This is a genomic window from Kitasatospora sp. NPDC041917 (assembly GCF_055589745.1).
Genome location: NZ_JBVJBI010000033.1, coordinates 1 through 57671 on the forward strand (window position 1 = coordinate 1; position 57671 = coordinate 57671).

Below are 57671 nucleotides of genomic sequence, written 5' to 3' on the forward strand. Positions count from 1 at the left end.
CGACGGGGTGTTCGGTGCGTTGACGCCGGAGCGTCTGGCGTCGGTGCTGCGTCCGAAGGTGGATGCGGCGCTGAATCTGGACGAGTTGACGGCGGATCTGGAGCTGCCGTTGTTCGTGCTGTACTCGTCGGTGGCGGCGACGTTCGGTTCGGGTGGGCAGGCCAACTATGCGGCCGCGAACGCCTTCCTGGACGCGCTGGCGGCCCGTCGCAGGGCTTCCGGCCGGGCGGGTCAGTCGCTGGCGTGGGGCCTGTGGGAGCAGGCCAGTGAGCTGACCGGTCATCTCTCCTCGGCACGCAGCGGTTCGGGCATGCCCACCGCGCAGGCCCTGGCCCTGTTCGACCGGGCGATCACCCTGCCCGTACCGCACCTCCTGCCGGTGACCCTCGACCTCCGGGCGCCCCGGACGGGCGGGATCCCCCCGCTGTTCCGCGCCCTGGTGCGGGCCCCGAGGAGCCGCGCCGCCGAGCGCGGTGCCGGCGGCCGGGCCGCGGTGCTGGAGCAGCTGCGCGGCCTGGACGCCGAGCAGCGCCGTGCGCGCCTGCTGGACCTGGTGCGGGCCCACGTGGCGACCGTGCTCGGCCACGCCGGGGTGGACGCGGTCGGTGCGAAGCAGGCCTTCAAGGACCTCGGGCTGGACTCGCTGACCGCCGTGGAACTGCGCAACGGGCTGAACGCCGTCACCGGGCTGCGGCTGCCCGCGACCCTGGTCTTCGACTACCCGACCCCGGACGCCCTGGCCGACCACCTCGACGAGGCGCTGTCCGAGCGGGTGGCGCAGGCCCCCGCCCCGACCGCGCCCGTCCTCGCCGCGAACGCCGACGAGCCGATCGCGATCGTCGGCATGAGCTGCCGCTACCCCGGGGGCGCCAACGACCCCGAGCAGCTGTGGCGGCTGCTGGCCGAGGGCTTCGACGGGGTGACCCCGTTCCCGGCGGACCGCGGCTGGCGGGTCGGGGACGCGTCCTACGCCCCGCGCGGCGGCTTCCTGGACGACGTCGCGGGCTTCGACGCCGAGCTGTTCGGGATCTCGCCGCGCGAGGCCCTGGTGATGGACCCGCAGCAGCGCATCCTGCTGGAGGCCTCCTGGGAGGCCTTCGAGGCGGCCGGACTGGTCGCCCCGGAGCTGCGCGGCTCCCCGACCGGCGTGTTCGTCGGGGCGTACGCCTCGACCTACGGTGTGGGCGCCCAGCTCCCGCCCGGCGCGGAGGGCTACCTGCTGACCGGGACCTCGATGAGCGTGGTCTCCGGCCGGGTGGCGTACACCTTCGGCCTGGAGGGCCCGGCCGTCACGGTGGACACCGCGTGCTCCTCCTCCCTGGTGGCGATGCACCTGGCGGCGCAGGCGCTGCGGCGGGGCGAGTGCGAGCTGGCGCTGGCCGGCGGCGTGGCCGTCCTGGCCGGTCCGAGCATCTTCGCCGAGTTCGACCGGCAGGGCGGACTGGCCTCCGACGGCCGGTGCAAGCCCTTCGCCTCGGCGGCGGACGGCACCACGTGGTCCGAGGGCGTCGGGGTGCTGGTGCTGGAGCGGCTCTCCGACGCGCTGCGCAACGGCCGTGAGATCCACGCGGTGATCCGCGGCAGCGCGGTCAACCAGGACGGCGCCTCCAACGGGCTCACCGCCCCCAACGGGCCGTCCCAGCAGCGGGTGATCCGGCAGGCGCTGGCCGACTCCCGGCTGCTCGCCGCCGAGGTGGACGCGGTCGAGGCGCACGGCACCGGCACCAGCCTGGGCGACCCGATCGAGGCCCAGGCGCTGCTGGCGACCTACGGCCAGGACCGACCGGCCGACCGGCCGCTGTGGCTGGGCTCGATCAAGTCCAACATCGGCCACACCCAGGCCGCGGCCGGCGTGGCGGGCGTCATCAAGATGGTGCAGGCGATGCGCCGCGGTGTCCTGCCCGCCACCCTGCACGTGGACGAGCCGACCCACCACGTGGACTGGTCGGCCGGGGCGGTCGAGCTGCTGACCGAGCCGCGCCCCTGGCCCGAGGCCGACCGGCCGCGCCGGGCGGGCGTGTCCTCCTTCGGCATCAGCGGCACCAACGCGCACATCATCCTGGAATCCGCCCCGAGCCCGGCCGGGCCGACCACCACGGGCCACGGCCCGATGGAGCCGATCGGCGCGGGCCGCGGACCGGCGGGGCCGACGACCATGGGCGAGGGCCCGGTGGTGTGGCCGCTCTCCGGTGGGACCCAGGCCGCCCTGCGTGAGCAGGCGCGCTCCCTGCGCGCCCACCTCGCGGCGGCGCCCGCACCCGAACCGGCCGACGTGGCATGGTCGTTGGCCACCACCCGGGCCGAACTGGAGCACCGGGCCGTCGCCGTCGGACGGGACGGCGCGGACCTGCTGCGCCAGCTCGACCGGCTCGCGGCCGAGGAGGCGGCACCGGCGGCCCCGGGCGGCCCCGGGCGACTCGCCTTCCTCTTCACCGGGCAGGGCGCGCAGCGGGCCGGGATGGGCCGGGGGCTGTACGAGGCCTCCCCGGCGTTCGCGGCGGCGTTCGACGAGGTCTGCGCGGAGCTGGACCGGTGGCTCGACCGGCCGGTCAAGGACGTGGTCTTCGAGGGCGTCGACCTGGACCGGACGATGTGGGCGCAGGCCGGCCTGTTCGCCGTCGAGGTCGCCCTGTACCGCTGGGCGGAGTCCTGCGGCCTGGTCCCGGACTTCCTGCTGGGCCACTCGATCGGCGAGGTGGCCGCCGCCCATGCGGCGGGCGTGTTCTCCCTCGCCGACGCCTGCGCCCTGGTGGCCGCGCGCGGCCGGCTGATGCAGGCGCTGCCCGAGGGCGGCGCGATGCTCGCCGTGCAGGCCACCGAGGCCGAGGTGCGTTCGGAGATCGGTGACCGGCTGGACGTCGCCGCCGTCAACGGCCCGACCTCGGTGGTGGTTTCGGGTCCGACGGAGGTGGTCGAGGAGTTCGCCGGGCGCTGGGCGGCCGAGGGCCGCCGGACGAGCCGGCTGACCGTCTCGCACGCCTTCCACTCGGCCCTGATGGAGCCGATGCTGGCCGAATTCACCGAGGTGCTGGCCGGGTTGACCTTCGCCGAGCCGCGGATCCCGATCGTCTCCAACCTGACCGGCGCGGTGGTCGACCCCGGGGAGATCCGGACGTCCGGGTACTGGGCCCGCCATGTGCGCGGCACCGTCCGGTTCGCCGACGGCATCGCGCACCTGGCCGGCCGGGGCGTCACCCGCCACCTGGAGCTCGGCCCGGACGGCGTGCTGTGCGGCATGGCCCAGCAGTCCGTCACCGAGGGCGTGTTCGTCCCGGCGCTGCGCCGCGGCGAACCCGAGGAGGCCGGGACGGCGCTGCGCGCGCTCGGCCGGCTCTGGGCGGCCGGCGTCGAGGTCGACTGGCCGGCCGTGCTGCCGGCCGGACGCCGGGTGCCGCTGCCGACCTACGCCTTCCAGCGGACCAGGTTCTGGCTGGAGCCCGCCACCGGCGTGGGCGACGTGGGCGGCGTCGGCCAGAGCGCGGCGGACCACCCGCTGCTCGGCGCGACGGTCGCGCTGGCCGGCGGGGACGAGGTGCTGCTGACCGGAAGGCTGTCGCTCGCCACCCAGCCCTGGCTGGCGGACCACGCCGTCCTCGGCCGGGTGCTGGTGCCCGGGACGGCGTTCGTGGAGATGGCGCTGCGGGCCGGGGAGCAGGTCGGCTCGACGATCCTGCGCGAGCTGCTGGTGCAGTCCGCGCTGCCCCTGCCGGCCACCGGCGGGGTGCAGGTCCAGGTGCGGGTGGCCGCCCCGGAGGAGAACGGCGACCGCCGGGTGGAGATCCACGCCCGGCCGGACGAGGGCGAGGCGCCGTGGGTGCGTCACGCGACCGGCGTCCTGGGCGCCGAGGGCGCGGCGCGGGAACACGACCTCGCGGCGCAGGAGTACGACCTCGCGGCCTGGCCGCCGCCGGGCGCCGAACCACTGGCGCTGGACGGCTTCTACCCGGCCCTCGCCGAGGGCGGGTACGGCTACGGGCCGGCCTTCCAGGGGGTCCGGGCGGCCTGGCGCGAGGGCGCGACGGTCTACGCCGAGGTGGCGCTGCCCGAGGAGGCGGCCGCGGCCGCGCCCGGGTTCGGGCTGCACCCGGCGCTGCTGGACGCGGCGCTGCACGTGATCGGCTTCGTCGAGGCCGGCGGCCCGGTGCCCCGTGTGCCGTTCGCCTGGACCGGCGTCCGGCTGCACGCCACCGGCGCCACGGTGCTGCGCGTCGCGGTCACCCCGACCGAGGACGGCGTGCTGATCCGGACCGCCGACGGGATCGGCGCGCCGGTGGCCTCCGTCGACTCGCTGGTGCTCCGCGAGACCGCCGTCGAACAGCTGCCGGAGACCGGTCGACAGCCCGGTCGGGACTGGCTGTTCGCGGTCGACTGGACGCCCGTGCCGGCCCTGCCGCCGGTGGACGCCTCCGCGTGGTGGGTGCTCGCCGGGGACGAGACGCCGGCCGTGGCCGGGGTGCCGGGCGAGCGGATCGACTCGCTGGCGGGACTGCCCGCCGGGGCGCAGGCACCCCCGGTGGTGGTGCTGCCCCTCGTGGCCCGTCCCGCCGCCGACGCCACCGCCGACGCCACCGCCGCCGACACCGACACCGATGCCGCCGCCGACACCGTCGGCGACGCGGGTGCCGCGCTCCGGGCGGCCTCCGAGACGCTGGCGACCGTCCAGCAGTGGCTCGCCGACGAGCGGTTCGATTCCTCCCGGCTGGTGGTGCTGACCTCCGGCGCCGTCGACCCGGCCGGCCGGGTGCGCGACCTGCCCGGCGCGGCGGTCTGGGGCCTGCTGCGCTCGGCCCAGTCCGAGCACCCGGACCGGTTCGTCCTGGTCGACGCGGACCCCGCGGACGACGCCTGGCACCCGTACGCGACCGGTGCCGAACCGCAGCTGGCGGTCCGGGACGGGCGGGTGCTGGTGCCCCGTCTGGCCCGGGCGCGGGCCGGCGCCGCAGCGCCGGCCGACACCGCGGCGCGCCCCGGCACGGGAGCGCCGGCCGACCCGGGTGGCACCGTCCTGGTCACCGGCGGCACCGGCGTGCTCGGCGGACTGGTGGCCCGCCACCTGGCCGCGGCGTACGGCGTGCGGCACCTGCTGCTGCTCAGCCGGCGCGGTGCGGACAGCCCCGGAGCCGCCGAACTGACGGCGGAACTGGCCGCACTCGGCGCTCGCGCCGAGGTGGTGGCCTGCGACGCCGCCGACCGCGACGCGCTGGCCCGGGTGCTCGCCGCGATCCCGGCGGAGCGCCCGCTGCGCGGGGTGGTGCACACCGCCGGCGTGCTGGACGACGGCGTGGTCGAGTCGCTGACGCCCGACCGGGTCGCCACCGTGTTCCGTCCCAAGGCCGACGCGGCCGTCCACCTGCACGAGCTGACCGCGGGGACGGACCTGGACCTGTTCGTGCTGTTCTCCTCGGCGGCCGGCACCTTCGGCTCGCCCGGCCAGGCGAACTACGCGGCGGCCAACTCCTTCCTGGACGCCCTCGCGGCGCGGCGCCGGGCGCTCGGGCTGCCGGGCCTCTCGCTCGCCTGGGGCGTCTGGGCGGAGGCCAGCGCGATGACCGGGCACCTCGGCGACCGGGCCGCCCGGCTCGGCGACGGGCTGACCGCGGAACAGGGCCTCGCGCTCCTGGACGCGGCGCTGGCCACCGACCGCGCCCACCTGGTACCGGTCCGGCTCGACCTGCCGGCCCGGCCGGGCACCGCCGACAGCGCCGTCCCGGCCCTGCTGCGCGGACTGCTGCCCGGCGGCCCGCGCCGGGCGAGCGCGGCCGCCGACGGCCCCTCGCTGCCGCGGCAGCTGGCCGGCCGCACCCCCGCGGAGCAGGCCCGGATCGTCCTGGACGCCGTCCGGGCGGACGTCGCGCAGGTCCTCGGGCACGCCACGGCGGAGGCCGTCGCGCCCGACCGGGGCTTCGTCGACCTCGGCTTCGACTCGCTCACCGCGGTCGAACTGCGCAACCGGCTGTCCGCCCGAACCGGGCTGCGGCTGCCCGCGACGCTGGTGTTCGACCAGCCGTCGGCCGCCCGGGTCGCCGAGTACCTGACCGGGCGGATCGCCCCGCCGCGCACCTCGGCCGCCTCGCTCACCGACCGGGTGGAGCGGATCGAGGCCGAGCTGGCGGAGGCGGCCGAGGCGGAGCGGATCACGGTGGTCCGGCGCCTCCAGGCGCTGCTGGCCCGCTTCGAGGACGGCGCTCCCGCGGCCGGGTCGCCGGACGTGGTGGCCGGTCTGGACACCGCCACCGACGACGACCTCTTCGACTTCATCGACAAGGAACTGGGCGCCTCGTGACCCTGCTGCCGAACCCCTACCCGACACCCTGTGAGGCCTGACATGGCGGACGAGCAGAAACTGCGCGACTACCTCAAGCGCGTCACGGCCGAACTGCACCAGACCCGGCAACGGCTGCAGTCCGCCGAGTCGGCCGACCGCCAGCCGATCGCGATCGTCGGCATGGCCTGTCGGCTGCCCGGCGGCGTGGACGGCCCGGACGCGCTCTGGCGGCTGGTGTCCGAGGGCGTGGACGCCGTCTCCGCCTTCCCCGAGGACCGCGGCTGGGACGTCGGCGAGGACGCCGGATTCGCCCGCAGCGGCGGCTTCCTGCACGACGCGGACGGCTTCGACCCGACGCTGTTCGGCATCTCGCCGCGCGAGGCGACCGCCATGGACCCGCAGCACCGGCTGCTGCTGGAGGCCTGCTGGGAGGCGTGCGAGCGCGGCGGCGTCGACCCGTACGCGCTGCGCGGCAGCCGCACCGGGGTGTTCGCCGGGCTGATGTACCGGGACTACGCGGCCCGCATGATCGACGTGCCCGAGGGGGTGGACGCCTACCTCGGCATCGGCAACATGAGCAGCGTCGCCACCGGCCGGATCTCCTACACCCTCGGCCTGGAGGGCCCGGCGGTCACCATCGACACCGCCTGCTCCTCCTCGCTGGTGGCCCTGCACCTGGCCTGCCAGTCGCTGCGCTCCGGCGAGACCACGATGGCCTTCGCGGGCGGCGCCACCGTGATGGCCTCCCCGGACACCTTCACCGGTTTCGCCCGGCAGGGCGGGCTCTCCTCGGACGGCCGCTGCAAGTCCTACGGCGCCGACGCGGACGGCACCGGCTGGGCCGAGGGCGTCGGGATGCTCCTGCTGGAGCGGCTCTCGGACGCCCGGCGGCTCGGCCACCAGGTGCTCGCGGTGGTCCGCGGCAGCGCGGTCAACCAGGACGGCGCCTCCAGCGGCCTGACCGCGCCCAACGGCCCCGCCCAGCAGCGGGTCATCGAGGACGCGCTGGCCAGTGCGCGGCTCACCACGCTGGACGTGGACGTCGTCGAGGGCCACGGCACCGGCACCCGGCTGGGCGACCCGATCGAGATCCAGGCCCTGCTGGCGACCTACGGTCAGGACCGGCCCGAGGACCGGCCGCTGCGGCTGGGCTCGGTGAAGTCCAACCTCGGGCACACCCAGGCCGCCGCCGGCGTGGCGGGCGTGATCAAGATGGTGCAGGCGATGCGCCACGGCACCATGCCGCGCAGCCTGCACGCCGAACAGCCGACCCCGCAGGTCGACTGGTCGGCCGGCGCGGTGCGGCTGCTGACCGAGGCCGAGCCCTGGCCCGAGCTGGACCGGCCGCGCCGCGCCGGCGTCTCCTCCTTCGGCATCAGCGGCACCAACGCCCACGTCGTCCTGGAGCAGGCCCCGGAGGCCGAGGCCCCGGCCGATCCCGGGCAGTCGGCCCCCGGCGTGGTGCCCTGGCTGCTGGCGGCCCGCACCACCGAGGCGCTGCGCGCCCAGGCCGGTCGGCTGCACGCCTTCGTCGCCGACACCGAGCCCGACCCGGTCGACGTCGGCCGCTCGCTGCTCTCCCGGGCGCCGCTGGAGCGGCGCGCCGTCGTGCTCGGCGCCGACCGGGACCGTCTGGCCGACGCGCTCGCCGCGCTGGCCGGGGACCTGCCCGACAAGGCCGTGGTCACCGGGGTGGCGGGGGAGGGCCGCAGCGCCTTCCTGTTCACCGGCCAGGGCGCCCAGCGGACCGGGATGGGCCGCGAGCTGTACGAGGCCTTCCCGGTGTTCCAACGGGCCTTCGACGCGGTCTGCGCCGAGCTGGACCCGCGCCTGGAACACTCCGTCAAGGACGTGGTGTTCGGCGGGAGCCGGGACCTCCACCAGACGGTGTGGGCCCAGGCCGGGCTGTTCGCGCTGGAGGTGGCCCTCTTCCGGCTGTTCGAGTCCTTCGGCGTGCTGCCGGACTTCCTGCTCGGCCACTCGATCGGCGAGGCGGCGGCGGCGCACTGCGCCGGGGTGCTGACCCTGGCGGACGCCTGCGCGCTGGTCGCCGCGCGCGGCCGGCTGATGCAGGCGCTCCCGGCCGGCGGGGCGATGCTCGCCGTGCAGGCCACCGAGCCCGAGGTGGCGGCGGCACTCGCGGCCGTCACCGGCACCGCGGACGTGGCCGCGCTCAACAGCCTCGGCTCGGCGGTGGTCTCGGGCACGGCGGACACCATCGACGAACTCGCCGCCCACTGGACGGCCGAGGGCCGCAAGACCAGTCGGCTGACGGTCTCGCACGCCTTCCACTCGGCCCTGATGGAGCCGATGCTGGACGAGTTCCGGGCCGTCCTCGCGACGCTCTCCTTCGCCGAGCCCCGCATCCCGATCGTCTCCACCCTCACCGGCGCGGTGGAGGACGAGCTGCTGCGCACCCCCGACTACTGGGCGCGGCAGGTCCGCGAGACCGTCCGCTTCGCCGACGGCGTCGAATGCCTCAAGGCCCAGGGGGTCGGCCGGTTCGTGGAACTCGGCCCCGACGGCGTGCTCACGGCGATGGCCCGCGAGAGCCTGCCCGAGTCGGCGCTCACCGCGACGGCGCTGCGCAGCAGCTGGCACGACACCGGGGTGTTCGTCACCGCGCTGGCCGACCTGTGGACCCGCGGCACCGCGGTCGACTGGCAGGTGCTCTTCGACGGCCACGGCCGCCGGGTCGAGCTGCCGGTCTACCCCTTCCAGCACGAGAAGTACTGGCTCCACCCGGTGGCCGCGCCGGCCGGCGGGCCCGTCGACCCGGGCCTCTGGGCGGCGCTGGCCGGCGAGGACGCCGACGCGATCGCCGACCGGCTCGACGTGACCGACCCCGGGGTCCGGGCCTCGCTGCGCACCGCGCTGCCGCTGCTGTCCGACTGGCACCGGCGCGATCGTGAGGAGGCCGAGGTCGCGGGCTGGCGCTACCACGTCGGCTGGGAGCCCGTCCCGGACGCCCCGGCCCCCGCCCTCACCGGCGACTGGCTGCTGGTCGTGCCCGCCGCGACGGCCGACGACGAGCGGGTGCGCGCCCACCGGGACGGCCTGACCCGGCACGGCGCCACGGTGGTGACGGTGCCGGTCGCGGCGGACGCCGCCGACCGGACCGACCTGGCCGTCCGGCTGCGGCAGGCCGTCGGCGACGGGCGGCGGCCCGCCGGAGTGCTCTCCCTGCTGGCGCTGGAGACCGGGCCGCACCCCGAGGTGCCGGCGCTCCCCGGGGGCACGGCCACCACGCTGCTGCTCGTCCAGGCCCTGCTGGACGCCGGGATCGACGGCCCGCTGTGGTGCGTGACCGAGGGCGCGGTGTCCACCGGCGACCACGAGCCGCCCGCCGAGCCGGGCCAGGCGCCGGTCTGGGGCCTGGGCCGGGTCGCCGCCCTGGAGCACCCGCAGCTGTGGGGCGGTCTGATCGACCTCCCCGCCGGGGCCGAGGAGGAGGACTTCGACGCGCTGGCCGGCCTGCTGACCGCCGCCGACGGCGAGGACCAGCTGGCGGTCCGCCCGGAGGGCGTCTTCGCCCGCCGGCTGCTGCCCGCCCCGACGGCCGACCCGGAGGCGCCCGCGTGGCAGCCGCGCGGCACCGTCCTGGTGACCGGCGGCACCGGCGCGCTCGGCGGGCAGGTGGCCCGGTGGCTGGCCGCCGGCGGCGCCGAGCACCTGGTGCTGGTCAGCCGGGGCGGCCGCGGCGCCCCCGGGCTGGCCGGGCTGGAGGCCGAGCTGACGGAGCTCGGCGCCCGGGTCACGGTGGTCGCCTGCGACCTGTCGGACCGCGCGGACGCCGCCCGGCTGGTCGCCGAACTCGACGCGATGGAGCCGAAGTTGAGGGCCGTCGTGCACGCCTCGGGGGTCAGCGCCTCGGCGCCGCTCGCCGACACCACCTTCGCGGAACTCGACCGGACCGCGGCCGGCAAGGTCGCGGGCGCCCGGCACCTGGACGACCTGCTCGACCAGCGCCGGCTGGACGCGGTCGTGCACTTCTCCTCCATCGCGGGCGTCTGGGGCGTCGGCGAACAGGCCTGCTACGCGGCCGCCAACGCCTACCTCGACGCCCTGGCGCAGCGGCGCGACGCCGAGGGCGTGCGCGCGCTGGCCGTCGCCTGGGGGCCGTGGGACGGCGGCGGCATGGTCGACCAGGCGATCAAGGAGCCGATGCGCCGGCGCGGCATCTCGCTGCTGGCGCCGGACCGGGCGATGCACGCCCTGCAGCGGGCGCTGGACCTGGACACCGGAGCGGTCACCGTCGCCGACATCGCCTGGGAGCAGTTCGTCCCCGCGTTCACCGCGCTGCGGCCCAACCGGTTCTTCGCCGAACTGCCCGAGGTCCGGGCGCTCGCCGCGGTCACCGTCACCGAGGGCGAGGACCGGAACCGGCTCGGCGCCCTGCGCGAGCGGCTGGCCGCCCTGCCGGCCGCCGACCGCGAGCCCGTCCTGCTGGACCTGGTCCGCACCCACGCGGCCGTGGTGCTCGGGCACGACGGCCCGGCCGCGATCGACGTCGACCGGCCGTTCCGGGACTTCGGCTTCGACTCGCTGGCCGCCGTCGAACTGCGCAACCGGCTCGGCGAGGCCACCGGCCTGCCGCTGCCCGCCACCGTGGTGTTCGACCACCCGACGCCCGCGGTGCTGGCCGCCCACCTGCTGGGCGAGGCGCTGCCCGACGACGCGGCGGCGGCCCTGCCCTCCACGGCGGAGCTGGACCTGCTCGAAGAGGCGCTGCTGGCCCGGGCGGAGGACGACGTGGACCGGGTCCGGGTGGTCCTGCGGCTGGAGGCGCTGCTCACCCGCCACCGGGGCGCGGGCGGCGACGACCCGGTCGCCTTCGACGACCTGCGGGACCAGCTCAGCAGGGCCAGCAACGAAGAGCTCTTCGACGTGATCGACCGGGATCTCGGCCTCTCGTGAGCAGGGGTGCGTGGTGGCCGGGGACAATCTTGGAAGGCGGCAGTTTCGATGGCAGATGATGCGCGGCCGATGGCGGACGACGCCCAGCGGCTCCGCGACTACCTCACCCGGGTGGTCGCCGAGCTGCAACACACCCGCCGGCGGGTCCGGGACCTGGAGTCCGCGGCGGGCGAGCCGATCGCCATCGTCGGGATGAGTTGCCGCTACCCGGGCGACGTGCGCTCCCCGGACGACCTGTGGCGGCTGGTCAGCACCGGCCAGGACCCGATCGGTCCGCTGCCCGCGAACCGCGGCTGGGACCTCTCGCTGGCCGACGAGCCGTCCTGGGCGGGCGGATTCGTCGAGGACGCCGGGGAGTTCGACGCGGACCTGTTCGGGATCTCGCCGCGCGAGGCGCTGGCGATGGACCCGCAGCAGCGGCTGCTGCTGGAGACCTCCTGGAAGGCCTTCGAGGACGCCGGGCTCGACCCGCTGTCGCTGCGGGGGTCCAGCACCGGGGTCTTCGTCGGCGTCACCTCGGTCAGCTACGGCCCCGGGATGGACCTGCCGGAGGACGTGGCCGGCCACCTGATGACCGGCACCGCCTCCAGCATCGCCTCCGGCCGGGTGTCGTACACCTTCGGCCTGGAGGGCCCGGCGGTCACCGTGGACACCGCCTGCTCCTCCTCCCTGGTCGCGCTGCACCTGGCCGTCCAGTCGCTGCGCGAGGGCGGTTGCGACCTGGCGCTGGTCGGCGGCGTCACGGTGATGACCACCCCGATGCAGATCGTCGAGTTCGGCCGCCAGGGCGGTCTGGCCTCGGACGGCCGCTGCAAGGCGTTCTCCGACGAGGCCGACGGCGCGGGCTGGTCCGAGGGCATCGGCCTGCTGCTGGTCGAACGGCTCAGCGACGCTCGGCGCCGCGGCCACCAGGTGCTCGCGGTGGTCCGCGGCAGCGCGATCAACCAGGACGGCGCCTCCAACGGTCTCACCGCCCCGAACGGCCCGGCGCAGGAACGGGTGATCCGACGGGCGCTGGCCAACGCCCGGCTGAGCGTCGAGGACGTGGACGCCGTGGAGGGCCACGGCACCGGCACCCGGCTCGGCGACCCGATCGAGGCCCGGGCGCTGCTGGCCACCTACGGGCGCGGCCGCTCCGCCGAACGCCCGCTCTGGCTCGGCTCGATCAAGTCCAACATCGGCCACACCCAGTCCGCCGCCGGGGTGGCCGGCGTCATCAAGATGGTCATGGCGATGCGCGACGGCACCCTGCCGCCCACGCTGCACGCGCGACGGCCCTCCGCCCAGGTCGACTGGTCGCCCGGCACGGTCCGGCTGCTGACCGAGCCGCGGCCGTGGCCGGCCGCCGACCGGCCCCGCCGCTCGGCGGTCTCCTCGTTCGGGATGAGCGGCACCAACGCCCACGTCATCCTGGAGCAGGCCCCGGAGCCCGAGCCCGTCGAGGCCGCCGCCGCCCCCGAGGGCACCGCACCCGCCGAGGGCACCGGGCCCGCGCTCACCACCGGCCCGCTGCCGTGGCCGCTGGCCGCGAAGACGGCGGACGGGCTGCGCGGCCAGGCCGTCCGGCTGCGCGACGCCATGACCGCGGACGACGCCCCGCTTCCGGTGGACGTCGCCCGCTCCCTGCTGACCCGGGCCGCGCTGCCCAGCCGCGCCGTGGTGCTCGGCGCCGAGCGCGCGGAACTGCTGGCCGGCCTGCAGGCGCTGGCCGACGGGGAGTCGGCGGCCAACCTGGTGCGCGGCGAGGCCGCCGGCGGCACCGGGGTGGTCTTCGTCTTCCCCGGCCAGGGCAGCCAGTGGGCCGCGATGGCCCGTGAACTCCGGGACGCCTCACCGGCGTTCCGGCAGCGGCTGGAGCAGTGCGAGGCGGCGCTCGCGCCGTACGTCCCCTGGTCGCTGTCCGAGGTGCTGGGCGGCGCGCCGGACGCCCCCGACCTGAGCCGGGTGGACGTCGTCCAGCCGGTGCTCTGGGCGGTCATGGTGTCGCTGGCCGAGGCCTGGCGCTCGGTCGGCGTCCGCCCGGCCGCGGTCGTCGGCCACTCCCAGGGCGAGATCGCCGCGGCCTGCGTCGCCGGCGGCCTGACGCTGGAGGACGGTGCCCGGGTCGTGGCGCTGCGCAGTCGGGCGCTCGCCGCCCTCGCGGGCCGCGGCGGCATGGTCTCGCTGCCCGTCGGCCGGGAGCGGGCCACCGAGCTGATCGCCCCCTGGGGCGAGGGCCTCTGCGTCGCGGCGGAGAACGGCCCCGCCTCCACCGTGGTCTCCGGCGAGGCCGGCCCCGTCGAGGAGCTGCTGGCGCTCTGCGAGGCCCGGGAGGTGCGCGCCCGTCGCATCCCGGTGGACTACGCCTCGCACTCCCCGCAGGTCGAGGAGCTGCGCGAGCGCATCCTCGCCGACCTCGCGCCGATCACCCCCGGCTCCAGCGGCATCGCCTTCTACTCGACCGTCACCGGCGCGCCGATCGACACCGCGCGGATGGACGCCGGCTACTGGTACGACAACCTGCGCTCCACCGTCCGCTTCGAGCAGGCCACCCGCGCCCTGCTGGCCGACGGCCGCTCGGTGTTCGTGGAGAGCAGCCCGCACCCGGTGCTCACCATCGGCATCCAGGACACCGCGGACCAGGCAGGCACCCCGGTGACGGTCACCGGCACGCTGCGCCGCGAGGACGGCGGCCCGGACCGCCTCCTGGCGGGCGCCGCCGAGCTGTGGACCGCCGGGGTCGCCGTCGACTGGTCGGCGGCCTTCGCCGGCGGCACGCGCACCGCGCTGCCCACGTACGCCTTCCAGCGCCGCCGCTACTGGCCCGACCCGCTGCCCGCCCGGGCGCGGGCGGCCGGGGGCGGCGACCCCGCCGAGAGCGGGTTCTGGGACGCCGTCGAGCGCGGCGACGCCGAGGAACTGGCCGCCACCCTGCGGCTGGACGAGGCGCCCGGGGTCCTGGACGCGGTGCTGCCCGCGCTGGCCGGCTGGCACCGCGGCCGCCGCCGGGGGGCGACCGTCGACTCCTGGCGCTACCGGGTCACCTGGACCCCTGTCCCCGACCTGCCCGCGCACCCCCGGCTGGGCGGCCGCTGGCTGCTCGCCCTCCCGGAGGGCGGGAACGGCGGGGAGGTCGCCGACCTGCTGCGCTCGGCCGGGGCCGAGGTGGTCGAGCTGACCGTCGCCGCCGACGCCGACCGTACGGAGCTCGCCGAACGGCTGAGCGCCGTCGGCTCCGCCACGGGTGCGGTCTCGCTGCTGGCGAGCGCCGAGGACGCACCGCAGGCCCCGGCCGGGCCGGCCGCGACCGTCACCCTGCTCCAGGCCCTCGGCGACGCCGACCTCGACGCGCCGCTCTGGTCGCTCACCGGCGGCGCGGTGTCGATCGGCCGCGCGGACCCGTTGCGCAGCCCCGTCCAGGCGCTGGCCTGGGGCCTCGGCCGGGTCGCCGCGCTGGAGTACCCGCGCCGCTGGGGCGGGCTGATCGACCTTCCGGCCGTCCTGGACGCCCGGGCCGGAGCCCGGCTGGTGGCGCTGCTCGGCGGCGCCGCCGGGGACGAGGACCAACTCGCCGTGCGCGGCTCCGGGGTGTTCGCCCGCCGCCTGGCCCGCGCCCCGCGCGCGGCCGGGACGACGCTCGAACTGCCCGGCTCGGTGCTGGTCACCGGCGGTACCGGCGCGCTCGGCGCGGTCGTCGCCCGCTGGCTGGCCGGCCGCGGCGTCCCGCACCTGACCCTGCTCGGCCGGCGCGGCACGGCGGCGCCGGGCGTGGCGGACCTGGTCGCGGAGCTGACCGCGCTGGGCACCCGGGTGACCGTGGCCGCCTGCGACCTGACCGACCGGGAGTCGCTGGCCGGCGTGCTGGCGCGGATCCCGGCGGAGTTCCCGCTGGTCGGCGTGGTGCACGCGGCCGGCGTCGGCCAGGCCATGATGCTGGACCGCACCGGCCCGGCGGAGCTGGCCGAGGTGCTCGGCGGCAAGGTCGCCGGCGCGCTGCACCTGGACGAGCTGACCCGGGGCCTGGACCTGCGGATGTTCGTCACCTTCGGTTCGGGCGCCGGGATCTGGGGCAGCGGCGGCCAGGCGGCCTACGCGGCCGCGAACGCCTACCTGGACGCGCTGGTCCTCCGGCGCCGGGCCGAGGGCCTGCCCGGCACCTCGGTCTCCTGGGGCGCCTGGGGCGAGGTGGGCATGGTGTCGACCGACGCCGTCCGTGACCACCTGCGCGAGCGCGGCATGGTGCCGATGGACCCGGACCTGGCGATCGAGGCGCTGGCCGGGGCCGTCGACGCGGGCGAGGACTGCCTGACCGTCGCCGACATCGACTGGCCCCGCTTCGTCGACACCTTCACCGCCACCCGGGTCAGCCCGCTGCTGGCCGACCTCCCCGAGGCGCGGACGGCGGACGAGGAGCCGGCCGGCGAGGACCGGCGCCCGGACCTCGGCCGCCGGCTCGCCCCGCTGCCCGAGGCGCAGCGACGACAGATCCTGCTGGACCTGGTCCGCACCGAGGTCGCCGCCGTGCTCAAGCACCCGGACGTCCGGGCCGTCGAGGCCGCGCGGACCTTCAAGGACCTGGGCTTCGAGTCGCTCACGGCGGTCGAGCTGCGCAACCGGCTGAACCGGGAGACCGGCCTGCGGCTGCCCGCGACCATGGTGTTCGACCACCCGACGCCGACCGCCCTGGTGGCCTACCTGGAACGGGAGTTGGACCTCGGAGCCGAGGCGGGCCCGGCCGGCGCCGGCGCCGGCTCGGCGCCGGCCCCGGCCGGCCTGGACGAGCCGATCGCGATCGTCGGCATCGGCTGCCGTTTCCCCGGCGGCGTCCGCTCGCCCGGGGACCTGTGGACCTTGGTGGCCGACGGCGCCGACGCGCTCTCCTCCTTCCCCGTCGACCGCGGCTGGCCGGACCGGGTGCCGGGCGTGGACAACGCCGTCGGCGGCTTCGTGGACGACGCCACCGAGTTCGACGCCGGGCTGTTCGGGATCTCGCCGCGCGAGGCGCTGGCGATGGACCCGCAGCAGCGGCTGCTGCTGGAGGCGTCCTGGGAGGCCTTCGAGGACGCCGGCATCGATCCGCACGAGGTGCGCGGCAGCCGGACGGGCGTCTTCGCGGGCGCCTCGTCCTCGGGCTACGGCCACGGCCAGCTGCTCGACGGGGTCGAGGGGCATGTGCTGTCCGGCACCGCCAACAGCGTGATCTCGGGCCGCGTCTCGTACGTGTTCGGCCTGGAGGGTCCGGCGGTCACGGTGGACACGGCCTGCTCGTCCTCGCTGGTGGCGCTGCACCTCGCGGTGCAGGCGCTGCGGGTGGGCGAGTGCGGCATGGCGCTGGCCGGCGGCGTCGCCGTGATGGTGAACGCCGGCGCGTTCGGCGAGTTCAACCGGCAGGGCGGCCTGGCCTCGGACGGCCGCTGCAAGGCCTTCGCGGCCGCGGCGGACGGTACGGGCTGGGGCGAGGGCGTCGGCGTGCTGGTGCTGGAGCGGCTGTCGGACGCCCGGCGCAACGGGCACCAGGTGCTCGCGGTGGTCCGGGGGAGCGCCGTCAACCAGGACGGTGCGTCCAACGGCCTCACCGCGCCGAACGGGCCCTCGCAGGAGCGGGTGATCCGGCAGGCGCTGGCCAACGCGGGGCTGTCGGTCTCGGACGTGGACGCGGTGGAGGCGCACGGGACGGGGACCCGGCTCGGGGACCCGATCGAGGCGCAGGCGCTGCTGTCCACCTACGGCCGGGGCCGCGACGGCGAGCCGCTCTGGCTGGGATCGGTGAAGTCCAACCTGGGCCACACCCAGGCCGCCGCCGGTGTGGCGGGCGTGATCAAGGCCGTGCAGGCGATGCGCAACGGTGTGCTGCCGGCCACCCTGCACGTGGACGAGCCGACGCCGCAGGTGGACTGGTCGGCGGGCGCGGTGGAGCTGCTGACCGAGGCCCGGCCGTGGCCGGAGGCCGGTCGCCCGCGCCGGGCGGGCGTCTCCGCCTTCGGGATCAGCGGGACCAACGCCCACGTCCTGCTGGAGCAGGCGCCGCCGGTCGAGGAGACGGCGCCGGCCGAGGAGGCCGCCGGGCCGACGCCGTGGGTGGTGTCGGCGCAGAGCGCCGGGGCGTTGAAGGCCCAGGCGGCGCGGCTGGCCGGGGCGTTGGACACCGACGCCCGTCCGCAGGACGTGGCGTGGTCGCTGGCGACCGGGCGGGCCGGGCTGGCCCACCGCGCGGTGGTGCTCGGCGACGGCCGGGCGGCGCTGCTGGAGGGTCTGGCGGCGCTGGCGGCGGGCGAGCCGTCGGCGCGGGTGGTCTCGGGCGTCACGGCCGAGGGCCGGACGGCGTTCCTGTTCACCGGTCAGGGTGCGCAGCGGGTCGGCATGGGTGCCGGGTTGTACGAGGTGTTCCCGGTGTTCGCCGAGGCCTTCGACGCGGTCTGTGCGGAGTTCGACCTGCTGCTGGACCGTCCGGTGAAGGACGTCGTCTTCGCGGGTGCGGAGGATCTGGACCGTACGGTGTGGGCGCAGGCCGGGCTGTTCGCGGTCGAGGTGGCGTCGTTCCGGCTGCTGGAGTCCTGGGGTGTGGTTCCGGACGTGCTGCTCGGGCACTCGATCGGTGAGGTGGCGGCGGCGCACTGCGCCGGGGTGTTCTCGCTGGCGGACGCGTGCGCCCTGGTGGCGGCGCGGGGCCGTTTGATGGACGCGCTGCCGAGCGGCGGGGTGATGCTGGCGGTGCAGGCCGGCGAGGCCGAGGTGCGTTCGGAGATCGGCGGCCGCCTGGACGTCGCCGCCGTCAACGGGCCTGCCTCGGTGGTGGTTTCGGGGCCGGCGGAGGTTGTCGAGGAGTTCGCGGCGCGCTGGTCGGCCGAGGGCCGCAAGACCCGTCGCTTGGCCGTCTCGCACGCCTTCCACTCGGCCCTGATGGAGCCGATGCTCGCCGAATTCGCCTCCGACCTGGCCGACTTGACCTTCGCCGAGCCGAAGGTCCCGATCGTGTCGACGCTGACCGGCTCGCCCGCCGAGCCGGGTCTGCTGACCACGCCGGAGTACTGGGTGCGCCAGGTCCGCGAGGCCGTCCGCTTCGCCGACGGCGTCGAGGCCCTGCACGGCCAGGGCGTGACCCGCTTCCTGGAGGTCGGCCCGGACGGCGTACTGACCGCTCTCGCCGCCCCGTTGGTGCCCGACGCCGTGGGCGCGCCGCTGCTGCGCAAGGACCGGGAGGAGCACGAGAGCGCTCTGGCCGCCCTGGCCGCGCTCTGGACGGCGGGCGCCGCGATCGACTGGTCCGAGGTGCTGCCCGCCGGCCGGCGCGTCGCCCTGCCGACGTACGCCTTCCAGCGCGAGCGCTACTGGCCCCGGTCCATCGACCTGGGGAGCCTCGTGGCCGACCCGGCCGAGGCCCGGTTCTGGCGGGCGGTCGAGAACCAGGACCTGGCCGGGCTGGCCGAGGCGCTGGAGATCGGCCGGGCACCCGAGGAGCTGGAGTCCGTCCTGCCGGTGCTGTCCTCGTGGCGGCAGCGCCGCCAGGTCGACTCGGTGGTGGACTCCTGGCGCTACGAGGTGGTCTGGAAGCCGCTGACCGGCCTCACGGAGACCCCCCTGTCGGGGCGCTGGCTGCTGGTGACGGCCGAGGGGGCACCCGTGGAGGCCGTCGAAGCGGCACTGCGGGCCGCCGGCGCGGACGTTCTGCCGGTGGCCGGCGAGGGCCTCGGCCGGAAGGAGCTGGCCGACCGTGTCCGCGAGTCGGCCGCCGAGGGCGAGCCGGTGAACGTGCTCTCCCTGCTCGCCGTGGCCGAGCAGCCGCAGGGCCCGGGCTCGTGGGTGTCCTCCGGCGTGGCCGGGACGCTGACGCTGGTCCAGGCACTGGGCGACGCGGGCGTCAGGGCGAAGCTGTGGTCGGCGACCGTCGGTGCGGTGTCGGTGGGCCGGGCGGACCGGTCCGTGAGCCCGGCGCAGGCGCAGATCTGGGGTCTGGGCCGGGTGGCCGCACTGGAACTGCCGGACCTATGGGGCGGGTTGGTCGACCTTCCGCCGGTGCTGGACGAGCGGGCCGGCCGCCGGCTGGTGGCGGTGCTCGGCGGTGCCGAGGACCAGGTGGCCGTGCGCTCCTCGGGCGTCTACGGGCGCCGGGTGGTGCGGGCCGCGCAGCGGAGCGGCCGCGGCGGCGTTTGGACCCCGTCCGGGACGGTGCTGGTGACCGGTGGTCTGGGTGCGCTGGGCGCGGAGGTGGCGCGTTGGCTGGCCGGGCGCGGGGTGCCGCACCTGGTGCTGACCGGCCGTCGTGGCGATCGGACGCCGGGCGTCGCCGAGCTGGTGGCCGAACTGACCGGTCTGGGTGCCCGGGTGACGGTCGCCGCCTGTGACGTGGCGGACCGCGACGCGGTCGCCGCCGTCCTGGCCGCGGTGCCCGCCGAGCTGCCGCTCACGGGCGTGGTGCACACCGCGGGCGTGGTGGACGACGGCGTGCTGGACGGCGAGACGGTCGAGCGGTTCGAGCCGGTCTTCGCCGGAAAGGTCGGCGGCGCCGATCTGCTGGACGAGCTGACGGCCGGTCCGGAGCTCGATCTGTTCGTGGTCTTCTCCTCGGTCGCGGCGACCTGGGGCAGTGGTGGTCAGGGCGCCTACGCGGCGGCCAACGCCCACCTGGACGCGCTGGTGCAGCGGCGCCGGGCGCGGGGTCTGCGGGGCACGTCGGTGGCCTGGGGCCCGTGGGCCGGTGAGGGCATGGCCGCCCAGGGCGATGCCGCCGAGCAGCTGCGCCGCCGTGGCCTGGCCGTGATGGACCCGGAGTTGGCGGTGTCGGCCCTGGCGCGGGCGGTGGACGCGGACGAGGTCTGTGTGACCGTCGCGGACGTGGACTGGCAGCTGTTCGCGCCGGCCTTCACGGCCGTGCGCACCAGCCGGCTGCTGGCGGAGCTGCCGGAGGCCGTCGGCGCGCAGGCGCCGGTGGTCGAGAGCGTGGAGCGGTCCTCGGGGTTCCGGGAGCGGCTGGCGGAGACCGCGGCCGGGCGCCGGGAGCGGATGCTGGTGGACCTGGTCCGGACCGGTGCGGCCGCCGTCCTCGGGCACGTTTCGATGGAGGCCGTGGACGCCGGTCAGGCGTTCCGCGACCTCGGCTTCGACTCGCTGACGGCGGTGGCGCTGCGGAACCTGCTGGTGAAGGAGACCGGGCTCTCGCTGTCGGCCACGCTGGTGTTCGACTATCCGACGCCGGTGGTGCTGGCGCGGCATCTGGCCGGGGAACTGCTGGAGTCGGTGCCCGAGGCGGCGGTGGCCGCGGAGGTGCCGCGCGCGGTGCTGTCCGCCGCTGAGGACCCGGTCGTGATCGTGGGCATGAGCGCCCGCTATCCGGGCGGGGTGCGTTCGGCGGCCGGGCTGTGGGACCTGGTGGCCGCCGGGGCGGACGGGGTCACCGGCTTCCCGACGGACCGGGGTTGGCCGCTCGACGCGGTCGGCGCCGCGGCGGCGCGCGGCGGCTTCGTGGAGAGCGTGACGGAGTTCGACGCCGGGCTGTTCGCGATCTCGCCGCGCGAGGCGCTGGCGATGGACCCGCAGCAGCGGATCCTGCTGGAGGCCTCCTGGGAGGCCTTCGAGGACGCCGGGATCGACCCGCGCTCGGTGCGCGGCGAGCAGATCGGCGTCTTCGTCGGAGCCTCCAACTCCGGCTACGGTGCCGCCGGCGGCCTGGAAGAGGTCCAGGGCCATGTGCTGGCCGGGACGGCGAACAGCGTGATCTCCGGCCGGGTGGCGTACGCCTTCGGTCTGGAGGGTCCGGCCGTCACCGTCGACACGGCCTGCTCCTCCTCGCTGGTGGCCCTGCACTGGGCGGCGCAGGCGCTGCGCGAGGGCGACTGCGGGCTCGCGCTGGCCGGCGGTGTCACCGTGCTGGCCACCCCCGGGGTGTTCGGCGAGTTCGACCGCCAGGGCGGCCTGGCCGCCGACGGCCGCTGCAAGGCCTTCGCGGCCGGCGCGGACGGCACGGGCTGGGGCGAGGGCGTCGGTCTTCTGGTGCTGGAGCGGCTCTCGGACGCGCGCCGCAACGGGCACGAGGTGCTCGCGGTGGTCCGGGGCAGCGCGGTCAACCAGGACGGCGCCTCCAACGGCCTCACCGCGCCGAACGGGCCCGCCCAGCAGCGGGTGATCCGGCAGGCGCTGGCGAGTGCCGGGCTGTCGGCCGCCGAGGTGGACGCGGTGGAGGCGCACGGCACGGGCACGGTGCTGGGCGACCCGATCGAGGCCCAGGCGCTGCTGGCCACCTACGGCCGGGACCGCGACGGCGAGCCGCTCTGGCTCGGCTCGGTGAAGTCCAACATCGGCCACACCCAGGCCGCGGCGGGCGTCGCGGGCGTGATCAAGATGGTGCAGGCGATGCGCCACGGGGTGCTCCCGGCGACCCTGCACGTGGACGAGCCCACCGCCGAGGTGGACTGGTCGGCGGGTGCGGTGGAACTGCTCACCGAGGCGCGCTCCTGGCCCGAGCTGGACCGGCCGCGCCGCGCCGGGGTGTCCTCCTTCGGCATCAGCGGCACCAACGCCCATGTGATCATCGAACGCCCCGAGCCCGAGCCGGTGCCCGAGCCGGTGCCCGCGCCGGGGGCGGGGGCCGGCCTCGGCCCCGTCCCGTGGGCGCTGTCCGCCCGCACCGCCGAGGGGCTGCGCGGTCAGGCCGAACGGCTGCGCGAGCACGTGCGGGAGCACGGGACGGCGGACCTCCGGGACGTCGGCCGCGCCCTGGCCACCACCCGCGCCGCGCTGGAGCACCGGGTGGTCGTCGTCGGCTCCGACCGCGAGGAACTGCTGCGCGGGCTGGCCGCCGTCGTCGACGGCGCGCCGAGCGCGGCCGTGGTCTCCGAGCGCGCGGGCGACGGCCGGGTGGCGTTCCTGTTCACCGGCCAGGGTGCGCAGCGCGCCGGGATGGGACGTGACCTCCACGCCCGCCACCCGGTGTTCGCGGAGGCCTTCGACGCGGTCTGCGCGGAGTTCGACCTGCTGCTGGACCGCTCGGTCAAGGACGTGGTGTTCGAGGGCACCGAGGACCTGGACCGTACGGTGTGGGCGCAGGCCGGGCTGTTCGCGGTCGAGGTGGCGCTGTTCCGGTTGCTCGAATCCTGGGGCGTGGTCCCGGAGTTGATGCTCGGGCATTCGATCGGCGAGATCGCCGCGGCGCACTGCGCCGGGGTGTTCCCGCTGGCGGACGCGTGTGCCCTGGTGGCCGCGCGCGGCCGGCTGATGGAGGCACTGCCCGAGGGCGGGGCGATGCTGGCGGTCCAGGCCACCGAGGCCGAGGTCCGCGAGGCGATCGGCGGCCGCCTGGACGTCGCGGCCGTCAACGGCCCGGCCGCCGTGGTGCTCTCCGGCCCCGTCGAGGTGGTCGAGGAGTTCGCCGCGCGCTGGTCGGCGGCCGGGGTGAGGACGCGCCGGCTGGCCGTCTCGCACGCCTTCCACTCGGCCCTGATGGAGCCGATGCTGGACGACTTCGCGGCCGTCCTGAAGGGCCTGGCCTTCAGCGAGCCGGGCATCCCGGTGGTCTCCGCCCTGACCGGCGGGATCGCCGGGCCCGGCCTGCTCACCACCCCCGACTACTGGGTGCGCCAGGTCCGCGAGGCCGTCCGCTTCGCCGACGGCGTCGAGACCCTGCACCGCCAGGGCCTGACCCGGTTCGTCGAACTGGGCCCCGACGGCGTGCTGTCCGCGCTGGTGGCCCGGATCGTCCCGGACGCCGTCGGCGTGCCCCTGCTGCGCGAGGGACGGGACCACGTGCCGTCCGCCGTCGGGCGGCTCTGGGCGGCCGGCGTGCCGGTGGACTGGGCGGCCGTGCTGCCCGGTGGCCGGCGGGTGGACCTGCCGACCTACGCCTTCCAGCGGGACCGCTACTGGCCGGAGCCGGCGGCGGCGGCGCAGCCCGTCGACCCGGCGGAGGAACGGTTCTGGGAGGCGGTCGAGCGCGAGGACCTCGGCGAGCTGGCCGAGACCCTGGACGCCCGACCGGAGGCCGTCGGGACGGCGCTGACCGCGCTGTCCTCCTGGCGTCGCCGCCGTCGCCAGGACGCCCGCACCGACGCCTGGCGCCACCGGGTGCTGTGGCAGCCGGCCGCCGCGCCGTCCGGCCGGGCCGTACTGGACGGGACCTGGCTGGTCGTCGCCCCGGAGGGCGAGGAGCTGGCGGCCGAGGCGCAGAGCAGCCTGGTCGCCGCCGGGGCCCGGACGCTGCGGCTGGCCGTCGACGGCGACGCGGGCGATGCGGGTGACGGAACCCACGGAACCCACGGAACCCACGGGACGGACCGCGCGGCGCTGGCCGCGCGGCTGCGGACCGTGCTCGACGGGGCCGGTGCGCTCGCCGGCGTGCTCGCGGTGCCCGGTGACCGGGTCGCCGAGCTGGCGACGCTCGCCCAGGCCCTGGACGACACCGGTCTGACGGCCCCGCTGTGGGCGGTCACCGCCGGTGCGGTGTCGACCGGCCCGGCGGACCCGCCGGCCGACCCGGGCCAGGCCACCGTCTGGGGCCTCAGCCGCGGCCTCGACCTGGCCGGTCCGGACTGCTGGGGCGGAATCGTCGACCTCCCGGTGCGCCGGGACGCCGCCGCCTGGGACCGCCTCGCGCAGGCGCTCACCGGACCGGAGCAGGAGGCCGCGATCCGTGACGGGCGGGTCTTCGTCCGCCGGCTGGTCCCGGCCCCGGCCGGGGCGGCGGCCGGGCAGGTGCGGTGGCCGGACACCGGCACCGTCCTGGTCACCGGCGGCACCGGGGCGCTCGGCCGGCGGGTCGCCCGCCGGCTGGCCGACCTGGGCGTGCCGCGCCTGCTGCTGGTCGGCCGGCGCGGTGAGCGGGCGCCCGGCGTCGCCGACCTGCTCGCCGAGCTGCGGGCGGCCGGAACCGAGGCGACGGTGGCGGCCTGCGACGTCGCCGACCGGGCGGCGCTCGCCGGGCTGCTCGCCGCGGTCCCCGCCGAGCACCCGCTCACCGCGGTGGTGCACGCGGCCGGGGTCGGCGACGACACCACGGCCGACGCGCTCACCCCGGAGCGGATCGCCGAGGTGCTGCGGCCCACCGTGGACGGCGCCCGCCACCTGCACGAGCTGACCTCGGGTCTGGATCTGAGCGCCTTCGTGCTGTTCTCCTCGGTGGCCGGGGTCTGGGGTGCCGCCCAGCCCGCCCGGGCGGCGGCCAACGCCTACCTGGACGCGCTGGCCGAGGCCCGCCGGGCCGCCGGCCTGGCGGCCACCTCGATCGCCTGGGGGCCGTGGGCCGCCGCCGACGGGCTGACCGCCGACGCCGCCGGCCTGCTGGCCCGCACCGGGCTGCGGGCGCTGGACCCGGACGCGGCGCTCGACCTGCTCGCCCGTCTGCCCAGGGAGGCCTGCCTCACCGTCGCGGACGTCGACTGGGAGCGCTTCGCCGCCTCGTACACGCTCAGCCGGCCGCGCCGGCTGCTGGACGGGGTCCCGGCCGCACGGCGCACCGCCGGCGCGGCCGACGAGCCGGTGCCGGCGGACGCGGCGGCGCTGCGCGAGCGGCTCGCCGGGCTGCCGGACGAGGAGCGGCACCGGGCCGTGCTCGACCTGGTCCGCGCCCACGCCGCCGGCGTGCTCGGGCACGACGGCGCCGAGGCGGTCGCACCGGAGCGGCCGTTCCTGGAACTGGGCGTCAACTCGCTCAGCGCGATCGAGCTGCGCGACCGGCTCCGGACGGCCGTCGGGGTGCCGCTGGAGAGCACCGTGGTGTTCGACAGCGGGACCGCGGCCGAGCTGGCCCGGCGGGTCCTGGCGGCCCTCGGCGGGTCCGCCGCCGCCGAGCCACGCGAGCAGACCGGGATCCTGCGCACCCTGTACGCCGAGTCGATGCGGCAGAACAAGCTCCACAAGTACATGGAGTTCCTGTCCGACGCGGCCTCCTACCGGCCGATGTTCGACTCGCCCGAGGAGGTCACCGAGCCGCCCGCGCCGGTCTTCCTGGCGCGCGGGCCGAAGCGGCCGCGGGTGGTCTGCCACACCGGCATGTCGGCGCTCGGCGGCGTGCACGAGTTCGCCCGCTTCGCCGCCTCCTTCAACGGCAGCCACGACGTGATCGCGCTGCCGCTGCCCGGCTACCGGGACGGGGAGCAGCTGCCGGCCGGCCTGGAGGCCTCGCTGGACTGGCAGGCCAGGACACTGGTCGAGGTCGCCGGGGACGCTCCGTTCGTGCTCCTCGGACACTCCGGCGGCGGGCTGCTCGCCCACGCGCTGACCCGCCGGCTGGAGGCGATGGGCGTGCCGGTGGCCGGCGTGGTCCTGGTGGACACCTATCCGATGGACCGTCCGATGCACCAGGAGTGGCTGTCGGAGCTGACCGAGGGCACCTTCGGGCGTGAGGAGCTGGCCGTGCCGATGACCGACACCCGGCTCACCGCCCAGGCCTGGTACGGCCGGATGTACCTCGGCTTCCGGGCCGAGGAGGTCGCCGCCGCCACCCTGGTGGTCCGGGCCTCCGACCCGATCGGCGAGTGGACCCGGGAGGACGACTGGCGCGCCACCTGGGACCGGCCGCACCGTACGGTGGACGTCCCCGGCAACCACTTCACGGTGATGATGGAACACGGCGCCACGACCGCCGCGGCCGTCCGGGAGTGGCTGGACACCCTGGTCGAGCCCGGTGCGCAGGCCGCCGAAGGGTGACCGGACGCGGAACCGCCCGGGAGCGTCTCGTACGCTCCCGGGCGGTTCCGTCCGCGGGCCGCCGGCTCAGGCGCGGTACGCGACCCGCAGCGGCAGGCGCTTGAGGCCCAGCACGAAGTTGAACCGGGTGTGCCACTCCAGCTCCGTGGAGGCCAGCTCGATCCTCCCGTAGCGCCGCAGCAGCTCGGTGATGGTCAGGCAGACCTCGGTCCGGCCGAGCATCGCGGCGATGCAGTAGTGCGGCCCGGAGCCGAAGGCGAGCGACTTCACGCCCTCGCGGCGCAGGTCCAGGCGGTCCGGGTCGGGGAACCTCGCCGGGTCGCGGTGGGCGGCGCCGAGGATCGCCAGGACGACGTCGCCGGCCGGGATGCGCTGCCCGGAGAGGACGAGGTCGTCGGTCAGGTGCCGCAGGATGACCTGCACCGTGGAGTTGTAGCGGGCCAGCTCCTCGAAGCAGTCGCCCATCATCCCCGGGTTCGCCCGCAGCAGCTCCAGCTGGTCGGGGTTGGTCAGCAGGGCGTGCAGGCTGTTGCCGATGACGTTGATCGTGGTCTCGTGCCCGGCGTTGAACAGCAGCAGCACCTGGGCGATCACGTCCTCGTCGCTGAGCCCCTCGCCGTCCTCGTCCTTCGCCATCAGCATGGTCAGGACGTCGTCCCGGGGCTCGGCCCGGCGCAGCTCCATCTGGTGCCGGATGTAGGCGCTGAACTCCGGCTCGGCCTGGTTCATCGCGTCCCGCATCCGCGGGGTGATCAGCGGGTCGATGATGTTGGCGATCGCGTTCGTCCACTTGAGGCACTTGTCCGCGTCCTCGATCGGAATGCCCAGCAGACCGCAGATCACCGCGACCGGGACGGGGGCGGCGAGCTGCTCGATCAGGTCGACCTCGCCCTCGCCCATGTCGTCGATCAGCCGGTTGACGATGCGCAGGATCTCCGGCTCCAGGCGCTGCACGGCGCGCGGCGTCACCGCCCGGGCGATGATGCGGCGCAGCTTGCGGTGCTCCTCGCCGTGCTTCACCAGCATCCAGCGGCTCAGGCTGCGCATCGCCGGGCTGTCGGGACCGCCGCGCTGCTCCGCGAACGCCGGATCCGTGGTGACGCTGGAGGACGCCTGCGGGGAGCGCAGGAACGCGTCCACGTCGTCGTACCGGCTGAGTGTCCAGAATCCGTACGGCGAATGGTGAATGGGTTCCGTCTCGCGCAGCCGCCGATAGTAGGCGTATCTGTTCCTATGGAGCTGCGGATCGTTGAGGTCGAAGAGAACCCTGGTCCTTTGCCGCTCCACCATGACCCGGCCAATCATCGCGAGGAAATTTTTCCCCCAGGCTCCGGCGGACGGTGATGAGGGGTCAACCCCTATCCTTCCCGACGGCGTGCTGGTTAAGGGGGAATCCTTGAGGCTAGGGGTGGTTGACGGCGCCGGGCCACGATTAGCCTGCGTCGGGCGGGACCGGTGAATTGGGCGGCTGGTGCACGCGGCGGCGGCGAAAGTCCAGGAATTCCCTTAACGGGCCGGCCGGTCGTCTCCGTCTATTCGTCGCGCCATCCGTGGAAGAGGGTTTCACCAGATGGTTGATAAGGATACGCTTCGCGATTATCTGAAGCGGGTCACCGCCGATCTCCACCGGACCAGGCAACGCCTGGCCGATTTCGAGGCGGCGGACGCCGAACCGCTGGCGATCATCGGGATGAGTTGCCGGTTCCCCGGCGGCGTCCGTTCACCGGAGGACCTCTGGCGGCTGGTGGCCGACGGCGCCGACGCCATCGGCCCCTTCCCGGAGGACCGCGGCTGGGCCCTCGACCACCTCTTCGACGACGACCCGGACCGGGCCGCGACCAGCTACGTGCGCGAGGGCGGCTTCGTCACCGGGGCCACCGAGTTCGACCCCGGGTTCTTCGACATCTCGCCGCGCGAGGCGCTGGCGATGGACCCGCAGCAGCGGCTGCTGCTCCAGGCGTGCTGGGAGGCCGTCGAGCGCGCCCGCCTCGACCCCACCTCGCTGCGCGGCAGCGACACCGGCGTCTTCATCGGCGCCGGCGACCAGAAGTACACCGCGCTGGTCGCCGGGGCGCCGCACGAGGGCGGCGAGGGCTACCTGCTCACCGGCGGCGCCAGCGCCGTCATCTCGGGCCGGGTCTCCTACGCGATGGGCCTGGAGGGCCCCGCGATCACCGTGGACACCGCCTGCTCCTCCTCGCTGGTCGCGCTCCACCTGGCCGCCCGTTCGGTGCGCCAGGGCGAGTGCTCGCTGGCACTGGTCGGCGGCGTCACCGTCATGGCCACCCCGGGCGTGTTCACCGAGTTCAGCAAGCAGCGCGGGCTGGCCGGGGACGGCCGGTGCAAGTCCTTCGCCGCCGCGGCCGACGGCACCGGCTGGTCCGAGGGCGTCGGCGTGCTCCTGGTGGAGCGGCTCTCCGACGCGCGCCGGCTCGGGCACCCGGTGCTCGCCGTGGTGCGCGGCTCGGCGGCCAACCAGGACGGCGCCTCCAACGGGCTCACCGCCCCCAACGGGCCGTCCCAGCAGCGGGTCATCATGCAGGCCCTGGCCAGTGCCAAGCTGTCCACCGGGGACGTCGACCTGGTCGAGGCGCACGGCACCGGCACCGAGCTGGGCGACCCGATCGAGGCCCAGGCCCTGCTGGCCACCTACGGCCAGGGCCGGGCGCAGGACCGTCCGCTGTGGCTCGGCTCGGTCAAGTCCAACATCGGGCATGCCCAGGCCGCGGCCGGCGTGGCCAGCGTGATCAAGGCCGTGATGGCGCTGCGGCACGGCGTGCTGCCGGCCACCCTGCACGTGGACGGACCGACCCCGCACGTGGACTGGTCGGCCGGCGCGGTGGAACTGCTCACCGAGTCCCGGCCCTGGCCGCGCGGCGCCGAGCCGCGCCGCGCCGGCGTGTCCTCGTTCGGCATCAGCGGCACCAACGCCCACATCATCCTGGAGGAGGCCGACGAGCCCGCGGCCGACGAGCCGGCGGCCGACGAGCCGGCGGCCGCGGAGCCCGGGGCGGCGGAGGCCATGGCAGGCCCGGCCGGCGCGGAACTCCCCTTCGTCCTCGGTGCCAAGAGCGAGGCCGCGCTGCGCGGCCAGGCCGCGCGGCTGCGCGCCCTGCTGACGGCCGACCCGGCGGTGCACCCGGCGGACCTCGGCCGCTCGCTGGCCGTCACCCGCGCCGCGCTGAGCCACCGCGCGGTGGTCGTCGCGGCCGACCGCGCCGGCCTGCTGGCCGGCCTGGCCGCCCTGGAGGACGGCACCGAGAGCGGCCGGGTGGTGCGCGGCGCCGCCGCCCGCAGGAGCGGCAAGCTGGCCTTCCTGTTCACCGGCCAGGGCGCCCAGCGCGCCCGGATGGGCGCCGAACTGGCCGCCGCCCAGCCCGTGTTCGCCGAGGCCCTGGCCGAGGTGTGCGAACGGCTGGACCCGCACTTCGACCCGCCGCTGCGCGCCGTGCTCGACGCCGAGCCCGGCAGCGACACCGCCGCGCTGCTCGACCGGACCGCCTACACCCAGGCCGCGCTGTTCGCGGTCGAGGTGGCGCTGTACCGCCTGGCGACCGCCTTCGGCCCGGCCCCCGACTTCCTGCTCGGCCACTCGGTCGGCGAGGTCGCCGCCGCCCACGTCGCGGGCGCGCTCCCGCTGGACGACGCCTGCACCCTGGTCGCCGCGCGCGGCCGGCTGATGCAGGCGATGCCCGAGGGCGGCGCGATGCTCGCCGTCGGCGCGGACGAGGCGCGGGTCCGCGAGGACCTGGCCGCGGTGGCCGACCGGGTCGCCGTCGCCGCCGTCAACGGGCCGGCCTCGACGGTCGTCTCCGGCGACCGCGAAGCGGTCCTGGCGCTCGCCGCCACCTGGCGCGAACGCGGCCTGCGCACCCGCGAGCTGCGGGTCTCGCACGCCTTCCACTCGCCGCACATGGACGGCATGCTGGCGGAGTTCCGCGAGGTCGTCGCGGGGCTCGCGTTCCGGCCGCCGGTGATCCCGGTGGTCTCCAACCTCACCGGCGCCCCCGTCGGCGCCGAGCAGCTGGCCGACCCGGACCACTGGGCCCGGCAGGTCCGCGAGACCGTCCGGTTCGCCGACGGGGTCCGGCACCTCGACGGGCAGGGCGTCACCCGCTACCTCGAACTCGGGCCCGACGGCGTGCTCACCGCCATGGCCCGGGAGAGCCTCGCCCACCGCGAGGACACCGTCTTCCTGGCCCCGCTGCTGCGCCGCGACCGGCCCGAGCCGCTGAGCGTCGCCACCGCGCTGGCCGGCCTGCACGTGCACGGCGGCGCCGTCGACTGGGCCGCCGTCTTCGGTGACGGACGCCTGCTGGACCTGCCGACCTACGCCTTCGAGACCGCGCCGTACTGGCCCAACACCGCCTCCTGGCGCGGCGACGTCACCGCGGCGGGCCTGAGTGCCATCGGCCACCCGATGATCGGCGCCGGGATCTCGCTCGCCGGCGGGGACGAACTGCTGTTCACCGCACGGCTGTCCGCCGACGCCCACCCGTGGCTGGCCGACCACCGGGTGCACGGCCGGGTCGTCGTTCCCGGCACCGCCTTCGTCGAACTCGCCGTCCACGCGGGCGACCAGGTCGGCTGCGGCGACCTCGACGAACTGGTCCTGGAGGCCCCGCTGGCGCTGCCCGACCGCGGCGCGGTCCAGGTCCAGGTGGCGGTCGGCGCCGCCGGCCCGGACGGCCGCCGCACCGTCACGGTGCACGCCCGGCCCGAGGAGCGGGCCGACGACAACTGGCCGGAGCGGCCCTGGACCCGGCACGCGACCGGCGTGCTGGCCCCCACCGCCGACGGCGCGGCGGCCGAGCCGGCCCCGCAGCAGTGGCCCCCCGCCGACGCCGCCCCGGCCGACGTGGACGCCGTGTACGAGCTGCTGGAGACGGCCGGACTGGCCTACGGCCCGGCCTTCCGCGGCCTGGCCGCCGCCTGGCGCCACGGTGACGCGATCCTGCTGGAGGCCCGGGCCGGAGACCCCGAGGAGGCCCGCCGCTACGGCCTGCACCCGGCGCTGCTGGACGCCGTCCTGCACGCGCTCGCGGTCCGTTCGACGGCCGACGGGGGAGCCGGCCCCGCCGCGCTCACCGCCGGACTGCCGTTCTCCTGGACCGGGGTCGCCCTGCGCGCCTCGGGCGCCCCCGGCGTCCGGGCCCGGATCACCCCGCTGGGTGAGGACGCGCTCTCCCTGGTGGCCTGGGACGGCGACGGCCGGCCGGTCGTCACCGTCGAGCGCCTCGTGCTGCGCGCGGCCGCCCCCGCCGGTCCGTCCGCCGACCCGGCCGGGCTGTACCGGGTGGACTGGCGGCGCCCGGCCGACGGCGGCACCGAGGTCGCCGTGCCCGCGGACCTCGCGCTGCTGGACGCCGAGGACGCCCTGGCCGCGGCCGTCGACGAGGACGGCCACGTGCCCGGAATCGTGGTGCTGCCCTGCCCGGCCGGCTCGGCGCGGGAGGCCGTCGCCCGGGTGCTGACGGTGCTCCAGGACTGGCTGGCCGACGACCGCTTCACGCCCGCCCGCCTGGTGGTGCTCACCCGCGACGCGGTCGCCGCCGCCCCCGGCGACCCGGTCGCCGACCCGGCCGGCGCCGCCGCCTGGGGCCTGGTGCGCACCGCGCAGACCGAGCACCCCGACCGCTTCGTCCTGCTGGACGCCCCCGCCGGGGTGCCGGTGCCGACCGAGGTGCTGACCGCCGCCGTCGCCTGCGGCGAACCCCAACTGGCGCTGCGCGACGGCGAACTCGCCGCCGCCCGACTGGTCCGCGCGGCCGTGCCCGCCGGCCTGCCGGCCCCGGCCGGAGCCGGGGCCTGGCGGCTGGACACCCGCAACCCGGGCACCCTGGAGGCCCTCGAACTGCTGCCGGTCGACCCGGCCGCCCCGCTGGCCCCCGGCGCGGTGCGGCTCGGCGTGCGCGCGGCGGGCCTGAACTTCCGCGACGTGCTGGGCGCGCTCGGCATGTACCCGGGCGAGGTCGTGCTCGGCGGCGAGGCCGCCGGCGTGGTGCTGGAGGTCGGACCGGACGTCGAGGGCCTGAGCCCGGGCGACCGGGTGTTCGGCCTCTGCCCGGCCGCGTTCGGCCCCGTCGCCGTCACCGACCACCGGCTGCTGGCGCCGATGCCCGCGCACTGGTCCTTCGCCGAGGCCGCGGCCGTCCCGATCGCCTACGCCACCGCCTACTACGGCCTGGTGGACCTGGCCGGCCTGCGGGCCGGCGAGTCGGTGCTGATCCACGCCGCCGCGGGTGGCGTCGGCACCGCCGCCGTCCAGGTCGCCCGGCACCTGGGCGCCGAGGTCTACGGCACCGCCAGCCCGGCCAAGTGGGAGGCGGTGCGCGCCCTCGGCGTCGCCGCCGACCGGATCGCCTCCTCCCGGGACACCGGCTTCGCCCGGCGCTTCGCCGAAGCCACCGGCGGCCGCGGCATGGACGTGGTGCTGGACGCCCTGGCCGGCGAGTTCGTCGACGCCTCGCTCGACCTGCTGCCGCGCGGCGGCCGCTTCATCGAGATGGGCAAGACCGACGTCCGCGACCCCGGCGAGGTCGCCGCCCGCCACCCCGGCGTGCGCTACCAGGCCTTCGACCTGATCGAGGCCGGCCCCGAGCGGATCGGCGAGATCCTCGCCACCCTGCTGGAGCTGTTCCGCGCCGGCGAGCTGCGGCTGCCGCCGCTGCGCGCCTGGGACGTGCGCACCGCCCCCGAGGCGTTCCGCCACATCGGCCAGGCCCGCCAGATCGGCAAGGTCGTCCTCACCCTGCCGCGCGCCTTCGACCCGGACGGCACCGTCCTGGTCACCGGCGGCACCGGCGGCCTCGGCCGGGTCCTCGCCGAGCACCTGGCGACCGCCCACGGTGTCCGCCACCTCACCCTGCTCAGCCGTACCGGGCCCGCCGCCGAGGGCGCCACCGCGCTCACCGAGGCGCTGGCCGAACGGGGCGCGCAGGTCGAGCTGATCGCCTGCGACGCCGCCGACCGGGACGCGCTCGCCGCGGTGCTGGCCGGGCTCACCCGCCCGCTGACCGGGGTGTTCCACCTGGCCGGCGTGGTGGACGACGCCGTGGTCACCGGGCTGACCCCGCAGCGCGCCGCCGCCGTCCTGCGCGCCAAGGCGGACGCCGCCGCGCACCTGGACGAGCTGACCCGGCACGCCGACCTGGCGGCCTTCGTGCTCTACTCCTCCGCCGCCGGCACCCTGGGCAGCGCCGGGCAGGCCGGCTACGCCGCTGCCAACGCCTACCTCGACGCCCTCGCCCACCGCCGCCGCGCCGCCGGGCTGCCCGCGCTGTCGCTGGCCTGGGGCGCGTGGCAGGACACCGCCGGTATGACCAGCCGGCTGACCGGGGCCGAGCGCGAGCGCATCGCCCGCTCCGCCTTCCCGCCGCTCTCCGTCGAGCGCGGCCTCGCGGCCCTGGACGCGGCGCTCGCCCTGCCCCACCCGGCGCTGGTCGCCACCGGGCTGGACCAGGCGGCCCTGGCCGCCGGCGCGGGGTCGCTGCCGCCGCTGCTGCGCGAACTCGTCCGCGGCGGCACCCGGCGCGTCTCCGGCGCCGACCCGGCCGCCGCCGGTTCGGCCCTCGGCCGCCGGCTGGCCGGACTCGGCGCGGAGGACCGGCTCCGGCTGCTGCTGGAGCAGGTGCGCGGCCAGGCCGCCGCCGTGCTCGGTTTCGCCGGTCCCGAACCGGTCGACCCGAACCGGGCGTTCAAGGAGCTCGGGGTCGACTCGCTGACCGCGGTCGAGCTGCGCAACCGGCTCTCCGCCGTCACCGGCCTGCGGCTGCCGGCCACCCTGGTCTTCGACCACCCGACCCCGGCGCTGCTCGCCGAGGAGCTCGGTCGCGAACTGCTCGGCGCGTCCGAGTCCGAGCCCGCGTCCGGGACCGCCGGCCCGGCCCCGGTGGCCGCCACCGGCCCGGCCGACGACCCGCTGGCGATCATCGGCATGAGCTGCCGACTGCCCGGCGGCGCCGACACCCCCGAGGGGCTGTGGCGGATCGTCAGCCAGGGCGTGGACGCCATGACCCCGGTGCCCACCGACCGCGGCTGGGACCTCGGAGCCTTCCCGGAGGGCTTCGCGGACGGCCTCGACGGCGGCTTCGTCGACGGCCTGGCCGACTTCGACCCCGCCTTCTTCGGCATCAGCCCGCGCGAGGCCCTGGCGATGGACCCGCAGCAGCGGCTGCTGCTGGAGACGGCCTGGGAGGCGATCGAGAGCGCCGGGATCGACCCGACCACGCTGCACGGCAGCCCGACCGGCGTCTTCGTCGGCAACGCCACCACCGGCTACAGCGTCGGCGCCACCGAGGTGCCCGAGGGCATCGGCCCGCACCTGATGCTCGGCACCGCCGCCTCCGTCACCTCCGGCCGGGTCGCGTACACCCTCGGCCTGGAGGGTCCGGCGCTGTCCATCGACACCGCCTGCTCCTCCTCGCTGGTGGCGCTGCACACGGCGGGCGAGGCGCTCGGGCGCGGCGACTGCTCGCTCGCCCTGGTCGGCGGCGTGACCCTGATGGTCGTGCCGACCATGTTCGTCGAGGGCACCCAGGGCGGCGCGGTCTCCACCGACGGCCGCTGCAAGGCCTTCGCCGCCGCCGCCGACGGCACCGGCTGGGGCGAGGGCGCCGGCATGCTGCTGGTCGAGCGGCTCTCCGACGCCCGCCGCAACGGCCACCGGGTGCTGGCCCTGGTCCGCGGCACCGCCGTCAACCACGACGGCGCCAGCAACGGGCTGACCGCCCCCAGCGGCCGGGCCCAGCAGAAGGTCATCCGGCAGGCGCTGAGCGCCGCCCGGCTCGCCCCCGGCGACGTCGACGCCATCGAGGCGCACGGCACCGGCACCGAGCTGGGCGACCCGATCGAGGCACGGGCGCTCCAGGCCGTCTACGGCCGGGACCGGGAGGCCGACCGCCCGGTGTGGCTCGGCTCGGTCAAGTCCAACATCGGGCACACCCAGTCCGCGGGCGGCGTCGCCGCCGTGATCAAGATGGTCCAGGCGATGCGGCACGACCTGCTGCCCGCCACCCTGCACGTGGACGAGCCGACCCCGCACGTGGACTGGTCGGCGGGCGCGCTGCGCCTGCTCACCGAACCGGTGCCGTGGCCGCGGGGCGGTCGCACCCGCCGGGCGGGCGTCTCCTCGTTCGGCATGAGCGGCACCAACGTCCACGTGATCCTGGAGGAGGCGCCGGAGCGGGCCGAGGCCCCGGCGCGGCCGGCCGCCCCGTCCCTGGCCGGCGCCCCCACCCCCTGGCTGCTGTCCGCCCGCGGCGAGGCCGCGCTGCGCGCGCAGGCCGCACGGCTGCGCGAACACCTCTCCACCCGTCCGGAATTGACGAATGATCAGGTCGCCGGAGCGCTGTCGTCCGGCCGTTCCGCCTTCGACCACCGCGCGGTGCTCCTCGCCGACGACCGGGAGTCCTTCACCGAGCTGCTGACGGCGCTCGCCGAGGACCGGACGGCCGAGGGCCTGGTGCGCGGCGTCGCCGCCGCCGGGGGCCGCACCGTGTTCGTCTTCCCCGGCCAGGGCACCCAGTGGGCCGGCATGGCCGCCGGTCTGCTGGAGGCCTCCGAGGTCTTCCGCGACTCCGTCCGGGCCTGTGACGCCGCCCTGGCCCAGTACGCCGACTGGTCGGTGGAGGACGTGCTGCGCGGCTCCGAGGACGCCCCGCCGATCGAGCGGATGGACGTCGTCCAGCCCGTGCTGTTCACCATGATGGTGTCGCTGGCCGCGCTCTGGCGCTCGCACGGCATCACCCCCGCCGCCGTGGTGGGGCACTCCCAGGGGGAGATCGCGGCGGCCCACGTCGCGGGCGCGCTCACGCTGTCCGACGCGATGCGGATCGTCGCGCTGCGCAGCCGACTGCTCCTGGCGCTCGCCGGGCAGGGCGCCATGGCGTCGGTCTCGCTGCCCGAGGACGAGGTGGCCGCCCGGATCGAGGCCTGGCCGGGCGAGCTGCACATCGCCGCCGTCAACGGCCCGCGCTCGATCGTGGTCGCCGGAGACCCGGGGACGGTCGACGGGTTCGTCGAGGCGCTGGCCGCCGAGGACGTGCGGGTGCGCAAGGTCCGGGTCAACGGCGCCGGCCACTCGCCGCAGGTCGAGCCGCTGCGCGAGGCCGTGCTGGAGGCGCTGGCCGGCATCGAGCCGCGGCCCGCCCGGACGGCCTTCTACTCCACCGTGACCGGCGGCGCGCTCGACACCACCGAGCTGGGCACCGCCTACTGGTACCGCAACATGCGCGAGCCGGTCCGGTTCGCCCACGCCGTCCGCTCCCTGCTGGAGGACGGCTACCGCACCTTCGTCGAGTCCAGCCCGCACCCGGTGCTGGGCCCCGGCGTGCAGGAGGCCGCCGAGGAACTCCCCGGCACCGGCGAGGTGACCGTGGTCGGCACCCTGCGCCGCGACGAGGGCGGCCCGGCCCGGTTCCTGCGCTCGCTCGCCGAGGCGCACGTCCACGGCGCCCGCCCGGACTGGGCCACGGTCCTCGGCGGCGCCCCGGCCACCGCCGTCGAGCTGCCCACCTACGCGTTCCAGCGGCAGCGCTACTGGCTCGACCTGCCGACGGCGCACGGCGCCGCGGCCGGCGACGCCCTGCGCGACCCGGCCGAGGAGCGGTTCTGGGCGGCGGTCTCCGAGGCCGACCCGGCCGGGCTGGCCGAGGCGCTCGGCGTGGACGACCCGGACGCCCGCGCCGCGCTGGCCGCGGCCGCGCCCGCGCTGCCGGTGCTCTCCTCCTGGCGGGCACGCCGCCGGGACGGCTCCACCATCGACAACTGGCGCTACCGGGTGCGCTGGCGGCGCATCGCCCGCACCGAGGGCGCCGAACTCTCCGGCACCTGGCTGCTGGTCGTCCCGGGCGGCGAGGACGACGGGACCGCCGCGTTCTGCGCGCGGGCGCTCGGCGAGCACGGGGCCCGCGTGGTGACCGTCTCGCCCGCCGCCGACGACCCGTCCGGCGACGGCCTCGGCGAGCGGATCGCCGAGGCGGTGGCCGAGGGGCCGGCCGGCGTGCTCTCCCTGCTGGCCCTGGACGAGGGGACCCACCCGGACCACCCGGTGCTCTCCCGCGGGCTGGCCCGCACCCTCGCCCTGGTCCGGGCCGTGGAGGCGGCCGGCGGCACGGCACCGCTCTGGATCGCCACCCGGGGCGCGGTCTCGGTCGGGGCCGCCGACCCGCTGACCCGCCCGGCGCAGGCCGGCGCCTGGGGCCTCGGCCTGACCGCCGGACTGGAACTCACCGGCCGTCGGATCGGCCTGCTCGACCTGCCCGCCGACCCGGACGACCGCGCCCTCGCCCGGGTGGCCGCCGTGCTCCACGGCGGCACCGGCGAGGACCAGGTGGCCCTGCGGGCCGCCGGCGTCTTCGGCCGCCGGATGGTCCGGGCCCCGCGCGAGGACGCCGCGGGCACGGACGGCTGGCAGCCCCGCGGCACCGTCCTGGTCACCGGCGGGACGGGCGCCGTCGGCGGCCACGTGGCCCGCTGGCTGGCCCGGGCCGGCGCCGAACGGCTGGTGCTGGCCGGCCGGCGCGGACCGGCCGCCCCCGGCGCCGCGGAACTGGCCGCGGAGCTGACCGCGCTCGGCGCCGAGGTCCGGATCGAGGCCGTGGACGTCACCGACCGCTCCGCCGTCGCCGCCCTGCTGGCGCGGCTGCCGGAACTGACCGCCGTCGTGCACGCGGCCGGCGTCGCCCAGAGCACGCCCGTGCTGCACACCGACGTCGCGGAACTGGCCGCCACCCTGGAGGCCAAGGTCGCCGGCGCCGTCCACCTGCACGAACTCGCCGGGGACGACCTGGAGGCCTTCGTCCTGTTCTCCTCCGGCGCGGCCGTCTGGGGCGGCAGCGGCCAGGCCGCCTACGCGGCCGCCAACGCCCGCCTGGACGCGCTCGCCCAGTACCGGCGCTCGCTCGGGCTGCGCGCCACCTCGGTCGCCTGGGGCGGCTGGGCCGGCGGCGGCATGGCCACCGACGAGGCGATGGCCGTCCTCGGCCGGCGGGGCCTGGCCCTGATGGACCCACAGCTCGCGGTCACCGCGCTCGGCCAGGCGCTCGCCGACGACGAGACCCTGCTGACCGTCGCCGACATCGACTGGGCCGCCTTCACCCCGGCCTACAGCGCCGCCCGCGAGCGGCCGCTGGTCGACGAGATCCCCGAGGCCCGGGAGGCGCTCGCCGACTCCGGGCCGCAGACCACGGCGCCCGCCGGCGAGGGCGAGTTCGCCCAGCGGCTGGCCGCCCTCCCCGCGGGCGAGCGCGGCCGGGTCGTCCTCGACCTGGTCCGCACCCACACCGCCGCCGTGCTCGGCTACCCCGGACCCGGGGACGTCGAGCCCGCCCGGGCGTTCCGCGAGGTCGGCCTGGACTCGATCATGGCGGTCGAGGTCCGCAACCGGCTGCGCACCGCCACCGGGCTGCGGCTGCCGGCCACCATGGTCTTCGACCACCCGACGCCGGCCGCCGTCGCCGACCACCTGGCCACCCTGCTGCTCGGCGCCCCGGCCACCGCGGCCCCCGCGCCGGAGCACGGCGCGGCCCCCGCGGACGACGACCCGATCGCCATCGTCGGCATCGGCTGCCGCTTCCCCGGCGGCGTCCGCTCCCCGGAGGACCTGTGGGAGCTGGTGCTGGCCCGCCAGGACGCCGTCACCCCGTTCCCCACCGACCGCGGCTGGGACCTGGACGCGCTCTACCACCCCGACCCGGACCGGCCCGGCACCACCTACGTCCGCGAGGGCGGCTTCCTGGAGGGCGCCGGCCACTTCGACGCCGAGTTCTTCGGCATCAGCCCGCGCGAGGCGATCACCCTGGACCCCCAGCAGCGGGTGCTGCTGGAGGCGGCCTGGGAGGCGCTGGAGCGGGCCCGGATCAACCCGGCGACGATGGCCGGCGCCAAGGCCGGCGTCTACGTCGGCACCTCCTTCCAGGGCTACGGCGTGGACGCGCAGGACGGCATCGCCGCCTCCGAGGGCTTCTTCCTGGCCGGGACGGGCACCGCCGCGGTGTCCGGGCGGCTCGCGTACACGCTCGGCCTGGAGGGCCCGGCGGTCACCGTGGACACCGCCTGCTCCTCCTCGCTGGTGGCGCTGCACCTCGCCTGGCAGGCGGTGCGCAACGGCGAGTGCACGCTGGCCCTGGCCGGCGGCGTCACCGTGCTGCCCACCCCGGTCTCCTTCACCGAGTTCAGCCGCCAGCGCGGCCTGGCGCCGGACGGCCGCTGCAAGGCGTTCGCCGCCTCCGCCGACGGCACCAACTGGGGCGAGGGCGTCGGCGTGGTGGTCCTGGAGCGCCTCTCGGAGGCACGCCGCAACGGCCACCCCGTGCTCGCCCTGTACACCGGCTCGGCGACCAACCAGGACGGCGCCTCCAACGGCCTGACCGCGCCCAACGGGCCGTCCCAGCAGCGGGTCATCCGCCAGGCGCTGGCCAGCGCCGGGGTGCGCCCGAGCGACATCGACCTGGTCGAGGCGCACGGCACCGGCACCTCGCTCGGCGACCCGATCGAGGCCCAGGCCGTGATTGCGACGTACGGTCAGGACCGCCCCGAGGACCGGCCGGTCGGGCTCGGCTCGCTGAAGTCCAACATCGGGCACACCCAGTCCGTCTCCGGCGTCGCCGGCGTGATCAAGACCGTGATGGCGCTGCGCGCCGGCGTCCTGCCGCCGACCCTGTTCGCCGAGGAGCCGACCCCGCACGTCGACTGGAGCGCGGGCCGGGTCGAGCTGCTGACCGAGGCCCGCCCCTGGCCGAGCACCGAGGGCCCGCGCCGGGCCGGTGTCTCCTCCTTCGGCGGGACCGGCACGAACGCCCACGCCGTCCTGGAGCAGGCCCCGGAGCCCGAGGAGGAGCCGCGCGCGGAGCGCGCGGCCGGCACGCTGCCCTTCGTGCTCTCCGCCCGCGGCCCGCAGGCCCTGCGCGAGCAGGCCGAACGGCTGCTGGCGCACCTGGACGCCGAGCCCGCGGCGGACCTCGGCGACCTCGCCTACTCGCTGGCGACCACCCGCACCCCGTTCGCCGAACGGGCCGTGGTGCTCGCCGCCGACCGGGCCGAGCTGCGCGGCGGCCTCGCCGGGCTGGCCGCGGGGCAGACCCCCGAGGGCACCCCGACCGGCTCGGCCGTGAACGGCCGCACCGTGTTCGTGTTCGCCGGCCAGGGCGCCCAGTGGGCCGGCATGGCCGCCGGGCTGATGGACTCCTCGGAGGTCTTCGCCGAGCACATCGCCGCCTGCGACGAGGCGCTCGCCCCGTACACCGACTGGTCGTTGGTGGACGTGGTGCGCGGCGTCGAGGGCGCGGCCGCGCTGGACCGGGTCGACGTGGTGCAGCCGGCCCTGTGGGCGATGATGGTCTCGCTCGCCGCGGTCTGGCGCTCCTGGGGCGTCGAACCGGACGCGGTGATCGGCCACTCGCAGGGCGAGATCGCGGCCGCCTGCGTGATCGGCGCGCTGTCGCTGGAGGACGCCGCCCGGGTGGTGGCCGTGCGCAGCCGGGCGATCACCGCGCTGTCCGGCAAGGGCGGCATGGTCTCGGTCGCGCTCCCCGCCGCGAAGGCCGGGGAACGGATCGCCCCGTGGGCGGGGCGGATCTCCGTCGCCGCCGTCAACGGGCCCTCCTCCGTGGTGGTCTCGGGCGAGACCGGGGCCCTGGAGGAGTTCTTCGCCGGCTGCGAGGCGGACGGGGTCCGGGTCCGCCGGATCGCGGTCGACTACGCCTCGCACTCGGCCCAGGTCGAGGCCGTCGAGGAGCGGCTGGTCGCGGAACTCGCCGGGATCACCCCGCGTTCCTCCGCGGTCTCCTTCTACTCCACCGCGCTCGGCCGCTGGACGGACTCCGCCGAGCTGGACGCCGGGTACTGGTACCGCAACCTGCGCAACACGGTCGGCTTCGAGCAGGCCGTGCGCGCCGTCGCGGCCGAGGGCTACCGGCACTTCGTCGAGGCCAGCCCGCACCCGATGCACACCGTCGGCATCCAGGAGACCCTGGACGACCTGGACGAGGCCGTCACCGGCGGCGGCGCCGTGGTCGGCTCGCTGCGGCGCGACCAGGGCGGCCTGGACCGGCTGTGGACCTCCGCCGCCGAGGCGCACGTGCGCGGCCTCGCCGTGGACTGGGCGCGGCTGCTCGGCGGCCTCGGTGCCCGCACCGTCGACCTGCCCACCTACGCCTTCCAGAGCAGGCGCTACTGGCTCGGCGGCTCCGGGGCCGGCTCCGGCGCGGCCGAGGCCGCCACGGCCGGGCTCGGCGCCACCGGGCACCCACTGCTCGGCGCCGCCGCCGACCTCGCCGGGCTGGACGCCGTCCTGATGACCGGCCGGCTCTCCCGCCGCTCCCAGCCCTGGCTGGCCGACCACGCCGTGCTCGGCACCGTCCTGCTGCCCGGTACGGCCTTCGTCGAGATCGCGGTACAGGCCGGCGCGCAGGTCGGCTGCGGCCACGTCGAGGAGCTCACCCTGGAGACCCCGCTGCTCCTGCCGGAGCACGGCGCGGTACGCCTGCAGGCCGTCGTCCAGGCCCCGGACGCCGCGGGACGCCGGATGCTGAGCGTCTACTCCCGGCCGGACGACGGCACGGCCGCCGCCGGCACCGACGGCTGGACCCGGCACGCCACCGCGACCCTGGCCCCGGAGTCGCCCGCCCCGGCGTTCGACCTCGCCCAGTGGCCGCCGCGGGACGCCGAGCCGATCGACCTCGGCGGCTTCTACCAGGAGCTGGAGGCGCGCGGCTACGCGTACGGCCCGACCTTCCAGGGCCTGCGCGCCGCCTGGCGCCGGGACGAGCAGATCTTCGCCGAGGTGTCCCTGCCGGAGCCGGGCCCGGACGCCGAGCGCTTCGGCGTCCACCCGGCGCTGCTGGACGCGGCGCTGCACGGCATCGGCATGCTGCGGGCGCTGCGCGAGTCCGAGCGCGGCGAACGGGCCCGGGCCGAGCTGCCGTTCGCCTGGCGCGGGGTCGGCTGCCACCAGCGGGGCGTCACCTCGCTGCGGGTCCGGCTGGCCTTCGCCGAGGCGGACGGGATCACCCTCCAGGCCGCGGACGACACCGGGCTCGCCGTCGCCTCGGTCGAGGCGCTGGTCTCCCGGCCGGTGCCGGACGGCCTCGGCGCCGCCCCGGCCCCCGGACAGTCGCTGTTCCAGGTCGAGTGGACCGGGGCCGCCCCGGCCGGGGACACCCGGCCCGGCCGCCTGTTGCTGGCCGGTGACGACCCGTCCGGGCTCGCCGAGCGGCTCACCGCCGCCGGCGCCCCGCCCGAGCGCCACCGGGACCTCGCCGCGGTGGCGGCGGCGCTCAGCGGCACCGACGAGCCCGCGACCGTCCTGGTCCCGCTCGCCGGCGCCACCGGCGGTGACCCGGCCGAGGCGGTCCGCACCGTCACCCACACGGCGCTGGCGCTGGCCCAGCAGTGGCTCGCCGACGACCGCTTCGGCTCCTCCCGCCTGGTGCTGGTCACCCGGGGCGCCGTCGCGGCCGACCCGGCCGAGGCCCCCGCCGACCTGCCCGCGGCGGCGGCCTGGGGCCTGCTGAAGTCCGCCCAGTCCGAGCACCCCGGCCGGTTCGTGCTGCTCGACGAGGACGGCCACGAGGACACCGCCCCCGCCCTGCTCGCCGCGCTGGGCACCGACGAGCCCCAGGCCGCGCTGCGGTCCGGCGCCGTGCGGGTGCCGAGGCTGGCCCGACTGGCCGTACCGGCCCGGCCGGACACCCCGGTGTTCGACCCGGACGGCACCGTGCTGATCACCGGCGGCACCGGCACCCTGGGCCAGGCGCTGGCCCGGCACCTGGTGACCGAGCACGGCGTCCGGCACCTGGTGCTGGCCGGCCGGCGCGGGCCGCAGGCCCCCGGCGCCGCCGAACTGGTCGCCGAACTGGCCGACCTGGGCGCCGAGGCCGAGATCGCGGCCTGCGACGTGGGCGACCGGACGGCGGCGGCCGCGCTGTTGGCCGGTATCCCGGCCGACGCCCCGCTGCGCACCGTCGTGCACGCGGTCGGCGAACTGGACGACGGCGTGCTCGTCGGACTCGACCCGGCGCGCGTCGACCGGGTCCTGCACGCCAAGGTCGGCGGTGCGCTGCACCTGGCCGAGCTGACCCGCGGCACCGGACTGTCCGGCTTCCACCTCTTCTCCTCGGCGGCCGGCACCTTCGGCGGCGCGGGCCAGGCCAACTACGCCGCGGCCAACGCCTTCCTGGACGCCTTCGCCCAGGCCCGCCGGGCGGAGGGGCTCGACACGGTCTCCTTCGCGTGGGGTCCGTGGGCGCAGCCGACCGGGATGACCGGGAACCTGACCGAACTGGACGTCAACCGGGTGCGCCGGCTCGGCATGACGCCGGTGTCCACCGCGGAGGGCCTGGCGCTGTTCGACGCGGGTCTGGCCGCCGGCACCGCCGTGGTCGTGCCGATCAACCTGGACACCGCCGCGCTGCGGACCCAGGGACTGCTGCCCCCGCTGCTGCGCGGTCTGATCCCCGCGGCGCCGACGGCGTCCGGGGCGGGCGGTCGGACCGGGGCCGCGGCCCGCGACGCGCACCTGCCCGAGCGGCTGGCCGGCCTCTCCGACCGGGAGCGGCTGGAGGCGCTGCTCGACCTGGTGCGCACCCAGGCCGCCACGGTGCTGGGCCACGACTCGGCGGGTTCGGTCGGTGCCGAGCGGGGCTTCCTGAAGGTCGGCATGGACTCGCTCACCGGCGTCGAGCTGCGCAACCGGCTGGCCCTGGCCACCGGGCTGCGGCTGCCGGCGACGCTGATCTTCGACTACCCCACGCCGCTGGACCTGGCGCGTCACCTCCGGGCTGAGCTGGCCCCGGCGCCGACCGCCCCGGCCGCGAGCGCCCTGGACGAGCTGGCCAGGTTCGAGGACGTCCTGAAGAACGTCGGCACCGACGGCTCCGAGCGGGCCGAGGTCGGCCGACGGCTACGCGAACTGGCCGCCCGATTCGGCGAGTTCGGCACCACCGACAGTGCGGCGAGCCTGGAGACGGCGACCGCGGAGGAGCTGTTCCAGATCCTCGACCAGTCGCAGTGAGATCCGGGGGAGACGACATGAGCGTGACCAGGGAAGAAGAGCTGCTCCGGTACCTGCGCCAGGCCACGGCCGCGTTGCAGGAGGCCCGCCAGGAGCTGCGCGAGGTGCACGAGAAGGCCCGGGAGCCGATCGCGATCGTCGGGATGGCCTGCCGGCTGCCCGGCGGGATCGCCACCCCGGAGGAGCTGTGGCGGCTGGTCGCCACCGGCGGCGAGGGCCAGTCGGGACTGCCCACCGACCGCGGCTGGAACCTCGCGGCCCTCGGCGGCGACGGTACGCGGCACGCCGGCTTCGTGCACGAGGCGGGCTGGTTCGACCCGGCGTTCTTCGGGATCTCGCCGCGCGAGGCGCTGGCGATGGACCCGCAGCAGCGGCTGTTCCTCGAAGCCTCCTGGGAGGCCTTCGAGTACGCCGGACTGGACCCGGAACGGCTGCGCGGCAGCCGGACCGGGGTGTTCGCCGGGATGATGTACCACGACTACCTCCCCGGCGGGGGCGAGGGCGCCGAGGCCTACCTCGGCACCGCCACCGCGGGCAGCGTGGTCTCCGGCCGGGTGGCCTACGCCCTCGGCCTGGAGGGCCCGGCGGTCACCGTGGACACCGCCTGCTCCTCCTCGCTGGTCGCCCTGCACCTGGCCGTGCAGGCCCTCCGGGGCGGGGAGTGCGACCTGGCGCTGGCCGGCGGGGTGACCGTGATGGCCGCGCCCGAGGTGTTCGGCTCGCTGGGCGGTGGGCAGGGCGTGGCCGCGGACGGCCGCTGCAAGTCCTTCGCCGCCGCCGCCGACGGGATGGGCTGGGCCGAGGGCGCGGGCGTGCTGCTGGTGGAACGGCTCTCCGACGCCCGGCGGCTCGGGCACGAGGTGCTCGCGGTGGTGCGGGGCAGCGCGGTCAACCAGGACGGCGCCTCCAGCGGGCTGACGGCCCCCAACGGGCCGTCCCAGCAGCGGGTGATCCGGGAGGCCCTGGCCGCCGCCGGACTCTCGCCCGCCGAGGTGGACGCGGTGGAGGCGCACGGCACCGGCACCCGCCTCGGCGACCCGATCGAGGCCCAGGCGCTGCTCGCCACGTACGGGCAGGGGCGGCCCGAAGGCCGTCCGCTGCTGCTCGGCTCGGTGAAGTCCAACCTCGGCCACACCCAGGCCGCGGCCGGGGTGGCGGGCGTGATCAAGATGGTGCTGGCGATGCGGCACGGCGTGCTGCCGGCCACCCTGCACGTGGACGAGCCGACACCGCTGGTGGACTGGTCGGCGGGCGCGGTGGAGCTGCTGACCGAGGCCCGGCCGTGGCCGGAGGCGGACCGGGCGCGCCGGGCGGCGATCTCCTCCTTCGGGGTGAGCGGCACCAACGCCCACGTGGTCATCGAGCAGGGCGAGGCCCTCGTGGCCCCCGAACCGGCGAGCGTCCCGGCCCTCGTGCCCTGGCCGCTCTCGGCCCGGACGGCCGACGGCCTGCGGGCCCAGGCGCGCCGGCTGCGGGCCTTCGTGGCCGCCACGCCGGAGGCCGGACCGGTGGACGTCGGGCGCGGGCTGCTCGCCCGTACCGTCATGGAGCACCGCGCGGTCCTGCTCGGCGGCGACCGGGAGGCGTTCACCGCCGCGCTCGACGCGCTGGCCGCGGGCGACCCGGCCGGCGAGGGGCGGACGGCGTTCCTGTTCACGGGTCAGGGTGCGCAGCGGGTCGGGATGGGCCGGGAGTTGTACGAGGCGTTCCCGGTGTTCGCGGCGGCGTTCGACGCGGTCTGTGCGGAGCTGGACGGGCGGCTCGGGCGGTCGGTGCGGGAGGTCGTCTTCGCGGGTGCGGAGGATCTGGGCCGGACGGTGTGGGCGCAGGCCGGGCTGTTCGCGGTCGAGGTGGCGTCGTTCCGGCTGCTGGAGTCCTGGGGCGTGGTCCCGGACGTGCTGCTCGGGCATTCGATCGGTGAGGTGGCGGCCGCTCATGTGGCCGGTGTGTTCTCGCTGGCGGACGCGTGCGCCCTGGTGGCGGCGCGGGGCCGGCTGATGGACGCGCTGCCCGAGGGCGGCGCGATGCTCGCCGTGCAGGCCGCCGAGGCCGAGGTGCGGGCGGAGATCGGTGACCGCCTGGACGTGGCGGCCGTCAACGGGCCGCGTTCGGTGGTGGTTTCCGGCCCCGTCGAGGTGGTCGAGGAGTTCGCGGTCGAGTGGGCCTCCCAGGGCCGCAAGACCCGCCGGCTGACCGTCTCGCACGCCTTCCACTCGGCCCTGATGGAGCCGATGCTCGCCGAATTCTCGGCCGTCCTGGCGGAGTTGACCTTCGCCGAGCCGGGCATCCCGATCGTCTCCAACCTGACCGGCGAGATCGCCGGGCCGGGCCTGCTCACCACCCCCGACTACTGGCTGCGCCACGTCCGGGAGGCCGTCCGCTTCGCCGACGGCGTCGACACCCTGGGCGGCCAGGACGTGACCCGCTTCGCCGAGCTCGGCCCCGACGGCGTGCTGTCCGCCCTGGCCCGACAGGCCGACGCCAAGGGCACGTTCGCGCCGCTGCTGCGCCGCGAGCGGGACGAGACGGAGAGCGCCCTGGCCGCGCTCGGCGCGCTCTGGACCGCCGGGACGGCCGTGGACTGGCCGGCCGTCTACGCCGACTGGGGCGGGCACCGGGCGCTGCTGCCCCGGTACGCCTTCGACCGGCAGCACTACTGGGCGCAGCCGCCCGTCGCGCGTCACTCCGCCCGGCCGGAGGAGCGATCCGACGCCTGGCGCTACCGGATCACCTGGAAGCCGGTGCCCACCGCGGCCGTTCCGCCGCTGCTGACCGGCAGCTGGCTGGCGGTGCTGCCCGCCGGGGCGGCGGAGTCCGGCGAACCGGGGTCCGACCTGGCCGAGGCCTGCCTGTCCGCCGTCGAGCGGGCGGGCGCCCGGGTGGTGCGGACCACGACCGAGCGGCTGGCGGACGACCTCGCCCGGATCGCGGACCCGGCCGGGGTGCTGGCCTTCCCCGGCACGGCCCCGGACGCCGATCCCGTCGCCGACGCCCTGGACCTGATCGACGCGCTCACCGCCCTGGACCTGCGGGTGCCGCTCCGGTGGGTCACCTCCGGCGCGGTGACCGTGCGCGAGGAGGAGACCGTCCGGCCCGGACACGCCCGGATCTGGGGCCTGGGCCGGGTGGTCGGCCTGGAGCTGCCCGGCCTGTGGGGCGGGCTGGTGGACGTCTGCGGTCCGGCGGGGCCGGTGCTCGGTGACCGGATGGCCGAGGTGCTGTCCGGAACCGAGGACCAGGTCGCCGTCCGGGCCACCGGGACCTTCGCCCGCCGGCTGGTCCCGGCCGGAACCGGGCCGGTGACGGCCGATCCCGTTCCCGTCACCGGCACCGTCCTGGTCACCGGCGGCACCGGGGCGCTGGGCGCCGCCGTGGCGCGCCGGCTGGCCGGGCAGGGCGTTCCCCACCTGGTGCTGGTCTCCCGCCGGGGCCGGACGGCGCCGGGGGCGGCGGAGCTGGTCGCGGAACTGGAGGCGCTGGGCGCCCGGGTGACCGTCGCCGCCTGCGACACGGCGGACCGGGAGGGGATGGCCGGGGTGCTGGCCGCCGTCCCGGCGGAGTTCCCGCTGAGCGGCGTGGTGCACGCGGCCGGCGTCGGCGACCCGACGCCGTTCGGCAGCACCGCACGCGCCGGGTTCGCGGCGATCGTGGACGGCAAGGCCGAAGGCGCGGTCTGCCTGGACGAGCTGCTGGGGGACACCCCCCTCGACTACTTCGTGCTCTTCTCCTCCGTCGCCGGCGTCTGGGGCAGCGGCGGGCAGTCCGCGTACGCGGTGGCGAACGCCGCGCTGGACGCCCTCGCCGTCGACCGCCGGGCCCGCGGGCTGGCGGCCACCTCCGTGGCCTGGGGCCCGTGGGCGGGCGAGGGCATGGCCGGCGGCGCCGACGCCGAGGAGTTCCTGCGCCGCCGCGGCCTGCGGGCGATGGCCCCGGACCTCGCCCTGGACGCGATGGACACGGCGATCCGGACCGGCGACGTCTGCGTGACCGTCGCGGACGTGGACTGGCAGGCCTTCGTGCCCGGCTTCACCGCGTACCACCCGCAGCCGCTGATCGAGGACGTCCCCGAGGTGCGGCAGGTCCTCGCCGCGGGTGCCGCCGGCGGCCCGCAGGACGGCACCGCGCTGCGCGAGCGCCTCGCCGGGCTGTCCGGTGAGGACGGCCTCGCCCTGCTGCTGGAGACCGTGCAGCAGCAGGCCGCCCTGGTCCTCGGCCACAGCGCGGCCGGGTCGGTCGTCGCCGACCGGGCCTTCCGCGACCTGGGGTTCGACTCGCTGACCGCGGTCGAACTGCGCGACCGGCTGACCGCGGCCACCGGGCTGGCCCTGCCCGCCACCCTGATCTTCGACCACCCCACCCCGAGGGCGCTGGCCGAGCAGATCACGGCCGAACTGCTCGGCGACGACGCCCTCGACGCCGACGAGGCGGAGCAGGCGCGCCGCGCCCTGCTCACCGTCCCGGTGTCCCGGCTGCGCGAGTCCGGACTGCTGGAGCCGCTGCTGCGGCTCGCCTCGCAGGAGTCCGCGCCCGCCGCCGAGGACGCCGCACCCGTGACCGCCATCGAGTCGATCGACGAGATGGACGGCGAAAGCCTGCTGAGGCTGGCCCTCGGCGAACGTGATTCCTGACCGCAGTACGGAGCTTGCGATGGCCTCTACCCAGGACTATGTCGAAGCGTTGCGAGCTTCCCTCAAGGAGACGGAGAAGCTTCGCGCCCGAAACCGTGAACTGACCGCCGCGGTCAGCGAACCCGTGGCGATCGTGTCGATGGCGTGCCGCTACCCCGGCGACGTCTCCTCGCCGGACGACCTCTGGCGGCTGGTCGAACGGGCCGGCGACGCGATCGCCCCCTTCCCCGAGCAGCGCGGCTGGAGGGCGGACGGGCTCGGCGCGGACGCCGCGGCGAGCGACCTCGCCGCCCAGGGCGGGTTCCTGGACGGCGCCGAGCGCTTCGACGCCGCGTTCTTCGGGATCTCCCCGCGCGAGGCCCTCGCCATGGACCCCCAGCAGCGGTTGCTGCTGGAGAGCGGCTGGGAGGCCTTCGAACGGGCCGGGATCGCGCCGGACACCGTGCGCGGCACCCGGACCGGGGTGTTCGTCGGCGCGACCTCCTCCGGCTACGGGGTCGGTGCGGCCGACGCCGACCAGGGGTACGTCCTGGCCGGCGGAGCGACCAGCATCCTCTCCGGCCGGGTGGCGTACGTGTTCGGCCTGGAGGGCCCGGCGGTCACCGTGGACACCGCGTGCTCCTCCTCGCTGGTGGCGCTGCACCTGGCCGTCCAGGCGCTGCGCGCCGGCGAGTGCACGCTGGCGCTGGCCGGCGGGGTGACCGTGCTGACCAACGCGGAGGTCTTCCACGCCTTCAGCGCCCAGCAGGGCCTCGCCTCGGACGGGCGGTGCCGCTCCTTCGGCGCCGGCGCGGACGGCACCGGCTGGGGCGAGGGCGTCGGACTGCTGCTGCTGGAGCGGCTGTCGGACGCGCGCCGCAACGGGCACGAGGTGCTGGCGGTGGTGCGCGGCAGCGCGGTCAACCAGGACGGCGCGTCCAACGGGATGACCGCGCCGAACGGCCCCTCGCAGCGCCGGGTGATCCGGCAGGCGCTGGCCTCCGCGCGGCTCGCCCCGTCCGAGGTGGACGTGGTGGAGGCGCACGGCACCGGCACCCGGCTGGGCGACCCGATCGAGGCGCAGGCGCTGCTGGCGACCTACGGCCGGGGCCGCGGCGACGAGCCGCTGTGGCTGGGCTCGATCAAGTCCAACATCGGGCACACCCAGTCGGCGGCCGGTGTCGCGGGCATCATCAAGATGGTGCAGGCGATGCGGCACGGCCTGCTGCCCGCCACCCTGCACGCCGAGCAGCCGACGCCCCACGTGGACTGGTCGGCGGGCGCGGTGGAACTGCTGGCCGAGGCCCGGCCGTGGCCCGAGGCGGACCGTCCGCGCCGCGCGGGCGTCTCCTCCTTCGGCATCAGCGGCACCAACGCTCACGTCATCCTGGAGCAGGGCGATCCGTTGTCCGCGCCGGAACCGGTGGAGAACAGCGGCCCGGTGCTCTGGCCGGTGTCCGCCAGGAGCCCGGAGGGGCTGCGCGGACAGGCCGAGAGGCTGGCCGAGTTCGCGGCGACCGGGCCCGACCCGGCGGCCGCGGGGCACGCGCTGGCCGTCACCCGGGCGGCGCTGGAACACCGCGCGGTGGTCCTCGGGGACTCGGCCGCAGGCCTCGGCGAGGGGCTGGCGGCGCTGGCCGAGGGACGTTCCGCCCAGGACGTGCTGACCGGGGTCTCGACCGAGGGGCGGACGGCGTTCCTGTTCACCGGTCAGGGTGCGCAGCGGGTCGGCATGGGCCGGGAGTTGTACGAGGCGTTCCCCGCCTTCGCGTCGGCGTTCGACGCGGTCTGCGCGGAGCTGGACGCGAGGCTCGGGCGGTCGGTGCGGGAGGTCGTCTTCGACGGCGTCGAGGATCTGGACCGGACGGTGTGGGCGCAGGCCGGGCTGTTCGCGGTCGAGGTGGCGTCGTTCCGGCTGCTGGAGTCCTGGGGCGTGCTCCCGGACGTGCTGCTCGGACATTCGATCGGTGAGGTGGCGGCCGCTCATGTGGCCGGGGTGTTCTCGCTGGCGGACGCGTGCGCCCTGGTGGCGGCGCGGGGCCGGCTGATGGACGCGCTGCCCGAGGGCGGCGCGATGCTGGCGGTGCAGGCCGCCGAGGCCGAGGTGCGGGCGGAGATCGGCGACCGGCTGGACGTCGCGGCCGTCAACGGCCCGACCTCCGTGGTGGTTTCCGGGCCGGCGGACGCGGTCGAGGAGTTCGCCGCGCGCTGGTCGGCCGAGGGCCGCAAGATCCGTCGGCTGACGGTCTCGCACGCCTTCCACTCGGTCCTGATGGAGCCGATGCTCGCCGAATTCGCCGCCGTGCTGGCGGAGTTGACCTTCGCCGAGCCGCGTATCCCGGTCGTCTCCAACCTGACCGGCGGGATCGCCGAGCCGGGCCTGCTCACCACCCCCGACTACTGGCTGCGCCAGGTCCGCGAGGCCGTCCGCTTCGCCGACGGCGTCGACGCCCTGGGCCGACGGGGCGTCACCCGCTTCGCCGAGCTCGGCCCCGACGGCGTGCTGTGCGGGATGGCCCAGCACGCCGGCGTCGAGGGCGCCTTCGCGCCGCTGCTGCGCGGCTCCGGCCACGACGGCGTGCGCACCTTCCACGCCGCCGTCGGCGCGCTCTGGGCGGCGGGTGCCGCCGTGGACTGGCCGGCGGCCTTCGCGGGCCGTGGCGAGGGGCGGGTCGTGCTGCCCACGTACGCCTTCCAGCACCAGTCCTACTGGGCCCGTCCCGCCGCTCCCGCCACCGCGGCCGAGGGCGCGGAGGGCACCGCCGAGGGCCGGTTCTGGGCCGCCGTCGAGCGCGAGGACGTGGCCGAACTGACCGGCGCCCTCGGCGTGGACGCGGACCAGGGGGAGCTGCGGGCCGTGCTGCCCGCGCTGTCCTCCTTCCGGCGCCGCCGCCGGGACGAGGCCGTCATCGACTCCTGGCGCTACCGGGTCCGCTGGAAGCCGCTCGCCGACGCGCCCGCCGCGGGCACGCTCACCGGCACCTGGCTGGTCGTCGCGACCCCGGGGGACACCGACGCCCAGCGGCTGCTGACCGCCGCCGGCGCCGACGTGGTCCTGCTGGAGTTCGGCCCCGGGGCCACCCGGGCCTCCCTGGCCGCCCGGCTGCGCGAGCTCGCGGCCGCCCCGGCCGGCGTGGTCGCCTGCCCGGCCCGGCACCCCGAGCCGGTCCCGGCAGCCGTCGCGCTGATCCAGGCGCTCGGAGACGCGGGCATCGACGCCCCGCTCTGGCTGGCCACCCGGGGCGGGGTGTCGGTGGGCCGCTCCGACGGGCCGTCCGACCCGGTGGCGGCGCAGCTCTGGGGCCTCGGCCGGGCCGCCGCCCTGGAACTGCCGGAACGCTGGGGCGGGCTGGTCGACCTGCCGCCCGCCGAGGACGCCAGGACGGCCGCCCGGCTGGCCGCCGTCCTGACCGGCACCGAGGACCAGGTCGCCGTCCGGGGCGCCGGCACGTACGTCCGCCGCCTGGTGCGGGCCGCCCGACCGGACGGTGCCGAACCGCTCGGGCCGCCCTCGGGAACGGTGCTGGTGACCGGCGGCACCGGGGCGCTGGGCGCCGAGGTGGCGCGCTGGCTGGCCGGTCGGGGCGTTCCCCATCTCGTGCTGACCAGTCGGCGCGGTTCGGCGGCCGAGGGCGTGGACGCGCTGGTGGCCGAGCTGGCCGGGCTGGGTGCCCGGGTGACGGTCGCCGCCTGCGACGCCGCCGACCGGGCGGCGCTGGCGGCGGTGCTCGACGCGATCCCGGCCGAGTTCCCGCTGACCGGCGTGGTGCACGCGGCCGGCGTCGGCCAGGCGACCTTGCTGATGGACACCGCCGCCGAGGAGATCACCGCCGTGCTCGGCGGGAAGGCCGACGGCGCGGCACACCTGGACGAGCTGACCGCCGGGCTGGACCTGGAGCTGTTCGTCGTCTTCTCCTCGATCTCGGCCACCTGGGGCTCCGGCGCCCAGGCCGTCTACGGTGCCGCCAACGCCTACCTGGAGGCGCTGGTCGAACAGCGCCGGGCGGCCGGCCTGGCCGCGCTGGCCGTCGCCTGGGGCCCGTGGGCGGAGGCGGGCATGGCCGTGCAGGGGGAGTCGGAGGACTTCCTGCGCCGCCGCGGGCTCGCCCTGCTGGACCCGGCCCTCGCCGTGGGGGCGCTCGACCGGGCCGTCGCCGGGGGCGAGGCCTGCGTGGCGGTGGCGGACGTCCGCTGGGAGCGCTTCGCCCCCGCGTTCACGGCCAGCCGCCGCCGTCCGCTGATCGAGGACCTGCCCGAGGTGCTCCGGGCCCTGGAAGCCCCGGCCGCCGAGCCGGCCGAGGGTGTCTCCCCGCTGGCCGGGAAGCTCGCCGCGCTGCCGCCCGCCGAGCAGGAACGGACCCTGCTCGACCTGGTCCGGCGGCTGGCGGCGGCCGTGCTCGGCCACCGCGAGGCGGGCGACGTCCCGCCGGAGGTCCCGTTCAAGGGCCTCGGCTTCGACTCGCTCACCGCGCTCGAACTGCGCAACGCCCTGGCCGCCGAGACCGGGCTGCGGCTCTCCGCCACCCTGGTCTTCGACCACCCCACGCCGCGCGAACTGGCCGCCCAGCTGCGTGGCGAGCTGCTCGGCACCGCGGTGGCGGCCGAGGCCGTGCGGGCCGAGGCCACCGCGCTGGAGGAGCCGATCGCGATCGTCGCGATGAGCTGCCGCTACCCCGGCGGGGTCGAGAACCCCGAACAGCTCTGGCGGCTGGTCGCCGACCGGGTGGACGCGGTCTCCGGGCTGCCCGGCGACCGCGGCTGGCCGCCGCTCGGCGTGCCCTCCGGCGAGGCGGGCGCGGACGCCACCTGGGCCGGCGGATTCCTGTCCGGCGTCGCCGACTTCGACCCGGCGCTGTTCGCCATCTCGCCGCGCGAGGCGCTGGCCATGGACCCCCAGCAGCGGCTGCTGCTGGAGACCGTCTGGGAGGCGTTCGAACGGGCCGGGGTGGACGCGCGCTCGCTGCGCGGCAGCCGCACCGGCGTGTTCATCGGCACCAACGGCCAGGACTACGCGGCGCTGCTCTCCGGCCCCTCCGACAGCGAGGGGCACCGGGGCACCGGCACCGCGGCCGCCGTGCTCTCCGGCCGGATCTCGTACGTGTTCGGGCTGGAGGGCCCGGCCATGACGGTGGACACCGCCTGCTCCTCCTCCCTGGTCGCCCTGCACTCGGCGGCCGAGGCGCTGCGCCGCGGCGAGTGCACCATGGCCCTCGCGGGCGGCGCCACGGTGATGGCGACCCCGTCGGCCTTCGTGGAGTTCAGCCGCCAGCTGGGCCTGGCCGCCGACGGCCGGTGCAAGGCCTTCGCCGCCGCGGCCGACGGCACCGGCTGGGGCGAGGGCGTCGGGATCCTGCTGCTGGAGCGGTTGTCCGACGCCCGGCGCAACGGCCACCGGGTGCTCGGCATCGTGCGCGGCAGCGCGGTCAACCAGGACGGTGCGTCGAACGGTCTGACGGCGCCGAACGGCCCGTCGCAGGAGCGGGTGATCCGGCAGGCGCTGGCCAACGCCGGGCTGTCGGCCGCCGAGGTCGACGCCGTGGAGGCGCACGGCACCGGAACCCGCCTCGGGGACCCGATCGAGGCGAAGGCCCTGCTGGCCACCTACGGGCAGGGCCGGGACGGGGAGCCGCTCTGGCTGGGCTCGATCAAGTCCAACATCGGCCACACCCAGGCCGCCGCCGGCATCGCCGGGATCATCAAGATGGTCATGGCGATGCGGTACGGCACGCTGCCGGCGACCCTGCACGTGGACGAGCCCACCCCGCACGTCGACTGGTCCACCGGGGCGGTCGAACTGCTGACCGAGGCCCGGCCGTGGCCGCGGGCCGAACGGCCGCGCCGCACCGCCGTCTCCTCGTTCGGCATGAGCGGTACCAACGCCCACGTCATCATCGAACAGGGCGAGCCCGCCCCGGCCGAGCCCGCCGGGCGTCGGCCGCACGGTCCGCTGCCGTGGCCGCTGTCCGGGCAGACCCCGGCGGCGCTGCGGGCCCAGGCCGCCCGGCTGGGCGAGCACCTGAAGGACCGCCCGGAGGACGGACCGGCCGAGGTGGCCCGGGCCCTGTCCGGGCGGACGGCGCTGGCGCACCGCGCGGTGGTGACCGGCGCGGACCGGGCCGAGCAGGACCGGGAGCTGGCGGCGCTGGCCGCCGGGGAGCCCGGCGCGGGCGTGGTCACCGGTACGGTCGCCGAGGGGCGGACGGCGTTCCTGTTCACCGGTCAGGGTGCGCAGCGGGTCGGCATGGGCCGGGAGTTGTACGAGGCGTTCCCCGCCTTCGCGGACGCCTTCGACGCGGTCTGCGCGGAGCTGGACCTGCTGCTGGACCGGCCGGTGAAGGACGTGGTGTTCGAGGGCGTCGAGGACCTGGACCGGACGGTGTGGGCGCAGGCCGGGCTGTTCGCGGTCGAGGTGGCGTCGTTCCGGCTGCTCGAATCCTGGGGTGTGGTCCCCGACTTCCTGCTCGGGCACTCGATCGGCGAGGTGGCGGCCGCTCACGTCGCCGGGGTGTTCCCGCTGGCGGACGCCTGTGCGCTGGTGGCGGCGCGCGGCCGGCTGATGGACGCGCTGCCGAGCGGCGGGGCGATGCTGGCGGTCGAGGCCACCGAGGCCGAGGTTCGCGACGCGATCGGCGAGCGGCTGGACGTGGCGGCCGTCAACGGGCCGACCTCGGTGGTGGTCTCCGGGCCGGTCGAGGCGGTGGAGGAGCTGGCCGGGCGGTGGAAGGCCGAGGGCCGGCGAATCCGCCGGCTGACCGTCTCGCACGCCTTCCACTCGGCGCTGATGGAGCCGATGCTCGCCGAATTCTCGGCCGTCCTGGCGGAGTTGACCTTCGCCGAGCCGCGCATTCCGCTGCTGTCCAACGTCAGCGGGACGCTCGCCGAACCCGGGCTGCTCACCACCCCCGACTACTGGCTGCGCCAGGTCCGCGAGGCGGTCCGCTTCGCCGACGGCGTCACCCGCCTCGGCGAGCACGGCGTGACCCGCCTCCTGGAGCTGGGCCCCGACGGCGTGCTCTGCGGGCTGGCCCAGCAGACCCTCCCCGACGCCGTGCTCGCCCCGCTCCAGCGGGCCGGGCGGGACCAGGTGGACACGCTCTGGCACGGCCTCGGCCGGCTCTGGACGGCCGGTGCCCAGGTCGACTGGGCGGCGGCCCTGCCGGCCGGTCCGCACGCGGAACTGCCCACCTACGCCTTCCAGCGCGAGCGCTACTGGCCCCGGCCGGTCGCCGGGGCCGGCGACGTCGCGGCGCTCGGGCAACTGCCCGCCGGGCACCCGCTGCTGGGCGCCGTCCTGGCTCTGGCCGGGGACGGCGGCGCGGTGCTGACCGGACGGCTGTCCACGGCGAGCCACCCGTGGCTGGCCGACCACGTGGTGCTGGGCCGGACCGTGGTGCCCGGCACCGCGCTGGTCGAACTCGCGCTGCGGGCCGGCGAGCAGGTCGGCCGTACGGTGCTGGACGAACTGGTGGTGCGGTCCCCGCTCGCCCTCCCCGAACGGGGCGAGGCCCAGGTCCAGGTCCGGGTGACCGCGCCCGGCGACGGCGGCGACTGCCGGCTGGAGATCCACGCCCGGCCCGACACCGGTGACCGGACGCCCTGGACCTGCCACGCCACCGGCCTGCTGACCGAGGCCGCACCGGCCGAGCCCTTCGAACTGGCGGCCTGGCCGCCGCCGGCCGCCGAGCCGGTGCCGCTGGACGGCTTCTACGACACCCTGGCCGACAGCGGCTACGGCTACGGGCCGGCCTTCCGCGGCCTGCGCGCCGCCTGGCGGGCCGAGGACGCGGTCTACGCCGAGGTCGCGCTGCCCGAGGAGGCGGCGGACGAGGCCGCCGGCTTCGCCCTGCACCCGGCGCTGCTGGACGCGGCGCTGCACGCCGTCGGCTTCGCCGGCGGGAGCGAGGTCGAGGGCACCGCCCTGCCGTTCGCCTGGACCGGCGTGCGGGTGGACGCGGTGGGCGCCTCGGTGCTGCGGGCGCGGATCACCCGGACCGCCGAGGGCGTCGCGCTGCGGCTGGCCGACGGCACCGGAAGCCCGGTGGCCACCGTGCGTTCGCTGGTGATGCGCGAGGTGTCCCCGGAGGCGCTCGGCGCCACGGCCGACGCCGGACCGGACGCGCTGTTCGCGGTGGACTGGCGGCCGGTGCCCCCGGCGGCCGGTGCGGCCGAGCCGGACCTGACCGGGTGGGCCGCGGTCGGCGAGGCGGCCCCCGAGGGCGGGCCGGCCCGCCGCCACACCGACCTGGCGGCCCTGGTCGCCGCCCTGGAACAGGGCGCGGCCGTACCGTCGGTGACCGTCCTGGCGGTCTCCGCCGGTGCCGCCGGTGTTGACGGTGCGCTCGGGGCCGAGGCCGTGCACGGGGCGACCGCCCGGGTGCTCGGCGAGGTACGGGCCTGGCTGGCCGAGGAGCGGTTCGCCGACTCCCGGCTGGTGGTGCTCACCCGCGGGGCGACCCCGGCCGGGTCCGGCACCGGTGGCGAGGCCGACCCGGCCGGCGCCGCCGTGTGGGGACTGGTCCGCTCCGCGCAGACCGAGAACCCGGACCGGATCGTGCTGGTGGACGTCGAACCGCAGGGCGGCGCGGCCGACCCGTGGGCCGGCTGGCCCGCGCTGGTGGGCGGCGAGGAGCCCCAACTCGCGGTCCGCGGCGGCGACATCAGGGTGCCGCGACTGGTCCGGGAGGCCACCGTCGCCCGGCTGACCCCGCCGGAGCCCGCGGGCGCCTGGCGGCTCGGTCTCGCGGGGCGGGGCGCCGGACTGGAGGACGTGGCGCTGGTGCCCGCGCCGGACGCCGACGCGCCGCTGGGCGCGGACGAGGTCCGGGTCGCGGTGCGCTCGGCGGGCGTCAACTTCCGGGACGTGCTGATCGGTCTGGGCATGTACCCGGACCGGACGGCCGCGATGGGCTCCGAGGCCGCCGGCGTCGTGCTGGAGGTCGGCGCCGGAGTGACCGACCTCGCCCCGGGCGAGCGGGTCTTCGGCTTCTTCGCCGGTGGCGCGGCCGTCCGGGCCGTCACCGACCGGCGGCTGCTGGCCCGCGTCCCGCAGGGCTGGTCCTTTGCCCAGGCCGCCTCCGTACCGCTGGTGTTCGCCACCGCCTACTACGGGCTGCGCGACCTGGCCGACGCGCAGCGGGGCGAATCGGTGCTGGTGCACGCCGCGGCCGGCGGCGTCGGCATGGCGGCCGTCCAACTCGCCCGCCACTTCGGCCTGGAGGTGTTCGGCACCGCCAGTCCGGGCAAGTGGCGCACGCTG

At 76.9% G+C, this 57671-nt stretch carries 6 protein-coding genes and 1 pseudogene (1 of these 7 running past the window's edge); 6 read left to right on the top strand and 1 reads right to left on the bottom strand.

The window, feature by feature from the left end; all coding sequences use genetic code 11:
• From ACZ6EM_RS30445 to ACZ6EM_RS30455, 3 genes and pseudogenes are all read left to right on the top strand, one after another.
• The coding region (locus tag ACZ6EM_RS30445; RefSeq protein ID WP_465773719.1) for a type I polyketide synthase at positions 1-6283 on the top strand (6283 nt) is incomplete at its 5' end.
• A 42-nt stretch (positions 6284-6325) separates the two neighbouring features.
• Positions 6326-11182, top strand: a pseudogene (locus ACZ6EM_RS30450) (type I polyketide synthase); the annotation flags it as partial.
• A 48-nt stretch (positions 11183-11230) separates the two neighbouring features.
• A complete protein-coding gene (locus tag ACZ6EM_RS30455) occupies positions 11231-25795 on the top strand; it encodes a type I polyketide synthase (protein WP_465773720.1) in 14565 nt (4854 codons plus the stop codon).
• Positions 25796-25861: 66 nt separating this feature from the next.
• Here the strand turns inward: ACZ6EM_RS30455 and ACZ6EM_RS30460 are convergent, their stop codons facing one another.
• Positions 25862-27085, bottom strand: a complete 1224-nt coding sequence (locus ACZ6EM_RS30460; protein ID WP_387728112.1) for a cytochrome P450 — start codon at positions 27083-27085, stop codon at positions 25862-25864.
• A 280-nt stretch (positions 27086-27365) separates the two neighbouring features.
• Between ACZ6EM_RS30460 and ACZ6EM_RS30465 the strand changes: the two genes are divergently transcribed.
• The 3 genes in view from ACZ6EM_RS30465 to ACZ6EM_RS30475 are tightly spaced (at most 23 nt apart) and all read left to right on the top strand, a layout consistent with a single transcriptional unit that may run on beyond the window.
• Entirely contained in the window at positions 27366-43808 is a 16443-nt protein-coding gene (locus tag ACZ6EM_RS30465) for a type I polyketide synthase (RefSeq protein ID WP_465773721.1), read from the top strand.
• A 23-nt stretch (positions 43809-43831) separates the two neighbouring features.
• Positions 43832-48436: a type I polyketide synthase gene (locus tag ACZ6EM_RS30470; protein WP_465773725.1), complete on the top strand. Its 4605-nt coding sequence runs from the start codon at positions 43832-43834 to the stop codon at positions 48434-48436.
• Positions 48437-48455: 19 nt separating this feature from the next.
• Positions 48456-57671, top strand: partial view of a type I polyketide synthase gene (locus tag ACZ6EM_RS30475; protein ID WP_465773722.1) — the 5' portion only. 1713 nt of this gene lie beyond the right edge of the window; only the first 9216 of its 10929 coding nucleotides appear in the window; its start codon is at positions 48456-48458; the stop codon falls past the right edge of the window.

Bases quoted from the DNA above. Each gene is read 5' to 3' on its own strand.
- ACZ6EM_RS30455 (WP_465773720.1), top strand. From the start codon at position 11,231: ATGGCAGATGATGCGCGGCCGATGGCGGACGACGCCCAGCGGCTCCGC.
- ACZ6EM_RS30460 (WP_387728112.1), bottom strand. From the start codon at position 27,085: ATGGTGGAGCGGCAAAGGACCAGGGTTCTCTTCGACCTCAACGATCCG.
- ACZ6EM_RS30465 (WP_465773721.1), top strand. From the start codon at position 27,366: ATGGTTGATAAGGATACGCTTCGCGATTATCTGAAGCGGGTCACCGCC.